We start from the raw sequence: 51,592 nt of genomic DNA on the forward strand, positions 1-51,592 counted from the left end.
CCTCTGAAGAGGCTTAAGCATTTATATACTTGTAGTCAAGCAGCTTTGTGATGCTTACCAGATTTTCTTTTTTCACTTCTCATTGCTTTACTGTGAGCTTCCGCGAGTATCCGTTTTTTCTCACTATTGGCAAAGCGATTTAAAACTTGCCTAATTAATGGCTGATAACCTAAACCATGAAGGTCAGCTATCATTTTCAAGTCTTCTATCAGAGACCTATTTAATCTGATTGAAATTGGCTGTAACTCCAGCGCTTCGTTAATCAGATCTTCTGTTATATCATCAGATACTTTAACGTGAGCCTCACTACAACCAAGCTCACCGTTCTCCCATGCTTCATCTGTGGAAGCTATCAGGTTATTTGCTCGCTTATCAGTTTGCTTGCTCATTTCTCTGTTCCTAGGCCGTATTTTTTGTAAATTCTCAATTCATCTTCGTTAGGTGCATAAGCTGTCCTTATGGCAACCCCTTTTTCAGGGTAATAGATAAAGACTATCTTTAACTTAACACCATAATCAGTTTCAGATATAAACCATTTAGTGGGCGGATCAGTTCTGTTATCTTCCCTTGTATCCTCAAGAAAACGTCCAACCCGATTAGAAAAACACTGGAGTATATCCTCTTCATTAACAGGCGGGTTTTTGCCTGCTAACTTCAATCTGATGTTTGATGATATCAAGAGCTTCATGTACTTCGGTGTCTTTAACCCATGGCTAATCCGTATATACAGAGTACACCACGAAATAGATCTAAACAACTCAAAATGACTCATAAGATGTCAATGAATTTTGTATCAATAGTAGATAAAAAGCATTACTTGAGAATGAAATTTGTATATACAAATAATGATTAAAATGTATCACTACACTTAACCATAAGCCAAGACCGCGACTTTATATATTCTAAGCTTCTTGGGCTGCCTGTACGGCAGTGAGCTCAGTACCAGCGGTAGTAACTAACCGAGTTAGCAATTATAAGCTATTCATTAATAATACTATCTAAATCTTTGAGATCTTCATGATGAAGAAGAAAAATACCATGAGCAGCAGCTAATTCTCTCGCAGATCTAGTGTAACTAGTATTTGTAACAACAACCCCAACAGAAGCCATTCCTGCCGCAACTTCTTGAACAGCCTTATTCCCAACAGGAGATGAATATTTCTTACATTGTATAGCAACGCAAAGATCATTCTTTTCTGCAATTACATCTACACCCTGATCGCCGCGACTAGATGTCGTTCTTGCCCGTTATCCATTATTATTAAGAATATCCGCACAAAATCCTTCGTACTCAGACGGACTCATTTTATCATTCCATTCTAACACTGGATTTTTTATCAAGTAGTTATCGACTGCACTGTCTATTGCGGAGCTATACTCATCCTCACTAAGACCGTAGTAATATTTGGTGATATATGGGTAATAATCAAATTTTTTCAAGAAACTACGCTTTTCACTTTTCCATCTATCTGTGGATATGTAGCCATCATACACTGAACCTTAAGCATTAAGCCTCTCGAAAATACCCGCCAGCGTATTGTTTTATTACTGGCTCAAAGATTTAGAAACCGTACTTGCTGCTGAGCTGAACTTCCTGATTGATGATCTTACCTAGAACGACAAAACAACTCCGGCAACAGTGGCAAAGATAATTTTGGAGAGCGGTTATACTAGCGAAAGGAGTGATGTTTATGTCAAATAAGCTAATTAGATTAAAGGATTAATGCCACCAGCAACCATCGAGCGGCATTCCGCCGTTCTTCTTCTGGCCTCCGTTAAAGACACCTCTAGGTAAGTACCTAAAGAGATCATTTTCTGCTTCCCATCAAAATGATAACGGAATCTCCATCCTTTAGAGCCGTTCGGTTCTACTAATAATGAAAGTTCGTTGCCATCAGACAACGTATAAGGCTTTTCTTCCGATTTGGCTTTCTTTATAGCTATGTCTGTTAGCTTCATCATCTCACCAATGTGTATAGGAAAATTTGTACAGGAAAAACTATACACAAATTCTTGTTGATTTTAAGAGATGCTAAGAGCCTTTAAGATACCTATTTTTTCTACGTTCTTTGATTTTACTGGGAAAAATAGACTTTAAGAGATGTTACTAGAAGTGATTATGGCGGAGGAGGAGAGATTCGAACTCTCGGATGGTTTCCCATCGGCGGTTTTCAAGACCGCTGCCTTAAGCCGCTCGGCCACCCCTCCGCAATGGCGTGCACTATAAACAGCACCAAGACAGATGTAAAGCCCTCTCGTGATCGATTGCCGTAAATTTACTCTTTTTCACTATTATTGGCTTATTTTCTCCGCATATATACAGACCATCCTTGGGTATAAAAGTGTTTTTTGCTAAATTATTATCATCTTTTTTTGATGGTTAAACGATTATGTTGGTATTCGAAGGTCGTGAGATCGAAACCGATGCACAAGGTTATTTGAAAAACAGCAGCGATTGGCAGGAAGCAATGGCTTCATTACTCGCTGAGCAAGAAAATATTGATTTAAGTGAGCAACATTGGGAAGTCATTCGTTTTGTCCGGGGATTTTATGAAGAATTTAATACATCCCCAGCTATTCGTATGCTGGTAAAAGCAATCGCACAAAAGTATGGAGAAGAAAAAGGTAATAGCCGCTATCTTTACCGCCTGTTTCCCAAAGGACCAGCAAGGCAGGCAACTAAAATCGCCGGGCTACCAAAACCGGTAAAATGTATCTGATAATAACCAAGCTTAGTGGCGGACGCTAAAGTCTGCCACGTTCTCCACTGCGCAGGACTGAGACGAAAAACGATCGATCCGCGCCCCCGGTGGCCCACCCTGTTCTAACCAATGAGTTAAGTTATCCAGTTGCTCACTTTCACCATAAGCGACAATTTTGACACTACCATCATGCAAATTACAGACGTAACCTGTCAGCTTATTGGATTTCGCCCAACGAAAAGTTTGATAACGAAATCCAACCCCTTGGACCCGGCCGTAAACATAAATGGTTAACCCATATTTCATCATAATGACCCTCTATCTACCCAGTCACCTTGCGGTATCGCTCACATATATAGTTAAGCACGCCATTCTCGGTTGTGTTTTATATTTACTACAGCTAACCTGAAATTAGGTGAAGTCGCTCTCGCAATTATTAAAGCTAGAAAATGACTTCAACTACCGGGTATGCTCTTGTAATTCACCTTACTGCCCTCATATTCGTATCAATGCAAGGTTTTTTTGGAGGTGGCTATGATTATTGCCAGCAAATTCGGTCTCGGCCAACAAGTACGTCACAAGCTTCTGGGTTATTTGGGCGTCATCGTAGATATTGATGTGGAATATTCTCTAGAACAACCCCAAGAAGATGACATTGCATCCAATGCAGCCTTGCGTTCTGCTCCCTGGTATCATGTTGTGATGGAAGATGACGACGGCCAGCCTGTACATACTTATTTAGCCGAAGCGCAACTATCCTATGAAGCATCCGATGACCATCCAGAACAACCTTCCTTGGATGAGTTAGCAGAATCCATCCGTAATCAGTTACTAGCCCCACGACTGCGCAATTAACCCATTTTATATTCCTCGAAAGGCAGTTCTTGTGTTTTTAAGCTGCCTGTACGACAGTGCACGTACGGATAGCGATACTGACTGGAATTTGATTTTTCTAAGCTGCCTGTACGGCAGTGCACCCGGCAGGGATGCGCTCGTTTTAAATTTGATTTTTCTAAGCTGCCTGTACGGCAGTGCACATCGCTATCTCTGATAATTTCCAGCAATTTTCTTTCTAAGCTGCCTGTACGGCAGTGCACGATTATCGTTGGCTTGCAGCAAGGCTTTATCATTTCTAAGCTGCCTGTACGGCAGTGCACCAAGGCTGATGAGGATGACAAAGATGATCCTGATTTCTAAGCTGCCTGTACGGCAGTGCACTGTTGCATATTACCTCTAACCGGCTGACTATCAAAGAGTATAGTTATAAAAAGTGAAAAAACCCTTTTTATAAGGGCTAATTTATTTTACTTTAAAATCAAAATGTTATTGATTAGCGATAAAAAAGGGTCAAAATTAGGGTCCGTAGAAACACGGTATCTTATAGCAATATTTAGAATCTAAGCGCCGCTTGCCATCTAGCTCCTTAAATTCGTTCAACTTAGACATCAACCAGGCCCCTTTCACTCATTGATGAACAACAGAACAGGGGTAAACCGAAATATATTACTTTTCCAGCCCTAATCTTGGGATTTCAATTTTCGGGCAGTGATCCATAACAACTTCCAGACCTGCCTCCTCCGCCAACTTTATCGCTTGTTCGTTAATAACACCAAGTTGCAGCCAGAGCACTTTTGCTTTGATATCTATAGCTTCTTGAGCGATTCCATATGCAGCTTCAGCGTTGCGGAATACATCTACCATATCAACAGGCTGAGGAATATCGGCTAATTGCCCATAAACGTGTTGCCCAAGCAATGTTTGCCCGGCAAGTTTCAAGTTGACAGGAATAATCTGATAGCCCTGTTCCAATAAATAAGCCATCACTTTATAACTTGGACGATCAATTTTTTCACTAGCCCCTACCAACGCAATAGTTTTCACTCGTCTCAGTATGTCCGCAATTTGCTGGTCATTCATTTATTACTCCTTAGCAAAATCCAATATTTTCACTTTGTTTATTCAGCCAAAGCAATACATTAAGGCTTACGCTGAACAGGTACATTTAACCGCTCTAGTTGATGCACAAACACAGATGGATTCTTCTTATCCTGCATCAACCAGACCCGCTTCTTCGCCCGGGTTAATGCAACATACAAAAGACGACGTTCTTCCGCATCAGGAAAATCTTCCGGTTGTGGCAACAAAACCAACTCCATCACAGATTCCCTTGCTGGTGCAGGAAAACCATCTTTCCCCTGATGCAATCCAAGAATAATCACATAATCCGCTTGTTGCCCTTTCGAAACATGAATAGTCATGAACTCTATTTTAAGCTTAGGCCAGCGAGTCGCTGCTTTTCTCAGTAATTCAGGTTGCAAGTGGTGATAACGTGCCAGCAATAAGATCGTTTCCTCCTCAGTGACATAACCACTCATTTTATTCAACAAAGGTTCAAGCTGATCTTCTGGCAGGATGACAACGGACTTTTTGTTACCTTTAGTCAAACTGTTTAGTTGCTTCCTCAATTGATTTGGGTTTTGTTGCACAAATGCGTTAGCAACCTCACCAATCCGATCATTAAACCGATAAGAGGTATCCAGTACACATTCAGTATCTCTGCCAAAATAATCAGTAAATGCAGTAGGCAGCACTAACTCAGCACCATTGAAACGATAAATAGCCTGCCAATCGTCCCCTACGGCAAACAAGCAACTTTGGCTGTTTTGCGCCCGCAATGCAGCGAGCAATTTAGCCTTTAATGGTGAAATATCCTGAAATTCATCGACCAGAATATGCTTCCACGAGCTGATAAATCGTCCTTTTTCCAGAATATTCACTGCCTGGTGAATCAACCCTGAGTAATCAACAGCACCTTCTGTTTTCAATTCAGATTTCCACGCTTTTAATAAAGGCCCCATCAAGCGAATGCATTTTTGAAACTGATCCAGATACTCTTCCTGAACCTGCTCTGTCATAGCCTTCTGACTGCCACCGTGCATGTGCATTAAACTCAGCCAGCGCTCAAGCCTGCCTGACAAACGGCTAACAAGCTGTTCATCACGCCAAAACTCACCTTCCGGCACTTGCCATTTTAGCCCCTCAGTCAGCCATTCCCGCCAACCCTTAGCTTGTGCTTTTTTCTCACTGCATTGCTGTTGCCAATGTTTAATCAGAAAATCTCTTCTTTTTTGCCCGTCAGTTTCTAATATGCTGATTTTAGGCGCTTTATGACTTCCTTGTTGAATGATATACAGCGCCAGTGCATGAAACGTTTTTGCTTTGATATCTTCCACACCAAGACGAATCTGAATCCGTTCATTCATTTCATCGGCTGCCTGATTACCAAATGCTAACAGTAATATCTGTTCAGAAATCGCCTGTTGACGAAGCAACAGCCACCCCACTTTCGCCACCAGCACGGATGTTTTTCCACTACCCGCACCAGCAAGAACTAGCACTGAATTTTCACCATTAACAACGGCCAAGCTCTGAGAAAGGTTGAAAGGAGATGTTTCTACCCGCTGAAAAAAGTCACGGTGTTGTTCCAACATACGTTCTGTCCATTGCAGATTTATCTTTTCAACAGACTTTTCGCCATTCTCAAGCCAACGCAAACAAATTCGATACTCGTCCCGGCAATTATCAAATTGTTCCAAACGCTGTAATGGCAGTGGTAAAGCCTGAAATACTGCTTGGATCCGCTGTTGTAACTGGAATAAATCCGCTTTTTTAAACCAGTGATCCTGCTGCTCAATTTTATTGATTTCATTAACCTGAGCCGTCAGTACATCAGCACTGACATCACTCATTTCTTGGCTCCATTTCTGCCATTCATCAAGCAGATAATGGTAAAAACGCTGAGTTTGCCGCCATTCAGTACCATGAAGGCGAATGGCTTGTCCACCAGGCAGTTCAAACTCCAACTCACCCCACACAATGCCCCGTTTGCACTGAATATCAATTAGCTGATTAAATGGGATAAGGTATTGATGCTTCTCACCACTGACTTCGATACCGGCATTCAGCAGACGCACCCGGTTATAAGGATGTTGAGCAAGGCGTTGACCAATTCGTGTTGCTTTAAGTTCCATTATCGTAGCGCTATACCTGAAAATAGTTGAACTATGTCTTATAAGGGTTTTTTATCACTAATAAACCTTTTATCATAATGGTTATTTATGACCGTTATCATTGCCTCAGAGGTATTTTGTGCTAACTGTTTCCCCCGGTCCGCGCCGTTTTCTTTATAACAGTCATCTTCTCTATTATATCCGCATCCTGATCGCCCTGACAGGAACAACGTTAGTGCCTTGGTTTCTGGATAAAGAACCTAAAATAACCATACCATTGACCTTGGGCGTTGTTGCCGCAGCACTGGCTGATCTTGATGATCGTCTGATTGGCCGTTTACGCAATCTGGTGATCACGCTGATTTCTTTCTTTGTCGCGTCAGCCTCTATTGAGTTACTGTTCCCTTATCCCTGGCTTTTCACCATCGGGCTGGCGTTATCCACTTGTAGCTTTATCTTACTGGGTGCCCTTGGGCAGCGCTATGCAACTATTGCATTTGGCGCGTTGCTGATTGCGATTTATACCATGCTGGGCTCGTCTATTTTCCCACTATGGTATCAGCAACCGCTATTACTGTTGACAGGGGCAATCTGGTATAACCTGCTCACCCTCACCGGCCATTTACTGTTCCCTATCCGGCCGTTACAGGACAATCTGGCGCGTTGTTATCAACAACTTTCAACTTATCTTGATGCCAAAGCTAACCTGTTTGATCCTGATATAGCAGAAGAATACCAGCAATCTGTCGTTAATGTGGCAATGGCAAACAGTGATTTAGTGAACACATTAAATCAAGCCAAAGCCTCCTTGCTAACCCGTCTGAAAGGTGATCGCGGCCAGCGTGGCACTCGTCAAACTCTGCACTATTACTTTATCGCACAAGATATTCATGAACGGGCAAGTTCATCTCATGTGCAATACCAAAGCCTGCGGAATATTTTCCGCTATAGCGATGTTCTGTTCCGGTTTCAACGTCTTCTCGCCATGCAAGCCCGTGCTTGTGAACAAGTCGCTCAGTCGATACTTTGGCACAAGCAATATCAGCACAATCCACGCGTTGAACGGGCATTTAACTATTTGGAAAGTTCCCTGCAACAACTCAACGAGCAACAAAAACATCATCTCAAAATTACTGCATTATATAACCTGCTGAAAAACTTGCGGGCGATTGATGCGCAATTATCAGGCATCAGTTCTGGGCAGTACGATCTTTCCAAAGAAAGAAAAGATGAGACCCAACTATCTGATGAACCTTTAACCGGCTGGCGCGATGTCCGTCTAAGGATCAGCCGTCATCTGACGCCACAATCAGCTTTATTCCGCCATGCGATCCGTATGTCTGTTTTGTTGTGCAGTGGCTACGCCATGATCCAATTGCTGGATCTACAACGCGGGTACTGGATTTTACTCACCAGTCTGTTCGTTTGCCAACCTAACTACAGCGCTACCCGCCGCCGTTTGGCAATGAGAGTAATCGGCACGGTTGCCGGAGTATTTATCGGCTTGCCAATCCTCTACTTTGTGCCATCTATTGAGGGACAATTGGTGCTGATTGTTATCTCTGGGGTAATGTTCTTTGCTTTCCGTAATATTCAGTATGCACACGCGACCCTGTTTATCACACTGCTGGTATTACTATGCTTCAATTTGCTAGGTGAAGGCTTTGAAGTCGCATTACCAAGGATCGTTGATACATTAATTGGCTGTGGTATCGCTTGGTTAGCAATAAATTTCATTTGGCCAGACTGGAAATTTCGCCAGTTACCACAAGTGATAAGCCGGACGATGGACACCAATTGCCGCTACCTCGATGCCATTTTAGTTCAATATTATCAGGGAAAAGATCATGGCCTGAACTACCGAATTGCCCGCCGTGATGCTCACAATAGTGACGCAGAGCTGGCATCAGTTATTTCCAACATGTCTGCTGAGCCGAAAAGTTACCGGGCTTCCCAAGAAGAAGCATTCCGGCTACTGTGCCTGAATCACACCATGCTGAGTTATATCTCTGCGCTGGGAGCGCACCGGGATAAATTGGATGACAAAGTTATTCTGGATATTCTTAATGATGCGATTTGTTATGTCAATGCAACATTAAAACCAGCATTAATAGATGATGACAGAATTGAGCAAATATCTCTCAACATAGCGAAAAGAATTGAGCAAACCCCAGCAGAAAGAGACAGTAAAGAACAGCTGGTATTGCAACAAACAGGTTTATTAATAGGATTGTTGCCTGAAATTGTCATTCTTATTAAAAAAATTAATTAATTATAGCCAGATTGATATACTGGGGCAGTTGACTGCCCCTTTTATTTAGCTATTCACGATAAAGATCTAACAAGCCAGTTCCTTATGCCAGCGTAATAAGTCATTACGAATCTGTACCGGTAAAACGGCTAAATGGCATCCTTCAATTGCACCAGCCAAAGCAAGTAATAAACTGACATTAGATTTTCTTTTATATTGATACAGTTTTAAATAACTGGCTTTCGCACCCAACAGCCGTAAATCTTCAACTTTACATATTCCTACCTTCCATAACTGGCGTTCAAGAGACATGCCAAGATTAGGCAAATCTTTCAAACGTGTTGGCATCTTCTTTTTACCCGTCATTTCAATTAATGAGTAGTGATAAGCCAAATACGCATATTGAGATAGTAACTCTTGATCTTGCCAAAGAGATTCAACAACCTGGTAATAACGCAAAATTACCGGCACTCCCTTTTTCGAGTAAATATAGTTTTTCATCCCTCTGGCTTTAAATAACACTTCAGCATGACCATTTCCCCGTAAATATAGTTCCCCATCAGCAATAATCGCAAACATAATCCCGTCAGCCAGCAGACTGTAACCGCCAAACTGTGGCTTCCTTGTCAATCTTCCAAATGAAGAAAAACCATTTTTGAGTTGAGTAAAACGCACCTCAGACAACAACATACAGATCACTCCATGAGTTTTGTGCAAATAAATCTTTTATCCATAGATTTGTCCCAACTATTAGAAAAATAAATAACAGGAACAAACAATTGAAAACATACGCAATTCAATTTTTCCTGCCAATGGTTAAATGAGTTTCAAGCCATTTATCGTAAATATTTGCGAAGCTCTTTGAAAAAATAGACTTGATCTTAGCCTGACATAAAGATACTGTATATTAATACAGTTACTTGTGGCGGGGTTCATTATGGGCATTCAATCATCCTGGGTTTACCTTCCTAAACATCAGTTAACAGAAAAACGGCTATCACTCTCTTCACCTACGCAAGATAATTCAGCCGAACATGGTGGTATAGTGAGTGAATTGATTTATAGTGATAACCAAGTTGTCATTAATCATATATTGCTACCGTTGTTACGCCAGTCAGGAAATGAAGCCCGCTGGTTGCTATGGATTAGCCCTCATAAAAAACTGAGCCGCCAATGGCTAATTCGCTCCGGATTACCTTTAGATAAGATTGTGCAATTAAATCGCATCAACTCCATTACAACGGTAGATGCAATGGAAAGAGCTTTAGCAAGTGGTAATTACAGCGTGGTACTTGGCTGGTTGCCAACGTTATTAGCAAGAGATACGGTAAGGTTACAGTCTGCGGCACAAAAAGGTAATGCATTGGCCTTTATTATGCGCCCACAAGATGTAAATAAAGGAGCCTATGGCACTGAATCGCAATCAAATTCACTAAAAATTCATTCCATTTACTATCATTGACCAAAATTAGGAATTATTTCAATATTCATGACACAAAATAACCAATTTAGGCTCAGAATCACTAATTACAACTAAAATCAATTAATTAAGATAGGATTAGTTGTAAAGAATAGTAAAGTTTTTTTTAAAATCATACATTATCTTTTAAATTTTTTGCTCTATTAATCAAGGGCCACTTGTAACTTTTTAACTTCGTTGTAGACTTTACACCATTAAAGGTTACTGCCCTTGGTTCCTGATGTATTGTTTGGTCCATTGATTTGATGAAAAGTGCAGTATTCCTAACTGAGTTTTTTAATCAATATGGCTAATAGCCTATCTCAGTAGATATAATTTAGTATAGGCCATTCTTATGGATAAATAGTGAACATCGATAGCGTACAAAACTCAAAACGCGTACATGCAGTAACAGTACATGGAGAATTTAAGCCCTGCTCAGTGATTGCTTTTATGACTAAAGAATGGCAAATGAAATAACCTGATGGGATAGGCAGTAAGTAAAAAGGCTCCCGAAGCCAATTGCTTATTGTATGATGATAATAACGAGGCGTTAAAATGAAAAAGACAGCTATCGCGGTAGCAGTGGCAGTGGCCGCTTTCACAACTGCATCGCAAGCAGCTCCAAAAGACAACACGTGGTATACCGGTGGTAAATTGGGTTGGTCCCAATACCATGACGTAAACTTCTACGGCAACGGTTATACCAGTGATATCGGTAATGGCCCTACTCACAAAAACCAATTGGGTGCTGGTGCTTTCTTAGGCTACCAAGCCAACCCGTATCTTGGTTTTGAAATAGGTTATGACTGGTTAGGCCGTATGCCTTATAAAGGTAACGTAAACACCGGTGCCTTCAAAGCTCATGGTTTCCAACTGGCGACTAAATTGAGTTATCCAATTATGGATGATCTGGACATCTATACTCGTCTGGGTGGTATGGTTTGGCGTGCAGATTCCAAAGCGAATTACGGCGCCACCAACACTCATCTGAAAAATCATGATACCGGCGTTTCCCCACTGGCCGCTATTGGCGTTGAATATGCTCTGACTAAAGATTGGGCTACCCGTCTGGATTATCAATGGGTTAACAATATCGGTGACGCAGGCACAGTAGGCGCACGTCCTGATAACGGCCTGTTGAGCGTAGGTGTTTCTTATCGCTTCGGTCAAGATGAAGCAGCCGCTCCAGTTGTTGCCCCAGCTCCGGTTGTCGCTCCAACGCCAACTCCAGCGCCAGTTGTTGAGAACAAACGTTTTACTCTGCGTTCTGACGTTATGTTCGCATTCGCCAGCGCTGAACTGAAAGCAGAAGGCAAACGGACTCTGGATCAACTGTATACTGAATTGGCAAACATCGACCCAACTCAGGGTAAAGTGCTGGTTCTGGGCTACACTGACCGTATCGGTAAAAACGTACACAACCAGCCATTGTCTCAAAAACGCGCTCAAAGCGTAGTTGATTATCTGGTAACTAAAGGTATCCCTGCCGGCAGCATCAGCGCAGAAGGCCGTGGTAAAGCAAATCCAGTAACCGGTTCTACTTGCGACAAAATCAAAAAGCCGAACCTAATCAACTGTCTGGCTCCAGATCGTCGTGTAGAGATCGAAATCCAGGGCATTAAAGAAGTTGTTACTCAAGCGCAAAAAACTGCTCATTAATCGCCTTTATTAATTACATTAGTTATTAAAAGCGCAGAAAGCCCCATTTTCAGATGGGGTTTTCTTTTAGCAGTTCCCCCTAATCCTAAAAGTTCGCTTCGCTCTCAATGAGAATTTAGGCGGGAGAATTGCGTAGTTTTGTTAAGGATCTCGTTGTAATACCAACCCTCAACAACTGAGGTTACTCATTCTTACCCAGAATAGCTTCCAAATCATGCCTCAAACTGGACATTTGGTTGGCATATTTTTCTTTACGTTCAGCATCTTCAATTAACTGTACGATAGTTTCGGACAGCGTGTTACCCCGTCTCTGAGAAAGTGCAGATAAACGATGCCATACGGGAAAATCTAAATCGATAGATTTCTTGCGCGTATGCTGATGCTCCGCATTAAAATGCCGTTTACGCCGGGCACGGATAGTTTGTTTCATTCGGTTGAACAAATCAGGATTCATATGCTGCTCAATCCACTTAAGTACCCTTACCGGTTCACTCTCAAGTTTGATGAGTTTATCAACCGCTGCATGAGCTGCACTGTTTTCTATATATTTAGTAATTGGCTCACCTTCCTGATGTTTTCTCATCAGATAAGCCCATTTCCAGCCACATTCCAGATTTTCCAGTTGTTGATATTTCATTTTACTTTCCCGGTGACAGCGTAACTTAAAAATAAGCATAGCAACTATTTAAGTAAATTGCTTATAGCCAAACTGATAAATGCCTATTTTTCACTCAAAATAATGCTTTACATAAAGCGTCTGAAATAGCAAACATTCAAGCATGTTGGTTTATATCTTAATCTTGTATAATCGGCGCTTTCCTACTTTACAATATATAGCGATCACTTTGACCAATAACAAACTAGACTGGCAGGCATTACTGCCGAATTGCGCGCCCTATGAAGCACTTTTTCATTCTGCTTCCCAACAGACGCCTGCCAGTATGGAAGCCGTTCAATCACGGCTGCATAGTGGCTTGCAGCTTTTCTGCCGGATGGATTCACGCCAGCCTTTTATGCTGTTGAAAGCCGAAGAATGTGATACTTATTTGTCAGTATTGACTGAATCCATCCATCCATTACTCCCTAAAGAAATTCCCCAAATTGGTGGTGACTATCAGATAGAACAACAAAAAATCAGCTGGCAACCCTCAACAGAAGGCCATTTCACACCTGAGTTGCGAGTAACCTATCGTGAATGGATAGAAGCGGAGCAATTATTTGGCTGCGTCCATTCTCACCACGGAGAAATTCACCTGCAACCCGGTCTGGTCCATCAAGTCAATGGCGGCGTACTTATCCTACCATTACGTACCCTGTTATCTCAGCCATTAATGTGGATCCGCCTGAAACAGATGATTATTCAGCAACGTTTTGAATGGTTATCTCAGGATAATAATAAACCTTTGCCATTACCAATCCCCTCCATGCCATTACATCTGCGTCTGATCTTGGTGGGGGATCGTCTGAGCCTTGAAGAGTTTCAGGTTACAGAGCCTGAATTAGTAAAAAACGCGCTATATGGTGAATTTGAGCTGGATATGCCACTGCATAATGAGCAAGATTTAAGTCTGTGGTGCAGTTATATCAATGGGCTTATTCAACAGTGGCAATTGCCACCATTGAGCGATAATGCCTGGCCTGAGTTTATCCAACAAGCAACCCGCTATACAGAAGATCAATACAGTTTGCCTTTGGATATTCTCTGGCTACAACGGCAACTGATCGCTGCGGCACTCTATCAGCAAGAAAATCAGATTACCGCTCTATCAATTAAACAAGCAGAAGAAAATCGTCGCTGGCGCCACAACTATCTGCCCGAACGCGGCTTAGATGAGATTCATCAAGGTCAGATTCTTATACGCACCCAAGGCATGGTTATTGGTCAGATTAACGGATTATCTGTGCTGGAGTATCCCGGTCACCCTGACTCAATCGGCGAGCCATCCCGTATCACTTGTGTGGCCCATGTGGGAGATGGGGAATTTATTGATGTCGAACGTAAAGTCGAGTTAGGCGGCAATATCCATGCCAAAGGCATGATGATTATGCAAGCCTTTCTGATTTCTGAGTTGAAACTGGATCAACCACAACCTTTTTCGGCTTCTATTGTATTTGAACAGTCCTATGGTGAAGTGGATGGTGATAGCGCTTCACTTGCTGAATTATGCGCACTAATAAGCGCACTTTCCCAACAACCCATCGATCAACAATTAGCAGTTACCGGTGCAGTGGATCAATTTGGTTATGTGCAGCCGATTGGTGGCATTAATGAAAAAATAGAAGGTTTCTTTGAAGTATGCTACCGCAGAGGGCTCACCGGTCAGCAAGGCGTTATCATGCCAACAGCGAATATCCGCCATTTATGTCTCAATCAAACGATTGTAAATGCGGTAAAAGAACAAAAATTTCATTTATGGTCAGTAAAACATGTTTCTGAAGCACTACCTTTATTGACAGGTGTCCCCTATTATGATCAACAAGAAGCACACTTGTTAGCTATGATACAGGAACGTATAACCCAAGCGAATAATCAGGAAAGACCTAAATTTCCGTGGTTTCTTCGCTGGTTAGGTTAATTCAGAATGTCTGATCGGAGTTGTTCAGCGTACAAGTGTACACTATTATTTACCCTACATTAAATATAAGGCTATTTTAGAATATGGTTGATAAACGCAAATCCTACACAAAAGAAGATCTTATGGCATCTGGGCGATGTGAATTGTTCGGAGAAAATGGGCCACCATTACCATCAGGCAATATGCTGATGATGGACCGCATCATTGAGATGACAGAAAACGGTGGCACCCACGATAAAGGCTATGTAGAAGCTGAACTGGATATTCATCCTGATTTGTGGTTTTTTGACTGCCATTTCACTAACGATCCAGTCATGCCGGGCTGTCTTGGCCTTGATGCGATGTGGCAATTAGTGGGATTCTTCCTTGGCTGGGTAGGTGGCGAAGGCAAAGGCCGTGCGCTTGGTGTTGGCGAAGTTAAATTTACTGGTCAGGTATTGCCAACAGCTAAAAAAATCACTTACCGCATTAATTTCAAACGTGTTATTAACCGTAAATTGATTATGGGTCTGGCTGATGGTGAAGTGTTGGTAGATGGTAAAATTATCTATACCGCAACAGATCTGAAAGTGGGCTTGTTTAAAGATACCAGCGCTTTCTAATGAATAATCAGTGATATATCGAAAAGAAAGGTGACTGGCCAATTGCTTTTCACCTTTTCATTAAATTAAAAACGAAACATTAGATAACACTATGTTTTAAGAGAAAAATACCGAGTGTTATTTTTTACTCCCTCAAAGACAACTATGTCTATGTATCTGAATACAGGTTCGATACATTTCATACATATAGAACAAAAAAATCAAATCAAGCTTGAACTCTATAGTGCACGTATTTCAGCCAGAAATCATGCCTGCACAATCTGCATTATAAACACCTATTACCGCTGACTAACGAATATACAACGAATATACAATTGACAAATTGTGCTATGATCAAAGTGACCTGATATATCAAATAGGCTCACAAAAGCATACTGATAGCAGGTAAAATATTAATAAAAATTATGATTATTAACAAACACAACCAAGGGTGATTTATATGAACATCAGAAAAATAGTGCTCATGATCATAGCATTGACTCTTACACCAACTGCTATAGCAAAACTAGATAAGGTTGACGGTACCGTCGAAATGCTAAAAGCACCTAATACTAATGGAGATTGCTATGGAAAAATATCGACTCCGACTCACTTACAAGGATTTAGGTGGGTATGTACTATTAATGGTGGATCAACATTATTATCATTGCTTCAAACAGCCTATACAAGCCATGAAACTGTAACCATATCAATCGCTGGAATTGAGGAATATAGCCGTCTCTTTTGGGTTGAAATACATCACAAATGTTTATCAAACCCCGCTTACTGCGATTATTGAATTACTTTATCCTTCGCATTAGTAAGTAGATTATTTAATGGCCGTAACATCAGCATGTTTAACAGGTTAAATAGGATATGTCACCTGGCGGCCATTGATTCATATTTTATCGAATTCGCAAATAAAATCTCAAAGAAGCACAACAACATAATAAGAAAATCAGGATCCTGACATTACAAATACTTACCGATTTATTACACACGATGCATCAAGACCTTATATCGTACAATGTCTTAAAATAGATATTATTAGTGCCGGGATAAATTTATTTTATGCGATATGACCATTTTTACTTTAATCACCACAAAGGAAAATCTAAGCAGAAAGAATATCAACAAGACTTAATCTGACAGATATCTGTATTAATCAGTCACTGTCAGATCAAATTTAGGTTAATATTTATTTATAAAAAGTAGAGATTTTGCTCACTTAATTATTACTTAATTCGTGGCCTTAGTTTGCCAGACTAAGCCATTGTTGCCCTATCTTCCATAGCCTGACGCCACCCTCCTAACCAGTGAGAGCGTGCATCTAATGAACAATAGGGGCAATGCTCCCTTGGACGTCCTAAAATGCCAGCCTGATACCCTCTAGACAACGCACGTGCTAAACGATCTCGTTTCTGTCTCTTCATGCCTTATTTACCTCACAAGCTATATCAGTAGAAAGAAAACAGTGGTCGTCATTTATCCAACCACAATTTAGAAATACCCCTATAAGTTTTGAAAATCAAGTCAAGAAATTCATATTAATGTAATATTTGTTATATCCGGACAAAAGAATCTATAACAGGCTAATAATAAAGAGGAATTTTTATCTTACTGATAATAATATTTATCTTCTTCTCCGGGCGCAAAAGGCTTTAACACCCGGAGAATGACAGAGGTTAAGATTGAGAGATGAGTTGATGGGCAATAGCCTGCGCTAATTGGCTCCATCCTTTTGCTAATGTGCGCACTAAATTATCGTAACCATCTTCTTCCTGTTTTAGCTCCAGATTAAAAGGCTGTTTAACAACGCTGCCCTGATGAGTTAATGTCCAGTCACCTTGCAAAATCACCTTACCATCATAACGGCCATGAAAACGGGTCACTGTCACATTCAAAGTATCCGGCTTATTAACCAATGGTTGGGCAGAAACCAAACGTTGAGGCAACGCCACGGTTAATTCAGCTACCAGCACTTGTTGTAATTGCTGTTCCAGTGGACTGGCCCATAAATGATTCACTGCACTAATATAACTGACATCACTGCTTTGATATACCACACCGGAGGATGACAGATAATCGGATAACATAACCCGTTGTACCCATAACTGACGATCATGCTGCACAGCTACACTCTTTTGTGGTGTGACTTCGACTACCGGTAATTGGTAATACGTTTTTTCCGGCTGACTGCTACAAGCAGAAATAAGGATCACTAAGATTAATGCCAATATTCTCATCATTTTTTAGCCTTCTTCGGTTCTGGATCTTCAATTGGTTTAGCCTCAAAAACTAACGCATTACTCTTATTATTCAGTGTTTTTAGCACGGGACGCAGCTCACTCAATACTTGATCCAGTCTCTGCATATTATCCAGCATCTTGTTATAAGCTGGTGAACCAGGCTGGAAACCTTGCATACTGCGATTAAACTCCTGCAATGTCTTCTGTATATCTTTCGGTAGCTCTTTCGTTTCAGGATTTGCCAGCACTTTATTCAATTCATCAAGGGTCTTTTGCGCTTTTCTGATCGCCTTCTGGCTCTCTTCCAGAGTACGGATAGCCTGATTAAACATCGGTTCAACTGGCATATTATTAATTTTGTCCAGCGCTGAAATGACTTTATGCTGAATCTGAGCAAGGCCACCACTGATTGTCGGTAATAACGGATAACCTGCGATTTCATACGGTCCGGCCCACCCTTTTTCATTCGGATAAAAATCCAAATCAATAAACAGAGCGCCAGTCAACAAGTTACCTGATTTAAGAGAAGCCCGCAGGCCACGTTTAGTTATGCTATTCAGCTCTTTCTCAACATCAAACCCTGTTCCCAACTCTTTCTCAAAGCGCCCGGGTTCAATAGAGATAAGTACCGGAATACGAAAATCGTTATCCATACGCTGTATCATCCCTTCTGAATAGAACGGTACCTTTGCCACCGTCCCCAGACGGATCCCGCGAAACTCCACTGGAGCCCCCGGTTGTAACCCACGAACGGAATCAGAGAAGAGCAACAGATAATCTTTATGTTCGGTATATAAAGAATCCTGAATGCTTCTTTTATTATCGAAGAGTTTATAAGTGGTCTTTTCTTTAACCGGCCCCCCCAGTTCCCAACCTTTAGGTACATCAAAGCTGACACCACCACCAAACAGGGTTGATAGCGAAGCCATGTCAACACGCACCCCCTGGGAAGACAGATCAACCGTAATACCACTTTCTTTCCAAAAACGGACATTAGTTGTCAGCAATCCGTCATAAGGCGCATTAATAAACAACTGGTATCGCATCAGGTGGGATTTTGGTTCAAACTCGCTGATTTCAACAGAGCCAACCCGATAGCCCCGAAACAGCACGGGATCGCCCGGATTGAGCTGACCCGCTTTATCACTGCTCAGTATTACACGGATACCTTTTGCGTCAGGTGAAGCCAATGGAGGTGAATCCAACAAATTAAATTCATCTTTTTCATCACCCAGTGTTCCCGGTTGAAGTTCGATAAAAGCCCCGGACAAAAGAGTACCAAGACCAGAGATGCCATCACGGCCAATCTGCGGTTTCACTACCCAAAAAGCACTATCACTGTGTAATAGGTTTTCCATACCATCATGCAGCCGGGCCTTGACAATAACCTGGCTAAGATTATCACTCAACATGACCCTCTCAACCACGCCAACATCCACGCTGCGGCTCTTAATTTTAGTTTTACCCGCTTCAATTCCTTCTGCATTAGAAGTCATCAACGTCACTTCCGGCCCTTGGTGGCTGAAATGGTAAAATAATATCCAAGCACCAATAAGCACCGTCACAATCGGCACAATCCAGACTGGCGACCAACTTTTAATTTTATCGATTCTTGCCTGACTCTGGTCTTCAACTTTATCCGTCACTTTGACACTCCTTCATTGCCTTATAACGAATGTTTAACGTTGGCTCTATCCCAAGTTAAACGAGGATCAAATGTCATTGCTGCAAACATGGTCAAGATCACAACTGACGCAAAAATAACCGCCCCCATAGCAGGGTAGACACTCATCAATTTCCCCATACGCACCAGTGATGACAATATTGCAATAACAAAGACATCAATCATTGACCAACGGCCAACAAATTCCACAATTTCATAAATAAAATGCATCTGCACGGGATCCCGTTTACCGTGGCCTTTGGCATCCCAACACAACCAACCAATTGCCAGCATTTTCAATGATGGCACCATAATACTCGCAATAAAAATGATTAAAGCTACCGGATATGAACCTACACTCCACAGTAATATCACCCCAGCAATAATCGTGGAATCACTCTGACTACCGAGCGATTCTGTCACCATCATTGGCATGACATTAGCAGGAATATAAAGCATTAAAGCCGTAACCAGCAGCGCCATTGTCCATTGCAAACTGTTACGGCGACGGGCATGTCCACGGGTATGACAGCGTGAACACACCAACTGCTCCACCGGTAAAATGGCCGTACAACACTGACATAGCCGCACACCCTGCACCAAACCCGCTCTCCCTGCCCGTAACGGCATTTCCACTTTAGGCGCGGGCGCAATCTGGTTCCATAACCAGTGGCGATCCAGACACTGAAACGCTCTCACCTGGAGAAGACAAAATAGGCAATATGGCAGAAAACTTAAACCTAACCCAATATCACCATAAGCCATTAATTTGACGAAGCTGACTAATACCCCTACCAGAAAGATTTCAACCATACACCAGTTTTTCATCTGAAATAGCACCCGGGCCAGCCAAACTCTTATCTTCCGAGAAATAACCGCGCTCTGGCACAACAGAATAATTGCCACCATACAAAACGCTGGCACCAGTTGAACACAGAGTAGAAAAAATGTCCCAATACTGGCGTAATCTTCATTGAACAGCACCTGTGGGATCTGAAACAAGGTCACTTCGCTGTCAATTCCTGCTACATTCATGCGAACAAACGGAAATAGACAAGCAACTAACAGCATAAATAATGCACTGATTGCATAACCTGTTGGTTGATGTTTAGGTTCCTTCCACCATGTGACCAACGTCGTTTTACAACGAGGACAAACTGCCTTCGTTCCCTGAACCCATTCTGGTAATGCCGCCAGCAAATCACATTGAGGGCACAGTACCATGTCATGATGATGGCTATTGGAACACAAGGTCTTTCTCCTGTAAGGAAATCGGGAATATCTGCAGAATCATACTCAAAGTGATCCTACGGTATGATTCTGCTAAGTATGATGATTATTAACCGTTTTTCAATGTTTCCAATTCCTGCCAGCGATCAAAAGCAGCGTCTAACGCTTGCTCTTTTTCAGACAGTTCTGTCAATATTTTTTCGGTCACTGCATGAGGTTGATTAAAAAACGCAGTATCACTCACTTGAGAGTGTAATTGCCCAATCTCTTCTTCCAATTTCTCCAACAATGACGGTAATTGCTCTAATTCACGCAACAAATGGTAACTCATTTTGTTACCCGTACGTTTTGGCGACTCTTTAATCTTCTCTGCTTTAACTTCAACTTGGCGTTTTTTCTCACTTTGCTGGCGCAGTGATACCGTCTGTTCGCGCTGTTGTTGAGCATCGTAATAACCACCAACATAGTTATTGATCACGCCATTACCTTCAAAAATCCAGCATTCAGTCACTGAGTTATCAACAAACTGACGATCATGGCTGACCAGCAATACTGTACCTTTATAACTATCGACCAGCTCTTCCAGCAATTCCAGTGTTTCCACATCCAAATCGTTGGTGGGTTCATCAAGCACCAGCAGATTACTGGGTTTCAAGAACAGACGCGCCAGTAACAACCGGTTCCTTTCACCACCGGAAAGCGCTTTAACCGGTGTCATCGCCCGTTTAGGGTGAAACAGAAAATCCTGCAAATAACCCAGAACATGACGAGATCGGCCATTAACCATCACTTCCTGTTTACCTTCCGCCAGGTTTTCCATCACCGTTTTTTCAGGATCAAGCGCTACCCGATGCTGATCAAAATAAGCAATCTCCAGCTTGGTACCACAATGAACGCGGCCGCTATCGGATTGCAGATCGCCCTGCATCAATTTCAGTAACGTTGTTTTACCGCAGCCATTTGGCCCCACCAGTGCAATTTTATCCCCACGTTGAATCTGGGCGCTGAAATTATTGACCAGTTTCTTATCACCAATCTGATAATTAACATTTTCCAGTTCAAACACAATCTTGCCGGAACGACTGGCTTCTTCCATCTGTACTTTGGCTGTTCCCATCACCTCACGACGTTGGCAACGCTCAACACGTAATGCCTTCAACGCCCTGACACGCCCTTCATTGCGGGTACGGCGCGCTTTAATCCCCTGGCGAATCCACACTTCTTCCTGCGCCAGTCTGCGATCAAACTCAGCATTCTGCATCTCTTCTACACGCAACGCTTCTTCTTTGCCTTCAAGAAACTTGTCGTAATTACCCGGCCATGAAACCAATTTACCGCGATCCAAATCGACAATGCGGGTTGCCATATTGCGAATAAACGAACGGTCATGGGAGATAAAAACAATACTGCCTTGAAAATCTTTCAGGAAATTTTCCAGCCATTCAATGGTATCAATATCCAGGTGGTTGGTTGGCTCATCAAGAAACAAGACTTTTGGTGAACTGACCAGCGCCCTTCCCAATGCCGCCTTACGCAACCAGCCACCAGAAAGAGCAGAAAGTTTCTCTTCGGCAGGTAAAGAGAGCTGTTTCAGCACGTCATTAATACGACTATCCAGTGACCATAATCCACGGATATCCAGCACTTCTTGCAATTCCGCCAAACGGTTGAGGTTCTTCTCGCTTGGATCATGCTCCACCAAACGGGAAACCTGATGGAAGGATTTAATGTATTCCGCCTGTTCCTGAACACCTTCGGCAACAAAATCAAAAACAGTCCCTGCTACATCACGGGGAGGGTCCTGTTGTAACCGGGAAACTATCAGATCCTGTTCATAAATAACCTGGCCGTCATCCAGCGGTTGTTCTTTCGCTAATACCCGCAGCAAAGTAGATTTTCCGGCACCGTTACGACCAACCAGACAAACCCTTTCATTTTCTTCTATATGCAATTCTGTATTATCAAGTAACGGCGCATCACTGAACGACAACCATGCACCGGATAAATTGATTAATGACATAGTAATTATTTTTCCTCACCAGCATGACGTAATAGCCAGCAATTATGAATCTGACGGTTACGGGCAAAATCCTGCGACTGGGTTTTGCTGGTGATCTCTTCTGCCACCAAGCCAATTTTTTCCAGCTCAGAAAAATCCATTTTAAAACCGCGTTTATTGTTGGAGAACATCAGAGTTCCACCACGACGCAACAGGCGCTTAAGCTGTTTCATCAGCATGATATGGTCGCGTTGTACATCAAATGTATCTTCCATCCGTTTAGAATTGGAAAAAGTTGGCGGATCGATAAAAATCAAATCAAATTGTTCATGGGTCTGTGCCAACCAAGTGAGGCAATCAGCCTGAATCAAACGGTGTTGGCGTCCGCTCAACCCATTAGCCTGTAAGTTCCGTTCAGCCCACTCAAGATAAGTACGGGACATATCTACTGTCGTCGTTGAACGCGCCCCTCCCAGCCCAGTATGTACCGTCGCTGATCCGGTATAGGCAAACAGATTCAGAAAATCTTTTCCTTTACTCATTTCACCCAGCATTTTTCGTGCAATACGATGATCAAGGAACAGGCCCGTGTCCAGATAATCAGCCAGGTTGACCCAAAATTTTGCGCCATACTCATTTACCAGAAAGCATTCTTGTTTCTCGGCTATTTTCTCATACTGGCTTTTGCCCTTCTGGCGTTGACGGGTTTTAAGCACTAACTGATTTGATGAAAGCCCAAGAACCTGCATTGTTGCACTGATAACATCGAATAAACGCTGACGTGCTTTATTGGCATCAACACTTTTCGGTGGCGCATACTCTTGAATCACCACCTTATCTGCGTAACGGTCAACAGCAACGTTATATTCCGGTAAATCGGCATCATACAGACGATAGCAATCAATGCCCTGCTGTTTTGCCCATTTAGTGAATTTCTTTTCATTTTTGCGAAGGCGGTTGGCATAATCTTCCGCCATATCCATCTCTGATGAGTGAGGTTTATCTGACAGCTGATAGTTTTTCTGGACGCAATCCAGTGGGCCATTTTTGGCTTTAAATTCACGCTCAGCCCGCAATTGCAGACAACTCAGCAATTCAGGTGACGCACTGAATAGAGAGAAGCGCCAACCAGGGAAACGGCTTTTCATCACCCGGCCAAATAAACTGTACAGTGCAACCAATGCTGGCTCACTTTCCAGGCGCTCACCATAGGGTGGATTACTTAACACGGTTCCCACCGGCCCTTCCGGTAACGGGTTTTCCAAACGGCTTGCATCACCTTGCTGGAAAGTTATCAACTGTGCAACACCTGCTCTGCGGGCATTTGACCGCGCCATATCCAGCACTCTGCGATCAATATCAGAACCAACAAAACGGGCATTTGTCTCTTGAAGGCCTTTACGGAAACGGATCTGTGCTTCCGCAGTGACTTCACGCCAAATTTCTTCATCATGTTTCAACCAGGCAGTAAAACCCCAGTGATCACGATGCAACCCCGGAGCCCGATCAGTCGCCATCATTGCCGCTTCAATCAATAATGTACCTGAACCACACATGGGATCGACCATCGGAGTATCAACCTGCCAACCTGAACGCAGAATAATCGCCGCCGCCAGATTTTCTTTCAGTGGAGCCTGACCGGCAAGATCGCGGTAACCACGGATATGCAGACCTTCACCACTCAAATCCAGCGCAACACTGGCTTTTTCTTTACTCAGGAAAACATTAATGCGGATATCCGGCTGCTGTTTTGCCACATTTGGGCGTTGATCCAGTTTACGAATAAAGCTATCAACAATCGCGTCTTTAACTCTGAGCGCACCATATTGAGTGTTCCGTATCTCTTCATTTGTGCCACTGAAATGCACAGAGAAAGTGCTATCTACAGAGAAAATCTGGCTCCAATCAATAGACTGAACCCCAAGATAAAGATCTAAATCGCTATAAACATTAAATTCGTTGAGCGGTAATAAAATACGTGATGCCAGCCTGCTCCATATCAGACTTTTATACATCACTCTGTCATCACCTTGAAAATGAACTCCGCCCTGCACAATTTTGCATGATTGCGCACCCTGCATTTCCAATTCGTTCTTTAAAAGTTCTTCTAATCCGCGCGCCGTGCTGGCAAACAGAGAGTTCATATTGCATATCACCAAAAAGAAAATTGTTACGCATTATAGCTAATCCGGGTGACATGTCATAAAGTTGCGCATGTAAAAAACGTTTCATGGAGATTAATGGATGATAACTCTGTCTCGCCTGTACACCCACCCGGTAAAGTCTATGCGTGGTTTGCAACTTTCCCATGCATTAGTTAGTGAAAGCGGCCTTATATTTGACCGCAATTTTATGATCACTACGACAGACGGGACTTTTATTACCGCGCGTAAGTATCCTCAGATGTTGTTGTTCACCCCTGCTATGTTAAATAATGGCATTTATCTGCGTGCGCCTAACGGAGAAAACGCTTCTGTACTTTACCGTGATTTCCTGCCTGAACAGCAACCCACGGAAGTATGGGGTAATCATTTCACCGCTCTCATTGCGCCGGAAACAGTGAATCAGTGGTTAAGCGGTTTTTTTGACATTCCGGTGCAATTGCGCTGGTTAAGCCATGAATTGACCCGAAGAGTAAAAAAACATCCTGACATTCCATTATCATTTGCGGATGGTTATCCATTTTTACTTATTAATGAAGCTTCATTTCATTTATTACAACAACGTTGCCCAGCCAGTATTAAATTAGAACAATTTCGCCCAAATATCGTCATTACCGGTGCAGAAGCATTTGCCGAAGACCGCTGGCAATCAATCCAAATTGGGGACGTTATCTTTGATTTACCCAAACCATGCAGCCGCTGTATTCTAACAACCGTCAGCATTGATAAAGGAATTAAAAATCCAAACGGAGAACCATTAGCGACATTACAATCATTCCGTACAGCAGAAAATGGGGATGTCGATTTCGGTCAGAATTTAATTGCCCGCTCTAGTGGTATTATTCAGATTGGCGACAATGTCACAATATTAGCGAAAAAAGATCCCCGTAAATATGGCAGCGGAGAAAAAGCGGAAGACATTGATGCACCAAAAACAAATGAGCAATCTGTCACTATTGAATATAACGGACAAACTTTTACAGGTAACAATCAACAAATCATTTTAGAACAACTGGAACAACAAGGAATAAGAGTCCCCTATTCATGTCGCGCTGGTTTATGTGGATGCTGTAGAATTTCTTTAGTAAAGGGAGAGGTTTCCCCACTCAAAGCCACAGCAATTAAAAATGATGGCTATATCCTGGCTTGCTGTTGTATTCCAAAGAATGATCTCATTCTTGAAAGTAGTGGTGGAAAATAGATCTTAAGTCCAAATCAAGCCCGTCGTGTTATCAGCTGCCACGCGGGTTGAATAACAAATAAAAATCATATTTCTCAGATTAAAGCCAATGCCGCCATTGATTTTGAGTTTATCCGTGAAGTTATCACCTTGAGGAAAAATCAGTATGGTTTTAAAATCGGGAAAAAAGGCAAACATATCACGAAAAAACAGGTAAAAACATTAATCATTAAAGGTAAAAAAAGAAGTGATTAAAGATTTTTTTAAGCCGGTAAAAATTCGGTTCTCCATTTAAAAGCGTAAGTGCAGAGATATTAACGATTTTATATAAAGGACAGATTTAACTAAATACACGAAAATTTTCAGGAAGATATTTAATGGCATTTAATCAAAGACCATCAACTGTTAATACAGAGTTGAAAAGAAATCAGCACACAAAATAACATTATCCGAACAGGCGGATATTCAAACGTTTTCTCACCGTTACTTTATGAAGAAAACCATAAAAATAACGTAATAAAAAAAATGGATAAAACAGTTAATTCGGCAGGATTTAAATCTTAAAAAAAGGGAGAATTATCTTAAAAAAAATATAAAATAATCTTTTTATATCATCAGGTCATTTATTTTCTGATTTATAAGGAAAAAATAAACGAGACTGTAATTTAAAATATTTAATATTACTTTATCATTCTTTACTCATTCAATCGGCGTCTTTTAAATCCAAATAATAAACTCAATGCGATTTGAGCATTTAATAAACTGACTACTTGAAATTCTCAATGATACGAAAACACGCTTTATTCGCTTCATGTTTTAAATAGATTTTTTATCATCCTGAAAAATAATGCCTCCATAATTGTTTCACAATAAAATAAAATAATCAATACTTAATATTATAACTATAATGAATTAATTATTACTATTATGAATTTATAATAACCGTCATAAAATGATTACACTCTAAGCAGGAACCAAAGCAACTTAAACCACAACACATGAAGGAGCAAGTTATGGCACGCATTGTCATTGCAGCGGTTGCAACACCCGGACACGTCTATCCAATGTTAAAAGTCGCTCAATCACTGATAGCCCAAGGACATCAAGTAACCGTATTCACCGGTGCATTATTTCGCCAACAAACAGAAGCTTTAAGCGCACTATTTGTCCCTTTTGATGAGCAGGTAGATTTTGATTACCGTCATTTAGAACAACATTTCCCTGACCGTGCGCAGCTTCCGCCGGGAAATGTACAAATGGCACTGGCATTTAAGAATTTCTTCTCCGCTCCAATCCCACTTCTCGACCGTCAACTACGTCAGATTATCCGTGAACAACAAGCGGATCTGCTTATAGCCGAGAACTGCTTTTATGGCATATTGCCACTCCTGCAAGAAGAAAAAGCCCATCGTATTCCAATGATCACCATTGGCATAACACCTCTGGCTTACTCTTCGAAAGATTCAATTTTCTGGGGACCACGTATCCCACCCGCAGTATTACCACCAGAATTGACACATGAACAGCTAGTAGATGAAGAAAACCGACAGCTGATAGCCGAAGTGCAGGATAGCTTCAATGCCGCATTAGTTCAGTCCGGCTGCCCTGAGTTAACCCGATCTTTCAACGATGAAGTCATTTTCAGCTCTGATCGCTTTTTGCAACTGTCAACCCTGGCTTTTGAATACGCACGCGAGGGATTACCTGATACAGTCCATTTTATTGGTCCACTCCCCAACCCTGTACCGACAGCAGAATCACCTCAATTATGGGAAGAAGACGATCCGCGTCCATTGGTTATAGTCACTCAAGGTACCATTTCCAATACCGATCTCAATCAGTTGATTTTCCCCACCTTGCATGCGCTGGCTAAATTACCTGTACGTGTATTGGCAACTACTGGTGGCAGATCGGTAGAAACACTGTGTGAGAACATACCTGAAAACGCCCACATCGAAGAATTTATCTCATTTGAGCACTGGCTGCCGAAAGCTTCACTGCTAATATCCAACGGGGGTTACGGCACAATTAACTACGCCCTCAGCCACGGTACGCCGTTGCTCATTGCCGATGCAGGAGAAGGCAAACAGGAAGCGGCTTTCCGCGTCGTATGGGCCGGATGCGGTATTAATTTAGATACAGCACAACCAACCGAATCCCAGCTTAAGAAAACCGTGGAAAACATTCTTGGTACAAACTTGTTTAAACAACGCGCCCAAATCGTCCAAAAAGATTACGCAAGCCACGATGCGCTGACAGAGATTTCTAAGCACGTAGAACAATTAATTCTTGAGCAATAAAGCCATTAATGCTTTGTCTCTCCTTTCCAATCCTCCAACTGACCGCATCACACGCCTGCTGGAGTGGTAAAATTTATAGCAAATTATTCCCTTTGCGCATATACAAAGGTATTATCAACGCTACCCAAATAATAATTTCAGTAAGCAGGTGATATATGCCAACTACAATTTCTCAAAAAGCCGCACGGGATCTACTCGGTACGCCGGAGTATTTCGAAGGTGGTGTATTCGTCAGCCGCAACGGTAAAGCGGAACTGTTCATTCAGACCGCTTCAGACCGCGAAGCTGAACTGGCTCGTCAGAAAGAGGATGAACAAATCAACGCCATGTTGAAGCTGGTGGCTTTATCTCAGAAGGATGTAGAGAACGGTGACGTTATGACACCGGAAGAGTTACTGGCAGAACGTAAAGCAGCCCGTAGCGTGTAGGGGTGTTATGACAAAGGTTATCATAACCAAAGTGGCCCGCTTGTCACTGCTGAACCTTGAGGGATTCAAGGCTCGCACCGTAGGGATAAAACGAGCGCAAGAAATTATTGATGAACTGATCGCGGAGTCCACAAAATCAATCAGTGAGAATCCGGGTATGCACCACCGGAACATTGAAGCGCTGGCGCGAGGGTTAACGCTGTATGAATGGATAGACCCGGTTAATCAGTACAAAGTCCTGTATACCTACAACGGCTCTCAGGCAGTGATCAACATGTTTTGCAACACAAGGGAAGATTTCAGTCGGTTGCTCTACGTGATCATGATAGCTCACTAATGCGCACCGCAGAAACACACAACCCCGAATCACCGGGGTTTTTTATTGGCTGTACCGCTACTGACTTAACTGGCAGATAGCGAGTTTTTCTTTTGCGCGAAGTAATCCTCAGACGTTTGGATGAAAAACAAGTAAAGTGGAATCCCGCCCTGACTGTAATAGTGAACCGATCATTTTGAAACAGCGAGAACAACAAGGAATAAAAGTGGTTTTACTTCCAAGAATCACAGAGCAAATAGATCTTAAACTCAAATCAAACCGCAGTGCCATAAATTGGCATACGAACAGGTTCCACAAATGGCATCAATCGATCATTCATAATTTTGATTGGATCGCAAAAGCTCATTACGCGATCAGATAACGTTAATTTTGGTTGAGCCAGCAAACAAAGACTCGCACTATCTCCAGCCTCCGCCACCAGAAATATAGCCTCTGTTTCACAATCTTGAAGCCGTACCTGAATTAACTCTCCCTGCACAGGTCTTTCTATCATGGCAAACCGGGAAAAATACCAGCTTCTTGGCATTTGCGGCTTTATAAAGCGAAAAGCAACTAATGCATTAAGAATTAATTCAGCCCTGAATTCATCTGAAATATTAATCCGGCGTGTCTGTTCTTCAAAACAATAATAAAGCGCCGCATCTTCTACAGAAAATGAAGTCTCTCCCATTGCATAAGGTGTCAGCATCTTCGCAGGAAAACAGGAACGAAAAACCATACCCTTAGACAGATCGAGCATTACGCGGTCATGGTCAGTATCAAAATACCAGCGCCATTGGTCATCAGGTTTAAGTTTCATGAGTTATCCTTATTATGCAAAAAAACTGACATCGCTAAATAGATGCACTAAACAGATTGTAAATAACTTGTCCGCTATTCAGTGAAATAAACCTTGCCATATAGTGAGATATATGAAGGACTGATAAAAATTTAGACGATTAGAGCGAATATAGACGAGTTGGGGGCAAAAATAAACCCCCAATGATAAATTAACAACAAAATTTAGATATGATTGACGATATCTTTAACTAATTTTGGACCATGATAGATAAATCCGGAGAAAATCTGTATTAAAGAGGCCCCTGCGGCTATTTTTTCTCTAGCTGCGGTCAGTGAATCTATTCCTCCAACACCAATAATAGGAATTTCACCTCTTAATTCTTGAGAGAGCTGGCGAATAACTTCTGTACTACGTAACTGAACTGGCCGGCCACTTAATCCACCTGCTTGTTGGCAATAGTTAAGGCCTTCAACTAATTTCCTGTCTAATGTTGTATTAGTCGCAATAGCACCATCGATATTATGACGAATTAAACTATCTGCAATTTGGATCAACTCTTCTTTAGAAAGATCGGGTGCGATTTTTACCGCAACAGGAACATATTTTTGATATTTTTGCTGGAGCTCACCCTGCTTGTCTTTAATCGCAGACAATAAATCATCCAACGCTTCGCCATATTGCAGTGCTCTTAAACCTGGAGTGTTTGGCGAAGAAATATTAATCGCAATATAGCCGGCGTAAGGATAAATTTTATCCATACAGATTAAATAATCATCTTTCCCATGCTCTACAGGCGTATCTTTATTTTTACCAATATTGATCCCAATAACTCCACCATATTTTGCCTTTTTGACATTTTCCACCAGGTTATCGACCCCCAGATTATTGAAGCCCATACGGTTAATTAGCCCCTCCGCTTCAACAATACGGAATAATCTGGGTTTATCGTTTCCTGCCTGAGCTCGTGGGGTTACAGTACCAATTTCAATAAAACCAAATCCCATTGCACCAAATGCATCAATACAATCGCCATCTTTATCAAGACCTGCGGCCAGACCAAGGGGATTTTTAAATGACAGGCCCATACAAGTAACGGGTTTTGTAGCAACTGATTGCTGGATAAGAAATTCGAAAGGACTACCGCTAATTCGCTTGAGCTGGCGGAAAGTTAACTCGTGCGCCCGTTCCGGATCAAGCTGGAACAACGCCTTCCTGATGAGAGAGTAATACATGCGATCTCCTGAGATCAAGATAACAGGGAGTGACTGCCGTAAATTAAGCGCCGGGCATCTTAATAAGATCTGATCCGAAAGTAAACGATGGCAAGCAGAAATTTATTATCCAAGAGAATAGGCCAAAAAGAATATCGGGCTAAATAACCATTAGCCCGATAAATAACTATCAGCTTTCTAACGCCTTAGTGATTTTCTCAAACAGATCACCAGACAGGTTTTCCAATCCTTTCAATTGTTCCAGCGCATTACACATCATACTTTGGCGTTTTTCGTCATAACGTTTCAGGCGAATCAACGGTTCAATCAAACGGGAAGCAACCTGTGGATTACGGCGGTTAAGATCAGTCAACATTTCCAACAGGAACTGATAACCACTGCCATCTTCAGCATGGAATGCCATCGGATTGTTAACAAATGCACCAATCAGAGCACGCACTCTGTTTGGGTTACTCATACTAAATGAACGATGATTCAATAGATTACGCACACTAGCGAGAACACCTGCCGCCGGGCTACTTGCCTGTAAGCTAAACCATTTATCCATAACCAAGCCATCCTGATGCCATCTCTCATCAAATTCCGCCATCAGTTGATCACAGCAAGGCAGTTCCGCTATCACCGCAGCGGATAACGCCGCCAATGCATCAGTCATATTGTCAGATTGATGATATTGATTGGATATCAGTTTATCGGCCCGCTCTTGAGAGCCAAAGGCCAGATAGTATAGACAAATATTACGCAGAGAACGTTTGGCAATATCCTGATGATCGACGCGATATGCGCCTATATTGATAGCGTTATAAACCGCAACAAACTCATCCGCCATTTCCTGCGCCAAAGTATGGGTGATGACATGCAGGACTTCATGAATCGCTTTTGGATCGATAATCGTAAATAATTCCGCCATCTCACCTTCTGACGGCAAAGCCAGGATATGAGCAGCCAGAGCCGGATCAATATCACTATCCAGTAACACCGCGCGGAAAGCATCTACCACATGCGTTGGCAGTTCGATCGGCTGCTTTTGCTGGTAACGGATAACATTCAGCTTAATGTAGTTTGCCATCAGTGACTGAGCCGCATCCCAGCGGGAAAACGCATTACGGGCATGTTTCATCAAAAATGCCAATTGCTGATCGCTGAATGGGTAATCCAATTTCACTGGTGCCGAAAATTCCCGTAATAAAGAAGGAACCGGCAATGACGACACATCATCAAATACAAATGTCTGCTCTGCATTGATTACGTTCAGCACATGGTGAACCGGCTGACCATCATAACGCAACGGAATCACATGGCCTGCGCTGTCATAGAGCTCAATATTCAGTGGAATATGCAGAGGTTGTTTCTCTTTTTGATCGGCGGTAGGGGGTGTCATCTGGCTGACATGCAACTTATACTGCCGCTTTTCCGCGTTATATTCATCACGAACTGTCAGCACCGGTGTACCGGACTGACTATACCAGCGACGGAAAAGAGACAGATCCACATTTGATGCATCTTCCATTGCCTGAACAAAATCATCACATGTTGCAGCACTGCCATCATGACGATGGACATAAAGCTGCATCCCTGCCTGGAATTGTTCTTCACCCAGCAGGGTATGGATCATACGGATAACTTCCGCGCCCTTCTCATATACAGTCACTGTATAGAAGTTATTCATCTCAATCACTTTATCAGGGCGAATGGGATGCGCCATTGGGCTGGCATCTTCAGCAAACTGGGCCGCACGCATAACACGCACGTTATTGATACGATTAACAGAACGGGAGCCAAGATCAGAGCTAAACTCATGGTCACGGAATACCGTCAATCCCTCTTTCAGACTCAGCTGAAACCAATCGCGGCAAGTGATACGGTTACCGGTCCAGTTATGGAAATATTCATGGCCGATCACGGCTTCTATACCAAGATAATCTTTATCCGTCGCCGTTTCAGATTTTGCCAGCACATATTTGGAGTTAAAAACGTTCAGGCCCTTATTCTCCATTGCGCCCATATTGAAGAAATCCACCGCGACAATCATATAAATATCAAGGTCATACTCAAGACCAAAACGGGTTTCATCCCATTTCATGGCATTTTTCAGGGAAGTCATTGCCCAATCAGCCCGGTCGAGATTACCACGGTCAACAAACAGCTCCAGTGCAACTTCACGGCCACTACGGGTGGTAAAAGTATCGCGCAAAACATCGAAATCACCCGCAACCAGCGCGAACAGATAACTGGGTTTTGGGAATGGATCCTGCCATTTCACCCAATGACGTCCATCATCCGTTTCCCCTTGTTCAACCCGGTTACCATTTGAAAGCAGATACGGATATTTGGCTTTATCAGCTGTAATACGGGTTGTAAAACGCGCCAGTACATCAGGGCGATCAAGATAGTAGGTAATATGACGGAAACCCTCTGCTTCACACTGGGTACAAAGTGCGTCGCCAGAGACATACAAACCCTCCAGAGCGGTATTTTTCGCCGGGTGGATCTCATTAACAATTTTCAAAGTGAACTGAGCCGGCAACTGCTCAATGACCAGCGTTTCCCCCTGTTCACGGTAATGTTCCCACGGTTGACCATCCACATGAAGGCTTTTCAGCGTCAAGTCTTCACCATTTAGCACCAATGGCGTTATTTCATGACTCAGACGTCTTATCTGGCTAATGGCGGTGACTTCTGTGCTATCAGCATCAAGATTAAAATCAAGTTCAATATCAGAAATCGTATAGTCCGGAGCGCGATAATCCCGGCGGTATTTAGCTTGTCGCTGCTGTGTCATAAGAAACCTTTTTGTCGTTTCATACTGATGGAATTAATTCAATACCAAATCTTACGCTGCCACAGAAAGAGGTTAAAGTTCAAAAGTGAAATAACGCACCTTCTGGCGCTAAACATGCATTAAGAACGAGTATGATGTTATGTAAAGAATATGTTTGCTATTTGGTGCTTGTTATCACTTAATGATCAAATAACATGATAACATTTAACCAAAGACCTTTTTAATTTCGATCTTCTGGTGAATGATATGATGTTATGTGACTTCAATAACAAAATAATCCCGGTATACTCTTCTAACTTTATCGATTTAGCTGACACGAATAGGCTCCGTGAGGATGCATAACACGCTATGACCCTAGACGCTACCCCGATTATTAAATCACTGCTTGATACTGACGCTTATAAACTTCATATGCAACAAGCAGTGTACCACCACTACAGCCACATGCCTGTCGTTGCGGAGTTTCGCTGCCGCGGTGATGAATTGCTGGGTGAATATGCCAAAGAATTACGCCATCAGGTTAATATGATGTCTGATTTGGCATTAACCGATGCTGAGTTTAATTATCTTTCCAGCCTGCCTTTTTTCAAAGCTGATTATCTAAATTGGTTCAAAACCTTTCGTTTTAATCCACAGCAAGTCAATATTTCTGTAACCGATAGTGGTCAGTTAGCTATCCGTATTTCAGGATTATGGCATGAAGTGATTATGTGGGAAGTACCATTATTGGCGCTGCTCAGTGAGCTGGTTCACCGCCATCACTTGCCGGATAACGCAGCTGAAAATGCAGTCAATCAGCTTCGCAAATTAATTAAATTGTTCTATCAAGATGCAGAAAATGAAGGGATCGATCTCTCCAGTTTCAAACTGATGGATTTCGGCACACGCCGCCGTTTCTCACACGGTGTTCAACATGCCATTGTCAGTGAATTGCAACAGAATTTCCCTTACCTGATTGGCACCAGCAACTATCAACTGGCACAACAGCTTGGGATCTCACCTGTTGGTACACAGGCGCATGAGTGGTTTCAGGCTCACCAGCAAATCAGCCCGGAACTGGCAAGCAGTCAACGGGAGGCGCTACAAAGTTGGTTAAATGAATATCCCAACCAATTAGGTATCGCCCTGACTGACTGCATCACAATGGATGCTTTCCTGCGAGACTTTGATGCCCAGTTTGCCAACAGATACCAGGGTTTACGCCATGATTCAGGTGATCCAGTTGAATGGGGTGAAAAAGCAATCGCCCACTATCAAAAACTGGGCATCGATCCGATGACGAAAACCCTGGTGTTTTCTGACAGCCTGGATTTCCAGAAAGCACTGGCGCTTTATCGCCATTTCCACAACAGAATAAACCTGATTTTCGGGATCGGCACACGGCTGACCTGCAACATTCCAGGCGTTAAGCCACTGAACATCGTTATCAAACTTGTCGAATGTAATGGCAAACCGGTGGCAAAACTGTCAGACAGCCCTGGCAAAACTATCTGTGAGGATAATGAGTTTGTTAACAAGCTACGCGCCGCTTTTGATATACCCGTCAAGCAAGCTTGTTAACACCATTTTTATAAAACCCAACTGTGCCGCTGGCAAATAAAGCAGCGGCGCATTTGAAAAAACCGGTTTCCCTCTCATTCACCATGCAAATTAGTGATTTCCACTTGTTTCCTGAAATATGGCAAGTAACATAGAACAAGTTGCCTCTTGTATAGGGGTATTCATTTTCACCAACTTGAATTGATAAAAGAAGAGAGAAATTTATGAGCGTAGCGCCTGTAGTCGACGTACTGCAAGGCCGGGTTGCGGTTGATAGTGAAATCACCGTTCGCGGCTGGATCCGTACAAGGAGAGATTCTAAAGCTGGTATCTCTTTCCTCGCCGTCTATGACGGTTCCTGCTTTAATCCATTACAGGCCGTCGTTAATAATAATTTGCCCAATTATCAGAATGAAATTCTGTCTTTAACCACCGGCTGTTCTGTCGAAGTCACAGGGACAGTTGTCGCTTCCCTAGGTCAGGGACAGAGTTTTGAACTGCAAGCGACGAAAGTGGTGGTGATCGGCATGGTTGAAGATCCTGATACCTATCCGATGGCCGCCAAACGCCACAGCATTGAATATCTGCGCGAAGTAGCTCATCTGCGGCCACGCACCAACCTGATTGGCGCGGTTACCCGTATGCGCCATACCCTTGCGCAAGCTCTGCACCGTTTCTTCCATGAAAATGGCTACTTCTGGGTTTCAACCCCGCTGATCACTGCGGCGGATACAGAAGGTGCCGGTGAGATGTTCCGTGTCTCTACGCTGGATCTGCAAAATCTGCCTTTAACTGATAAAGGTGCAGTGGATTTCAATCAGGATTTCTTCGGCCGTGAAGCTTTCCTGACCGTATCCGGCCAGTTGAACGGCGAAGCCTATGCCTGTGCATTAAGCAAAGTTTACACATTCGGCCCGACTTTCCGCGCTGAAAACTCTAATACCAGCCGCCATCTGGCAGAATTCTGGATGCTTGAGCCGGAAATTGCCTTCGCTAACCTCGACGATGCAGCCTCACTGGCTGAGAATATGCTGAAATATGTTTTCAAAGCGGCATTAGAAGAACGCGCTGATGATCTGCAATTCTTTGCTGAACGTGTCGATAAAGACGTTATCACCCGTCTGGAGAAATTTATCCATTCTGACTTTGCTCAAATTGATTACACCGATGCCGTTGAAATCCTGCAAAATTGCGGCCAGAAATTTGAAAACTCAGTATTCTGGGGCGTTGACCTCTCATCAGAACATGAGCGTTATCTGGCAGAAAAACACTTTCAGGCACCAGTGGTAGTAAAAAACTATCCAAAAGATATTAAGGCCTTCTATATGCGAATGAACGACGACGGTAAAACCGTTGCGGCAATGGATGTTCTCGCACCGGGCATTGGTGAAATTATCGGCGGTTCACAACGTGAAGAGCGTCTGGATAGGCTAGATAAGCGTATGGCAGAAATGGGGCTTAATAAAGAAGACTACTGGTGGTACCGTGACCTGCGTCGCTATGGCACTGTTCCCCACTCCGGATTCGGATTAGGCTTTGAGCGTTTGGTCGCTTACGTGACCGGTGTCACAAATGTGCGCGATGTCATTCCATTCCCACGTACTCCGAGAAGTGCCAATTTCTGATAATTCCACAAAGTTAATATTAAAAAATAATTATGTATACAAGGCCAGCGAAAGCTGGCTTTTTTATTCCTTCAATCCAATCTTCGATCAAAAATCTTCTTGTATTTACATTTTTACATATATTATTTTCATTTTGTTACAAAATTCGTCACTTTGTATCAATTTAATGGTGGATCAAGCTCACTCCCTAATGAAAGACTGTGCGCCGACACGGACAATTACGGTGCTCTCATAAATAGTTTCAAAGATTTTCTTAAATGAATTATTTCTGGCAGTAACCAAAGTCAAGATCACTCCAATGATGGTAATTAATGAAGCAATGTAAGGTAACAATTAATGAAAGGTCGTATTTTTGCAGTGGTCATCCCAGCCTTATTAGCTGCTGGGGCAGCAAACGCCGCTGAAATTTATAACAAAGACAGTAACAAACTGGATATGTATGGCAAAGTTGATGTACGTCATCAATTCTCTAAAGCCACCGAAAAATCAGAGGATGATCCTTTCCGTAGTGAAGATGGGGATGCAAGCTATGTTCGTCTGGGCTTCAGAGGTGAAACCCAAATCAATAGCCAACTAACGGGTTATGGGCGCTGGGAGTACAATATTCAGGCTAACAACGCTGAATCAGAAGGTGCCAAAGGCAACAAAACCCGCCTGGGTTTCGCGGGCCTGAAATTTGCTCAGTACGGTTCTTTGGATTACGGTCGTAACTACGGTGTTCTCTATGACATCAACGTCTGGACCGACGTACTGCCAGTATTCGGTGCTGACTCCATGTCTCAGGCTGACACCTACATGACGAATCGTGCCACGGGAGTCCTGACTTACCGTAACACTGATTTCTTCGGCCTGGTTGATGGCCTGAACTTTGCCCTGCAATACCAGGGTAAGAACGACGACAACAACAAAAATGGTCGTAATTCACTTAGTAAGCGAGGCGACATCATCAAACCTAATGGTGGCAGTAATGGCGATGGTTTTGGCATCTCTGCTACTTATGATATCGGGTACGGCATCAGCGTGGGAGGTGCCTACTCCAACGCTGACCGTCCTATTATTCATGAAAGACTCGTTACCTCTGTCGCTCGCGGTGAAAGAGCAGAAGCATGGAACATTGGTGCTAAATACGATGCAAACAACGTATATCTGGCAGCGATGTACGGTGAAACCCACAATATGACATCCTTCGGTTACCGGGATGTTGTCTCGGCAAAAACCCAGAATCTCGAATTAACGGCTCAATATCAGTTCGATTCTGGCCTGCGTCCATCTCTGGCATATGTTCAATCCAAAGGGACAAATTCTTTCTCCAAACAGGACTGGGTAAAATATATCTCCATTGGTTCTTATTATAGCTTCAACAAAAATTTGTCTGCCTATGTTGATTACAAAATCAATTTAGTAAAAGAAAACGTATATACCCAATATTTCGAAGTTAACACCAATAACGCGGTTGGTGTAGGTCTGGTATATCAGTTCTAAATTCAACTGAAATAAATACAGAAAATCCAATTAATATGTGATAGCGCTCACTTAAAGTGGGCGCTATTCTTTTTTTCAAGAAGAATAATCATCAGTCATCTGTTGAAAAATAGTACATGGCATACAGACAAGAACATCAACAAGTTACCTATAAAAAATCTGATGATAAAACGAACACCGTATTTTACTCTTTTTACTAAGCTCAACAGATAATTTTTCTTCCTCACTGACAGCGATTGATTTCCACTTTTTTGACCAACTGGACAGACCAGAGTTCAGAAAACAACCCTTCATTTACACTTTGAAACACTTTGTTGCAAATTCTTACTAAATTTTCTTTTTTGTAGCACTTTGTGAGTGGATAAAAATAACAACCAATGAAACACTTGACAGAGAAACAGACGACACTAAACTCTCACAAATAGTTCCGTAGATTTTTAAAGAATTATTTTTGGCAGTGGCAGGTGTCCGATATAACACCAATGAGGGTAATAATAATGACGAAGTGCAATGTTCTTGCAGTGGTAATTCCAGCTCTGTTGGCTGCTGGCGCAGCAAATGCAGCTGAAATTTATAACAAAGACGGTCATAAACTAGACCTGTACGGTAAAGTTGAAGCACGTCACCAATTCGCTAACAACAGCAGCGGAGAAGATGGTGATAACACTTTCGCCCGTCTGGGTTTCAAAGGTGAAACTCAAGTCAATGACCAACTGACCGGTTTTGGTCGTTGGGAATACAACATCAAAGGCAACCGTGCAGAAGCTGTTGACGAAGAAACCAAAACTCGTCTGGCTTTCGCTGGTCTGAAACTTTCCGACTACGGTTCACTGAACTATGGTCGTAACTACGGTGTTGTTTATGATGTCAACTCTTGGACCGATGTGTTGCCAGTATTTGGTGGTGACTCTATGGCTCAGACTGACAACTTCATGACTGGCCGTTCTACCGGTCTGTTAACTTACCGTAATAGCGATTTCTTCGGCCTGGTTGATGGTCTGAGCTTTGCCCTGCAATATCAGGGTGAGAACAGTAACAATACCTCAAATAGTCGTGCCAACCGTAAAGACAACGGTGATGGTTACGGTTTCACTGCGATTTATGACGCAGGTTATGGTATCAGCGTCGGTGGCGCATACTCTAACTCTGCCCGTACTTCTGCACAAAAAACAACCTTTGGCGTTATTGAGGAAAAGGGCAAAAAAGACCAACCTGTTGGCTCTACTGCCTTGGGTGACCGCGCTGAAGCATGGAATATCGGTGCCAAATACGATGCCAACAACATCTACCTGGCTGCCATGTACGGTGAAACCCGTAACATGACCCGTTTCGGTGGAAAAGTTGATGGTGTAAACTGGGAAAATATCGCCAACAAAACCCAGAACATCGAATTAACGGCTCAGTATCAGTTCGAGTTCGGCTTGCGTCCATCTCTGGCATACGTACAATCTAAAGGTAAGAACCTGTACGGTGACATTAAGGGTGACGAGAAAGAATCAGGCAATCACGATCTAGTTAAATATGTTTCTGTTGGTACTTTCTACAGCTTCAACAAAAACATGACTACCTATATTGATTACAAAATCAACCTGCTGGATGACAACGAATTCACCCAAAAAGCGGGTATCAGCACTGACAACGTTGTTGGTATAGGTATGGTTTACCAGTTCTAATGACCATTGATAAATAGGTTTAGCTGAATAAGTTAAGCGTCTTTAAACGAAAGCAGCGCTCAGACGCTGCTTTTTTATTCTATCTTTTCTTGCTGTTAGCTAAACTTTTTCTCACTCCGCAAACTGCTTCACAAGATTTTATTCTTTTTGCCACAAATAGTTGGCAAACTGTTTTTACGGCGTTAACCTGACTACCTTTTTAGGCTTAACCCTGAGCTTTGGAATCACAAACATGTTTGAGAAAATCACAGCAGCGCCTGCCGACCCTATTCTTGGCCTAGCCGATACTTTCCGTTCTGATCCTCGTACAAATAAAATCAACCTTGGCATCGGTGTCTATAAAGATGAAACAGGAAAAACCCCTATTCTCACTAGTGTCAAAAAAGCGGAACAATATCTGCTGGAAAACGAAGCAACAAAGAATTACCTGCCGATTAGTGGCCTAGTTGAATTTGGCAATGTGACGCAAGAATTGCTGTTTGGTAAAGATCACCCTGTGGTAACAGACAAACGCGCCCGTACAGCACAAAGCCCAGGTGGTACAGGTGCTTTACGTATTGCTGCGGATTTTATTGCCAAACAGACTAACGCTAAGCAAGTCTGGATTAGCAATCCAACCTGGCCAAATCATAAAAACGTTTTTTCTGCCGCTGGCCTGGACGTCCGCGAATACAAATACTATGACGCTGAAAAACACGCCCTGAATTTCGAAGACATGCTGGCAAGCCTGTCTGATGTTCAGGCGGGTGATGTTGTTCTGTTCCACGGTTGCTGCCACAACCCGACGGGTATCGATCCAACCCCAGCCCAGTGGGCCAAACTGGCAGAAATGTCTGCGGAAAAAGGCTGGCTGCCCATTTTTGATTTCGCTTACCAAGGATTTGCCAAAGGGCTGAACGAAGACGCGGAAGGCCTGCGTATTTTTGCGAAAAATCATAATGAACTGATTGTCGCCAGTTCTTATTCCAAAAACTTTGGCTTGTACAATGAACGCGTGGGCGCCTGTACTATTGTTGCCGGTGACAGCGATACAGCCGAGAAAGCATTCAGCCAGGCTAAAGCCATTATCCGTGCTAACTATTCCAACCCACCCTCTCATGGTGCATCTATTGTCGCCACTATTTTGTCGAATGAAGAACTAAAAGCCGCCTGGGAACAAGAGCTGACCACCATGCGCGAACGTATCCAGCGTATGCGTCAACTGTTTGTGAACACCTTACAGGAAAAAGGGGCAAAACAGGATTTCAGCTTCATTATCAACCAAAATGGTATGTTTTCATTCAGCGGCCTAACAAAAGAACAAGTTGAGCGCCTGCGTGAAGAATTTGGTATATATGCTGTCAGTTCCGGTCGCATTAACGTTGCGGGCCTGACACTGGAAAATATGGCCCCATTGTGTGAAGCCATTGTTGCGGTACTCTGAATCAACATTCACCTTATTACGAAAAGCCGCTCAATTTCAGCGGCTTTTATCGTCTGATATAGTTGCCAATCGGACAACTATCCCCAGAACCCAAACCGGCTCTTATTCAATTCCACATCACCAACTTGGAACTTCATCCTGTAAAAATGGATTAGTCTGCCGTTCATAACCCAGCGTAGACATTGGCCCGTGCCCTGGAATAAATGTATAATCATCACCAAGCGGCAGAAGTTTATCTTTAATTGAATTAATTAACTGCTGGTGATTACCACGCGGAAAGTCGCTGCGCCCAACTCCCCCTTTAAACAGGACATCCCCCATATAGATCAGTTTATCTGCATGATTCACAAATACGACATGCCCTGGCGTATGGCCCGGACAATGCAATACAGACAAATCGACCCCGCCAACATGTAACTCATCACCTTCATTCAACCAGCGGTCAGGTTCAAATGATGCACACTCCTCAACGCCAAACATCCGGCTCTGAGCCGGCAAGCCTTCGATCCAAAAAGCATCTTCCTGCTGTGGTCCGTAAACTGGCACATTAAAATGTTCAGCGACTTCTGCTGTTGCACCAACATGGTCAAAATGACCATGCGTCAATAAAATCTGGGTCAATTTCAGGCCACGGCCTTCGATCTCAGCGATCAGCCTTGCCGCTTCACCGCCTGGATCAACAATTGCCGCTTCCTTACTCTCTTCATTCCAAATGAGGGTACAATTTTGCATAAAAGCAGTCACAGGAATAATTTGGTATTTCATTATTTCATTTACTCCATAGTCAAAACAAAATAGTTACTTACCAGATTACCACGTCCTGACGGGACCTGTATCAATATGAACGAAATTACTGTGTGGATAGTATCCCACACCGCCCGCCTTCATTTTCAAAGCGGCTTTACAGATATGTTTCAGATCAATACCTTCAATATGGAAATCCATCGCCCGCCCGCGAGTATGGTAACTCTGTTTAGCCACGCCTTTACTTTTCTTGCGCAACTGATTGTTGGTCACCAGTGAACGGTAACCAGAAATAAGTTGTACAGGCTTATTAATGCCCATCATCATTTGCAGCAAATAGATCTGATCAAATAATTGAGGATCGATAGTTTTAACTTTATTTTGCCGGTAATCCCGAAACAGATGATCCAGACGAGCCAGCTCATCTTTGTTGTAACGACGGCCATCGAAGAATTCGGCTTTAATCGTTTCGCCCGTATGTAAGTTGTTAAAACGTAAGATCCGTGGGCGGGGAGTGGTCAGCGTCGCAAAAACGTGCCCCGGTAACAAACTCAAGCCTAACGCAGCAGCCCCCACACCCAGCCACTTGCGGCGATTATGATCGATTATATCCATGAAGAAACATCTACCCAGATTATGAAAAAATAGGCCACCCACCCGGCAACTGGTCACTGTGACAACTAATAGTGAAAATTAGTTGCATTTAATTTTGAAATGCAACAACTTTGACAAAAACTGGGAGCCTTGTCTTGCACTGTTATCATAGTCATAAATATCAGTGCGATACTGAGGCACACCCTGCTCATCTACCCAGGCAGTCAAATAATACAAATAAACCGGAACACGCTGTGGGATATTGACATAAGCTGTATTGCCCTGTTTCAAAGCATGATCTACCTTGCTCTGAGCCCAACCAGCATCTCCCAGTAACATACTTGCCAATTCTGACGCCTTATTAACCCTGACACAACCAGAACTGATCGCCCTGATATCTTTGTTAAACAGACTATGATTCGGCGTATCGTGCAAATAGATGGCATCAGAATTTGGCATATTGAATTTATAGCGGCCTAATGAGTTAGTCGGCCCGGGTGCCTGCCATACCCGATAAGGAAAATTAGCCGGTGTAATCACATTCCAATCAATAGTGTAAGGATCGATCACACTGGCATCAGCACGCCAGTTTGAAAAGATAACGTACCCCCGGCGCTGGAAATATCCGGGATCATTAACCGCCCGTGGCGCAATATCTTTTCTTGCCAGACTGGTTGGCACACTCCAGGGGGGATTAATCACCACATTATTCAGCACATTACTCATAATGGGCGTTTTACGGCTTGGACGACCAACGATCACCTTCGAGTTCAGCACCTCCTGATCATTAAGATAATAATGCAACGAATAATCAGGAATATTGACCATAATTCCGGTGGAAACATGCCCTGGGACAATCCGCAAACGCTGAATATTAAGCGCCATTAACCCAGCTCTGGTCTGAGGTGACGTATTCAGCCAATCTCTGGTGCGTTTACCAACCACGCCATCGGGTGCTAATCCCTGCCATTGCTGGAAATTTTTCACCGCAGCAACCAATTCAGGGTCATAGATATTACCTGATTTAGTTGTCGCATTGTTCAGCATACCGGTCCGGATAAGTATTTCTCTTAAAGCCGTGATATCAGGGCTACTCTGCCCCGGTTTTAATGCGCTTTTATCAGAAACCTGCGACCACGGTTTACTATCAGCTAATAGCTTCATCATCTCCTTATGCATATTTTCATATTGAGGGTGCTGTGGCACCCATGCTGCAACATAAGCGGCCACATTGCGATCTGTGATAGCTTGCTGCCACCGATCGATGATCGCAGATGAAGGTAAAACAATTTTGTATGGCGTTGTGCGATAGAGCCAGTTTTCGCCCTGATGACGGACATCGGAGACAAATTGCAAATAACCCAGCATAGCATCAGATAAAATGAGATCACGCCCCATATCACTCAATTGAGGATCATTGAGTTCAATCAGCCATTGGCCGAACTGCGGTTGAAATCCAGCCAATGCCAGTTCTAAAAGTTGTTGTTCAAAACGCTGAACAGCGGTTTTATCCTGCCATAAAGGTTGCATCTGGTTAGATGAATACAGACTGACCAATCGGTCAAAGAAAACCGGCTTAACTTGCCCAGGTAACCAACCTTGAAGCATGTTACGGATCGCTGCTTGTGAAACCGCAGGAGTTTGAATTTGTACCTGTTTAGGTATCACTGACTCGGATATCTTTTCAGTCTGCATTTTTGAAAAATTCTGAATATCGCTCTCAATCAGCCCACGTTGCTGATTGGCTAAAACATAGCCACCCACCATTAATGTACTGCAAATAACCGAAATACACAGTAGCTTTACCGCTTTTTTTACCATATCAACATACCCGCCTTCAGAACATTTTCATAAATCAATTCCAACTATGGCAAATTCAGAATCTAATCTAAAGAAAACAATAAATGACTTTATAAGTTATTTTTCTACAAAAGAAATATAATCAGCAACCGCAAGAAAACCAAATAAAAAAGTGCCAAAAGACGCCGAAACGTCCCTTGCAAGAGATGCAAACCTTGTTCCTGACTCAACAAACACGATGAACACCAGCATTAAAACTGCGAGTTAACAACGATTTCCTCACCAAACCGACCTGCTTTAGGCAATGGTTGACAAGTAGAATTTGCAGCCCGCAGGATACAGATACCTCGAATATTCAACTCATGGGCGTCAGCAATATAATCCCGACTTTCTTGGGAATACTAAACTAATCCCAACCATTATTCATTTTTTTCCCAGAATTAGGGATCTTATTCTTCAATTTTTAAACCATATGTCTTAAATTTCTCAAGCACAATTGCTATTTCTTCTGGACTCAGGATAGGAACTGGATTTTGGATCGCTAGGGTCTGTAAATATAGATGAGCGAGCACTTCAACTTCATGCGCGAGCCATAGTGCTTTTTGTAGATTAACCTCACAAACAATCATCCCATGATGCTGTAATAGAATGGCTTTTCTGTTTTTAAAACCATTAAATACATAGTCAGAGAGTTGTTTGGTACCAAATGTTGCGTAAGGTACACAGGGAATTGAATCTCCTCCCGCTGCTGCGATCATGTAATGAATGGCTGGGATTGATTTATTTAAAATAGAAACTGCTGTGCAATGAATTGCATGATTATGGACGACTGCATTTGCATCAGGTCTGGCATGATAGACCGCCTGATGAAAGCGCCATTCACTAGAGGGGATCTTATTATCCTCAGGTTGACCAATTTCATCTACATAAACAATATGTATTTCAGTCAATTGTTCATAAGGGATTCCTGTCGGCGTAATTAACATTCCATTGTTATAACGGACACTGACATTACCCGCAGTGCCTTGATTTAATCCCAGTTGGGTCATTTCTAAGCATGTATGAATAATTTCACGAGATAATGTATTTCTTTTCACGATTATTTACCTTGTTTAAATTCGAATTATGCTAGTCAATGAAAAATAAATAAATGGAGTCTGCTCTGTATTTTTGTTGTAGTACCTTATTGTTTTTAAATAAATATTTAAGTTGGTTTTTGTGATTAAGCTCAAATGTTTTTACCACTTTTTGGATTTTATCGACACCTGTATTTATTTTTTTATTCCGTATTTTTCATTTCTAACTCAAACGGTCATTTATTGGTTTTATTGACCGTTTTTTCATAAAAAAGATTATACGGTCATTTTCATGACCGAATTAAATAAAAAAAATACAAACGGGCATGTGTGATAGATTTATTTCAGTGATTAAGTTCACAATTTAGTGGCATGAATAAATAAATGTGATTGAGATCCTTTTCTTATCTTATAGATGACTAAAAATAAGGCTGACTCTGGAAAACTCACAGTATTAGCTGCGATAGAGAGGGTGCTATGGATAACGTATCAATGCAATCAAATATAGAGCGTGATAGTAAAAAAAACAGAGATTATTTAATACCTTTTACGCTTTTGTGTTCTCTCTTTTTTTTGTGGGCTGTGGCAAATAATTTAAATGACATATTGCTGCCTCAATTTCAAAAAGCTTTTTCCTTAACAAATCTCCAAGCAGGATTAATTCAGTCGGCATTTTATTTTGGTTATTTTATTATTCCTATTCCTGCTGGAATATTGATGAACAAATTAAATTATAAAGCAGGGATAATGACTGGATTACTATTTTATGTTGTTGGCGCTGCTCTTTTTTGGCCTGCCGCAGAAACGATGAATTATACACTATTCCTTATAGGGCTTTTTATTATCGCTGCCGGATTAGGTTGCTTAGAAACAGCGGCCAACCCCTTCGTCACAGTATTAGGGCCTGAAAAAACGGGGCACTTTCGCATTAACCTGGCACAAACATTTAACTCATTTGGGGCAATTATCGCCGTTATTTTTGGACAAAGTTTAATTTTATCTAATGTTCCTCATTTACCCCAAGAAACACTCGATAAAATGACTGTTGAGCAGCTTAGTACCTATAACCACAGCCTGGTTTTAACGGTACAATCCCCTTATATGATTATCGTTGCTGCGGTTTTAGTGATTGCATGCTTGATTTTATTTACCCAATTTCCAGTAATGCAAAGTGATGCACACGACAACAACCTCTCATTCTTTAAGTCTTTAAGACGCCTGATTAAAATCAAGCACTGGCGCTGGGCGGTGTTAGCACAATTTTGCTATGTCGGTGCGCAAACAGCTTGCTGGAGTTACCTGATTCGTTATGCCATTGATGAAATTCCGAGTATGACTCCGGGGTATGCCGCTAATTATCTGACAGCAACAATGGTATTTTTCTTTATTGGTCGATCAAGTGGGACTTGGTTAGTTAAGCGATTTGCGCCGGAAAAAGTATTAGCTTGTTATGCCTTGATATCCATGAGCCTTTGCATTATTTCCGCGTTCGTGGGGGGATATGTCGGCTTAATTGCATTGACCCTTTGTAGCATGTTTATGTCTATTCAATACCCAACCATTTTTTCATTAGGAATTAAAGGATTAGGCCAGGATACCAAATATGGTTCTTCACTTATTGTCATGACGATTGTTGGGGGTGGTATCGTAACGCCCATTATGGGATTTGTTAGTGATGCGGTGGATCACGTTCCAACTGCTGAGCTAGTACCTGCTTTCTGTTTTGCTGTGATCTTTATTTTCGCAAAATTCCGTGCGAATGCGTTACCCAATAATCTGTTTAATTAAAAAAGCAAATAACAACTTTATTTGTATGAGGAAATTGCATGAAAAAGAATATGAACTTACCCAAGATTGGTATTCGCCCAGTTATTGATGGCCGTCGTATGGGAGTGCGTGAATCACTCGAAGAGCAAACCATGAATATGGCAAAAACGACAGCTAATTTATTGACTGGACATATTTACCATGCTTGTGGTACCCCTGTTGAATGCATTATTGCAGACACATGTATTGCTGGTCTTGCTGAGTCTGCGGCTTGTGATGAAAAATTCAGTGCATTAAATATTGGGCTGACAATTACCGTCACACCGTGTTGGTGTTATGGCGGTGAAACATTAGATATGGATCCAACGAGACCTAAAGCTATCTGGGGATTTAATGGGACTGAACGTCCAGGAGCAGTCTACCTTGCGGCAGCTTTAGCCGCTCATTCGCAAAAAGGCATCCCCGCTTTTTCTATATATGGACATGAAGTTCAACATGCTGATGACACTCGCATTCCTGATGATGTTAAAGAAAAATTGCTACGATTTGCCCGGGCTGGATTGGCTGTTGCCAATATGAAAGGAAAAACTTACCTCTCTGTTGGCGGTGTATCAATGGGCATAGCAGGTTCAATTGTTGATCATCATTTTTTTGAATCCTGGCTTGGTATGAAAATTCAGTCTGTTGATATGACGGAATTACGCCGTCGTATTGATAAGCAAATATACGATGAAGAGGAACTTGAGCTCGCCTTATCTTGGGCAGATAAATATTTCCAATATGGTGAAGATCCGAATATTAAACCATATCACCGCTCACCAGAAAGTCGTCGCCAAGTTCTTCGCGAAAGTTTACTCATGGCTATTTGCATTCGTGACATGATGCAGGGAAATCCAAAACTGAAAGAGAAAGGGTATGGCGAAGAAGCTCTCGGCTACAACGCTATTGTCGCGGGTTTCCAGGGGCAACGTCATTGGACAGACCAATATCCCAATGGCGATACTGCGGAAACAATTTTGAATAGCTCATTCGATTGGAACGGCATCCGTCAGCCATTTACGGTTGCAACGGAAAATGACAGTCTAAATGGTGTTGCAATGTTATTTGGCCATATGCTAACAGGGACAGCACAGATTTTTGCTGATGTTCGAACTTTCTGGTCTCCAGAATCTGTCGAGCGTGTCACGGGCCAAAAACTCACGGGGCAGGCTGAAAATGGGGTGCTCCATCTCATTAATTCAGGCTCCGCAACGCTGGATGGGACCTGTTGCCAAAAAGATGCTCAAGGCCATCCTACGATGAAACCTCACTGGGAAATTACCGAAGAGGAAGTGGATGCTTGCCTGGCTGCAACACAATGGTGCCCGGCGCTCCATGAATATTTCAGAGGTGGTGGCTTCTCCTGCAAATTCTTAACCAAAGGCGGCGTTCCTTTCACCCTGAGTCGAGTCAATATTATTAAAGGCCTTGGTCCCGTCCTGCAAATTGCGGAGGGCTGGAGTGCGGAATTGCCTAAAGATATCCATGACGTTTTGGATAAACGGACCAATGAAACCTGGCCAACAACTTGGTTTGTTCCACGTTTAACCGGTAAAGGTGTCTTTAAGGATGTGTACTCGGTTATGGCGAATTGGGGAGCTAATCATGGTGTGCTTTCTATTGGTCATGTTGGTGCCGATTTCATTACGTTAGCTTCTATGCTCAGGATCCCAGTTTGTATGCATAATCTGGATGAAAAAGCCATTTATCGTCCTTCTGCATGGAGTGCACACGGCATGGATCTAGAAGGTTCAGATTACCGAGCCTGCCAAAACTATGGTCCTCTCTATAAGAAATAGTGGCTGCCGGCGGTACAAATTGTACCGCCTCTATTCCTGACAGGAGAACATATCATGCAAGATGTCGTTTTAGTTTTGGATTGTGGGGCCACGAATGTGCGGGCTATTGCAGTTGACGCTCAGGGCAATGTGATTGTAAAAGAGTCAACACCGAATACGAGTGATCCCGATAAAGCCAATCCTCACTGGCATATATGGTCACTGGACGCCATTTTAGAACGGTTGACGGGCTGTTGTCGTAGGATTAGCCCCAAATTATCAGGTTATAAGATATGCGCAATAACGGTGACGACTTTTGGTGCTGACGGAACATTGGTCGATGCAAAGGGTGACCTACTTTATCCAATTATTAGTTGGAAATGTTCACGAACAACCTCTATTGTTGAAAGTATTGAGCGTTACTTCTCGGCTGAGAAATTACAAACGATATCCGGTGTTGGGAAATTTAATTTTAATACGCTTTATAAATTAATCTGGTTAAAAGAAAATCACCCTGCTCTTTTCGATAAAGCCCATGTATGGTTGTTTATTTCTTCTTTAATCAATTATCGATTAACAGGAGTAATGTCAACTGACAGAACGATGGCCGGAACCAGTCAGTTACTCAATATTCATAATGAACAGTTTAGTGAAGCAATATTAGATGCTATTTCTATTTCAGAGAATTTATTTCCTGAACTCGTTTCTGCTGGCGAACAAATTGGTACATTAGTCCCGGAGGTAGCTAAAAAATTGAACTTGCCTTCAGGAATTCCAGTTATTTCTTCTGGACATGATACGCAATTTGCTTTATTTGGCTCCGGCGCAGGTTTGAATCAACCGGTTTTATCTTCCGGTACCTGGGAAATTCTGATGGTACGCACCCCTCATGTGAATACCCATATTTTACCTCATTATGCGGGTTCTACATGTGAATTGGACGCAAGAAAAGGGATCTTTAACCCGGGATTACAATGGCTGGCTTCTGGCGTACTTGAATGGATCCGACAGCTTTTCTGGCAAGATATTCCCCCTTCGGAGGCCTATCGCCAAATGATTCATGAAGCTTTATCTGTTCCTCCTGGTGCTAATAATTTAAGAATGAATTGTCGTTTGTTAACCTCCGAGGCAGGATGGTGTGGAATAACGTTAAATACTGAACGACGCCATTTCTATCGTGCTGCATTAGAAGCGTTGGGGTATCAATTAAAACAAAACTTATCTCTGTTAGGAAAAATAAGTGGATTTCATGCTAAAGAATTGGTGTTAGTGGGAGGAGGTAGCCGAAATCATCTCTGGAATCAAATAAAAGCAGACATTTTAAACCTGCCAATAAAAGTCCTTAATGAAGCAGAGACGACGGTATTAGGCGCTTCTTTCTTTACCTGGTTTGGTGTAGGTCGCTATGAGTCGTCTGAAAAAGCGCGTGAGCAGTTTTCTTATCACTATGAACTTTATACACCAGGTGAACACCAAGAAGCTTATAATTCATTAGCTCAGAATTTTATACAGGAATAGATAATCTTCTACTGAAAATGATTTTCCTATTTATTTCTTCTCTCCATCCCTTTTAAACATGCTAACTAACTAAAGTAGGAAATGGTAACGCTTTTGCTATCATCGTCACAGAGAAAACGACGAAATGTGGAAAGATATTGCTAAAGAAGGCATGATTTTTTAATTCTGACATTGGGCGAAATAATCCCATTCTGTCACAATATAAAAGGGATCCCTTTATGAGAAATGAACGTCATCAAAAAATCATGGATCTTCTTCATCACCATGAATCATTAACAACCACTGAACTTTCCTTAGTTTTACAAGTCAGTAAAGAAACAATACGCCGAGATCTACGATTTCTTCAGGAGCGTGGTCGTCTTCTCCGTTTACATGGAAGAACAAAAAGCTTAAACAAGGAAACACAGGATAATGGTGACTCTTTTAACATTCGGGTTAAAAGCCATTTTTCAGGTAAATCGCTTATCGCTCAACGAGCTGTAACTTGGATAAGCGAAGGAATGGTAATCGCACTTGATGCAAGTTCAACATGTTGGTATCTGGCAAAGCAACTTCCTGATATTAATATCACTATTTTTACCAATAGCATTCGTATTTGCCATCAATTATCAAAGAAAAAAAATATTCAGTTAATCAGTTCAGGGGGAACTCTTCATCGTAAATATGCTTGTTATATTAGTTCATCACTTATTACACAATTAAAAAATTTAGAGATTGATCTATTTATTTTTTCCTGTGACGGTATTGATGCAGATGGTGATTTATGGGATTCGAATATTGATAATGCACAATACAAAGATACTCTTATAAAGCGGGCATTACAATCAATTTTGCTAATTGATAAGAGTAAAGTTAACCGGAAAAGTGAAATTAAAATAGGAAATCGTAGTAATATCACGGATATAATATCGAATTATTAAGTGTAGTTTTTAATATCGATGAGTATATTT

42 protein-coding genes, 1 tRNA gene, 2 pseudogenes and 1 CRISPR repeat array are annotated in these 51,592 nt (G+C 42.3%); of the genes and pseudogenes, 21 read left to right on the forward strand and 24 right to left on the reverse strand.

Annotation, left to right across the window (positions count from 1 at the left end):
• Positions 1-35: 35 nt before the first annotated feature.
• The 5 genes and pseudogenes from ACGF7G_RS14050 to ACGF7G_RS14070 all read right to left on the reverse strand — a co-directional run bounded on the left by ACGF7G_RS14050 (position 36) and on the right by ACGF7G_RS14070 (position 2,208).
• Entirely contained in the window at positions 36-389 is a 354-nt protein-coding gene (locus tag ACGF7G_RS14050) for a hypothetical protein (RefSeq protein WP_387466271.1), read from the reverse strand.
• Positions 386-688 (reverse strand): hypothetical protein, encoded by a 303-nt coding sequence (locus ACGF7G_RS14055; RefSeq protein WP_387466272.1) that lies wholly within the window; start codon positions 686-688, stop codon positions 386-388. Before ACGF7G_RS14055 ends, ACGF7G_RS14050 begins: the two co-directional genes overlap by 4 nt.
• 290 nt (positions 689-978) lie before the next feature.
• A pseudogene (locus ACGF7G_RS14060) lies at positions 979-1,233 on the reverse strand (restriction endonuclease); the annotation flags it as partial.
• A gap of 474 nt (positions 1,234-1,707) precedes the next feature.
• Positions 1,708-1,959, reverse strand: coding sequence for an Arm DNA-binding domain-containing protein (locus ACGF7G_RS14065; protein ID WP_387466274.1), 252 nt, complete (start codon positions 1,957-1,959; stop codon positions 1,708-1,710).
• Between the two features lie 161 nt (positions 1,960-2,120).
• Positions 2,121-2,208, reverse strand: a tRNA-Ser gene (locus ACGF7G_RS14070).
• A gap of 182 nt (positions 2,209-2,390) precedes the next feature.
• Between ACGF7G_RS14070 and tusE the strand changes: the two genes are divergently transcribed.
• Entirely contained in the window at positions 2,391-2,720 is a 330-nt protein-coding gene (gene tusE / locus ACGF7G_RS14075) for a sulfurtransferase TusE (protein ID WP_166296055.1), read from the forward strand.
• A 12-nt stretch (positions 2,721-2,732) separates the two neighbouring features.
• Here tusE and yccX read toward each other — a convergent pair whose 3' ends face one another.
• Positions 2,733-3,011 carry an acylphosphatase gene (gene yccX / locus ACGF7G_RS14080; RefSeq protein ID WP_133814638.1) on the reverse strand — a complete coding sequence of 93 codons (279 nt, stop codon included), beginning with the start codon at positions 3,009-3,011 and terminating at the stop codon, positions 2,733-2,735.
• A 225-nt stretch (positions 3,012-3,236) separates the two neighbouring features.
• On the opposite strand from yccX, the gene hspQ reads away from it, so the two are divergent.
• Positions 3,237-3,557, forward strand: coding sequence for a heat shock protein HspQ (gene hspQ, locus ACGF7G_RS14085; RefSeq protein ID WP_021326539.1), 321 nt, complete (start codon positions 3,237-3,239; stop codon positions 3,555-3,557).
• A 34-nt stretch (positions 3,558-3,591) separates the two neighbouring features.
• Positions 3,592-3,920: a CRISPR direct-repeat array (repeat unit 28 nt; unit sequence TTTCTAAGCTGCCTGTACGGCAGTGCAC).
• Positions 3,921-4,205: 285 nt separating this feature from the next.
• Here the strand turns inward: hspQ and ACGF7G_RS14090 are convergent.
• Positions 4,206-4,619: a CoA-binding protein gene (locus tag ACGF7G_RS14090; RefSeq protein WP_133814637.1), complete on the reverse strand. Its 414-nt coding sequence runs from the start codon at positions 4,617-4,619 to the stop codon at positions 4,206-4,208.
• Positions 4,620-4,678: 59 nt separating this feature from the next.
• Positions 4,679-6,733: a DNA helicase IV gene (gene helD, locus ACGF7G_RS14095; protein ID WP_387466278.1), complete on the reverse strand. Its 2,055-nt coding sequence runs from the start codon at positions 6,731-6,733 to the stop codon at positions 4,679-4,681.
• Between the two features lie 118 nt (positions 6,734-6,851).
• On the opposite strand from helD, the gene yccS reads away from it, so the two are divergent.
• A complete protein-coding gene (gene yccS, locus ACGF7G_RS14100) occupies positions 6,852-8,984 on the forward strand; it encodes a YccS family putative transporter (protein ID WP_387466279.1) in 2,133 nt (710 codons plus the stop codon).
• Between the two features lie 66 nt (positions 8,985-9,050).
• Here yccS and ACGF7G_RS14105 read toward each other — a convergent pair whose 3' ends face one another.
• Positions 9,051-9,653 carry a TfoX/Sxy family DNA transformation protein gene (locus ACGF7G_RS14105; protein ID WP_133814634.1) on the reverse strand — a complete coding sequence of 201 codons (603 nt, stop codon included), beginning with the start codon at positions 9,651-9,653 and terminating at the stop codon, positions 9,051-9,053.
• A 247-nt stretch (positions 9,654-9,900) separates the two neighbouring features.
• Here ACGF7G_RS14105 and sulA point away from each other — a divergent pair, with 247 nt between their 5' ends.
• Both sulA and ompA read left to right on the forward strand, forming a co-directional pair.
• Positions 9,901-10,425, forward strand: coding sequence for an SOS-induced cell division inhibitor SulA (sulA, locus tag ACGF7G_RS14110; RefSeq protein ID WP_387466280.1), 525 nt, complete (start codon positions 9,901-9,903; stop codon positions 10,423-10,425).
• Between the two features lie 555 nt (positions 10,426-10,980).
• A complete protein-coding gene (gene ompA / locus ACGF7G_RS14115) occupies positions 10,981-12,084 on the forward strand; it encodes a porin OmpA (protein WP_387466282.1) in 1,104 nt (367 codons plus the stop codon).
• Positions 12,085-12,265: 181 nt separating this feature from the next.
• Here the strand turns inward: ompA and matP are convergent, their stop codons facing one another.
• On the reverse strand, positions 12,266-12,721 hold the full coding sequence (gene matP / locus ACGF7G_RS14120; RefSeq protein WP_387466284.1) for a macrodomain Ter protein MatP: 456 nt from the start codon (positions 12,719-12,721) through the stop codon (positions 12,266-12,268).
• A gap of 208 nt (positions 12,722-12,929) precedes the next feature.
• On the opposite strand from matP, the gene ACGF7G_RS14125 reads away from it, so the two are divergent.
• The 3 genes from ACGF7G_RS14125 to ACGF7G_RS14135 all read left to right on the forward strand — a co-directional run bounded on the left by ACGF7G_RS14125 (position 12,930) and on the right by ACGF7G_RS14135 (position 16,040).
• Positions 12,930-14,660: an AAA family ATPase gene (locus ACGF7G_RS14125; RefSeq protein ID WP_387466285.1), complete on the forward strand. Its 1,731-nt coding sequence runs from the start codon at positions 12,930-12,932 to the stop codon at positions 14,658-14,660.
• A gap of 83 nt (positions 14,661-14,743) precedes the next feature.
• Complete coding sequence (gene fabA, locus ACGF7G_RS14130; RefSeq protein WP_387466286.1) at positions 14,744-15,262, forward strand: bifunctional 3-hydroxydecanoyl-ACP dehydratase/trans-2-decenoyl-ACP isomerase; 519 nt, start codon at positions 14,744-14,746, stop codon at positions 15,260-15,262.
• Positions 15,263-15,701: 439 nt separating this feature from the next.
• On the forward strand, positions 15,702-16,040 hold the full coding sequence (locus ACGF7G_RS14135) for a hypothetical protein (protein WP_133814629.1): 339 nt from the start codon (positions 15,702-15,704) through the stop codon (positions 16,038-16,040).
• A 466-nt stretch (positions 16,041-16,506) separates the two neighbouring features.
• Here the strand turns inward: ACGF7G_RS14135 and rmf are convergent, their stop codons facing one another.
• The 6 genes from rmf to rlmKL all read right to left on the reverse strand — a co-directional run bounded on the left by rmf (position 16,507) and on the right by rlmKL (position 24,526).
• Positions 16,507-16,674 carry a ribosome modulation factor gene (gene rmf, locus ACGF7G_RS14140; protein WP_133814628.1) on the reverse strand — a complete coding sequence of 56 codons (168 nt, stop codon included), beginning with the start codon at positions 16,672-16,674 and terminating at the stop codon, positions 16,507-16,509.
• A 252-nt stretch (positions 16,675-16,926) separates the two neighbouring features.
• A complete protein-coding gene (pqiC, locus tag ACGF7G_RS14145; protein WP_387466289.1) occupies positions 16,927-17,490 on the reverse strand; it encodes a membrane integrity-associated transporter subunit PqiC in 564 nt (187 codons plus the stop codon).
• Positions 17,487-19,136, reverse strand: a complete 1,650-nt coding sequence (gene pqiB / locus ACGF7G_RS14150) for an intermembrane transport protein PqiB (protein ID WP_133814626.1) — start codon at positions 19,134-19,136, stop codon at positions 17,487-17,489. The genes pqiC and pqiB overlap by 4 nt, the downstream gene beginning before the upstream one ends.
• 20 nt (positions 19,137-19,156) lie before the next feature.
• The gene (gene pqiA / locus ACGF7G_RS14155) at positions 19,157-20,404 is read right to left on the reverse strand and encodes a membrane integrity-associated transporter subunit PqiA (RefSeq protein ID WP_387466291.1); all 1,248 of its coding nucleotides are present in this window, start codon (positions 20,402-20,404) and stop codon (positions 19,157-19,159) included.
• Between the two features lie 88 nt (positions 20,405-20,492).
• Complete coding sequence (locus ACGF7G_RS14160; RefSeq protein WP_133814624.1) at positions 20,493-22,403, reverse strand: ABC transporter ATP-binding protein; 1,911 nt, start codon at positions 22,401-22,403, stop codon at positions 20,493-20,495.
• Between the two features lie 5 nt (positions 22,404-22,408).
• Positions 22,409-24,526, reverse strand: coding sequence for a bifunctional 23S rRNA (guanine(2069)-N(7))-methyltransferase RlmK/23S rRNA (guanine(2445)-N(2))-methyltransferase RlmL (gene rlmKL / locus ACGF7G_RS14165; RefSeq protein WP_387466293.1), 2,118 nt, complete (start codon positions 24,524-24,526; stop codon positions 22,409-22,411).
• A 100-nt stretch (positions 24,527-24,626) separates the two neighbouring features.
• Here rlmKL and ACGF7G_RS14170 point away from each other — a divergent pair, with 100 nt between their 5' ends.
• The 4 genes from ACGF7G_RS14170 to ACGF7G_RS14185 all read left to right on the forward strand — a co-directional run bounded on the left by ACGF7G_RS14170 (position 24,627) and on the right by ACGF7G_RS14185 (position 28,789).
• Positions 24,627-25,745 (forward strand): YcbX family protein, encoded by a 1,119-nt coding sequence (locus tag ACGF7G_RS14170; protein WP_387466295.1) that lies wholly within the window; start codon positions 24,627-24,629, stop codon positions 25,743-25,745.
• Positions 25,746-26,737: 992 nt separating this feature from the next.
• Entirely contained in the window at positions 26,738-28,024 is a 1,287-nt protein-coding gene (locus ACGF7G_RS14175) for a glycosyltransferase (protein ID WP_387466297.1), read from the forward strand.
• 155 nt (positions 28,025-28,179) lie between these two features.
• Positions 28,180-28,452: a hypothetical protein gene (locus tag ACGF7G_RS14180; protein ID WP_387466299.1), complete on the forward strand. Its 273-nt coding sequence runs from the start codon at positions 28,180-28,182 to the stop codon at positions 28,450-28,452.
• Positions 28,453-28,459: 7 nt separating this feature from the next.
• Positions 28,460-28,789 (forward strand): type II toxin-antitoxin system RelE/ParE family toxin, encoded by a 330-nt coding sequence (locus tag ACGF7G_RS14185; RefSeq protein ID WP_387466301.1) that lies wholly within the window; start codon positions 28,460-28,462, stop codon positions 28,787-28,789.
• Between the two features lie 253 nt (positions 28,790-29,042).
• On the opposite strand, the gene ACGF7G_RS14190 is transcribed toward ACGF7G_RS14185, so the two are convergent.
• From ACGF7G_RS14190 to pepN, 3 genes are all read right to left on the reverse strand, one after another.
• Positions 29,043-29,588, reverse strand: a complete 546-nt coding sequence (locus ACGF7G_RS14190) for a cell division protein ZapC (protein WP_133814618.1) — start codon at positions 29,586-29,588, stop codon at positions 29,043-29,045.
• 203 nt (positions 29,589-29,791) lie between these two features.
• A complete protein-coding gene (gene pyrD, locus ACGF7G_RS14195) occupies positions 29,792-30,802 on the reverse strand; it encodes a quinone-dependent dihydroorotate dehydrogenase (protein WP_387466303.1) in 1,011 nt (336 codons plus the stop codon).
• Positions 30,803-30,971: 169 nt separating this feature from the next.
• The gene (pepN, locus tag ACGF7G_RS14200; protein WP_387466304.1) at positions 30,972-33,584 is read right to left on the reverse strand and encodes an aminopeptidase N; all 2,613 of its coding nucleotides are present in this window, start codon (positions 33,582-33,584) and stop codon (positions 30,972-30,974) included.
• Positions 33,585-33,932: 348 nt separating this feature from the next.
• On the opposite strand from pepN, the gene pncB reads away from it, so the two are divergent.
• The 5 genes from pncB to ACGF7G_RS14225 all read left to right on the forward strand — a co-directional run bounded on the left by pncB (position 33,933) and on the right by ACGF7G_RS14225 (position 41,326).
• Positions 33,933-35,144, forward strand: a complete 1,212-nt coding sequence (gene pncB, locus ACGF7G_RS14205; protein ID WP_133814615.1) for a nicotinate phosphoribosyltransferase — start codon at positions 33,933-33,935, stop codon at positions 35,142-35,144.
• Positions 35,145-35,347: 203 nt separating this feature from the next.
• Positions 35,348-36,748, forward strand: coding sequence for an asparagine--tRNA ligase (gene asnS / locus ACGF7G_RS14210; protein ID WP_133814614.1), 1,401 nt, complete (start codon positions 35,348-35,350; stop codon positions 36,746-36,748).
• A gap of 336 nt (positions 36,749-37,084) precedes the next feature.
• Positions 37,085-38,230 carry a porin gene (locus ACGF7G_RS14215; RefSeq protein ID WP_387466305.1) on the forward strand — a complete coding sequence of 382 codons (1,146 nt, stop codon included), beginning with the start codon at positions 37,085-37,087 and terminating at the stop codon, positions 38,228-38,230.
• Positions 38,231-38,727: 497 nt separating this feature from the next.
• Entirely contained in the window at positions 38,728-39,903 is a 1,176-nt protein-coding gene (gene ompC / locus ACGF7G_RS14220; RefSeq protein ID WP_387466307.1) for a porin OmpC, read from the forward strand.
• A gap of 232 nt (positions 39,904-40,135) precedes the next feature.
• Complete coding sequence (locus tag ACGF7G_RS14225; protein ID WP_387466309.1) at positions 40,136-41,326, forward strand: amino acid aminotransferase; 1,191 nt, start codon at positions 40,136-40,138, stop codon at positions 41,324-41,326.
• A gap of 117 nt (positions 41,327-41,443) precedes the next feature.
• Here the strand turns inward: ACGF7G_RS14225 and ACGF7G_RS14230 are convergent, their stop codons facing one another.
• The 5 genes and pseudogenes from ACGF7G_RS14230 to fucA all read right to left on the reverse strand — a co-directional run bounded on the left by ACGF7G_RS14230 (position 41,444) and on the right by fucA (position 45,561).
• Positions 41,444-42,091, reverse strand: coding sequence for an MBL fold metallo-hydrolase (locus ACGF7G_RS14230; protein WP_387466311.1), 648 nt, complete (start codon positions 42,089-42,091; stop codon positions 41,444-41,446).
• 45 nt (positions 42,092-42,136) lie between these two features.
• Positions 42,137-42,685: a DUF882 domain-containing protein gene (locus tag ACGF7G_RS14235; RefSeq protein ID WP_387466313.1), complete on the reverse strand. Its 549-nt coding sequence runs from the start codon at positions 42,683-42,685 to the stop codon at positions 42,137-42,139.
• 78 nt (positions 42,686-42,763) lie between these two features.
• Positions 42,764-44,485: a L,D-transpeptidase gene (gene ldtD / locus ACGF7G_RS14240; protein ID WP_387466315.1), complete on the reverse strand. Its 1,722-nt coding sequence runs from the start codon at positions 44,483-44,485 to the stop codon at positions 42,764-42,766.
• Between the two features lie 230 nt (positions 44,486-44,715).
• Positions 44,716-44,841 (reverse strand): annotated as a pseudogene (gene aphA, locus ACGF7G_RS14245) (acid phosphatase AphA); the annotation flags it as partial.
• Between the two features lie 72 nt (positions 44,842-44,913).
• On the reverse strand, positions 44,914-45,561 hold the full coding sequence (gene fucA / locus ACGF7G_RS14250; RefSeq protein ID WP_387466317.1) for an L-fuculose-phosphate aldolase: 648 nt from the start codon (positions 45,559-45,561) through the stop codon (positions 44,914-44,916).
• Positions 45,562-46,017: 456 nt separating this feature from the next.
• On the opposite strand from fucA, the gene fucP reads away from it, so the two are divergent.
• The 4 genes from fucP (at position 46,018) to fucR (ending at position 51,562) form a co-directional block, all read left to right on the forward strand.
• Positions 46,018-47,328, forward strand: coding sequence for an L-fucose:H+ symporter permease (fucP, locus tag ACGF7G_RS14255; RefSeq protein ID WP_387466319.1), 1,311 nt, complete (start codon positions 46,018-46,020; stop codon positions 47,326-47,328).
• A gap of 38 nt (positions 47,329-47,366) precedes the next feature.
• Complete coding sequence (fucI, locus tag ACGF7G_RS14260) at positions 47,367-49,145, forward strand: L-fucose isomerase (RefSeq protein WP_387466321.1); 1,779 nt, start codon at positions 47,367-47,369, stop codon at positions 49,143-49,145.
• Positions 49,146-49,196: 51 nt separating this feature from the next.
• A complete protein-coding gene (gene fucK, locus ACGF7G_RS14265) occupies positions 49,197-50,642 on the forward strand; it encodes an L-fuculokinase (RefSeq protein WP_387466324.1) in 1,446 nt (481 codons plus the stop codon).
• Between the two features lie 218 nt (positions 50,643-50,860).
• Complete coding sequence (fucR, locus tag ACGF7G_RS14270) at positions 50,861-51,562, forward strand: L-fucose operon activator (protein ID WP_387466322.1); 702 nt, start codon at positions 50,861-50,863, stop codon at positions 51,560-51,562.
• Positions 51,563-51,592 lie beyond the last annotated feature (30 nt).

The sequence above is a fragment of the Photorhabdus sp. RM323S genome (assembly GCF_042879375.1).
GTDB lineage: Bacteria > Pseudomonadota > Gammaproteobacteria > Enterobacterales > Enterobacteriaceae > Photorhabdus > Photorhabdus tasmaniensis.

Coding starts and splice junctions, on each gene's coding strand:
- ACGF7G_RS14050 (WP_387466271.1), bottom strand. CDS start 389: ATGAGCAAGCAAACTGATAAGCGAGCAAATAACCTGATAGCTTCCACA.
- ACGF7G_RS14055 (WP_387466272.1), bottom strand. CDS start 688: ATGAAGCTCTTGATATCATCAAACATCAGATTGAAGTTAGCAGGCAAA.
- ACGF7G_RS14065 (WP_387466274.1), bottom strand. CDS start 1,959: ATGAAGCTAACAGACATAGCTATAAAGAAAGCCAAATCGGAAGAAAAG.
- tusE (WP_166296055.1), top strand. CDS start 2,391: ATGTTGGTATTCGAAGGTCGTGAGATCGAAACCGATGCACAAGGTTAT.
- yccX (WP_133814638.1), bottom strand. CDS start 3,011: ATGATGAAATATGGGTTAACCATTTATGTTTACGGCCGGGTCCAAGGG.
- hspQ (WP_021326539.1), top strand. CDS start 3,237: ATGATTATTGCCAGCAAATTCGGTCTCGGCCAACAAGTACGTCACAAG.
- ACGF7G_RS14090 (WP_133814637.1), bottom strand. CDS start 4,619: ATGAATGACCAGCAAATTGCGGACATACTGAGACGAGTGAAAACTATT.
- helD (WP_387466278.1), bottom strand. CDS start 6,733: ATGGAACTTAAAGCAACACGAATTGGTCAACGCCTTGCTCAACATCCT.
- ACGF7G_RS14105 (WP_133814634.1), bottom strand. CDS start 9,653: ATGTTGTTGTCTGAGGTGCGTTTTACTCAACTCAAAAATGGTTTTTCT.
- sulA (WP_387466280.1), top strand. CDS start 9,901: ATGGGCATTCAATCATCCTGGGTTTACCTTCCTAAACATCAGTTAACA.
- ompA (WP_387466282.1), top strand. CDS start 10,981: ATGAAAAAGACAGCTATCGCGGTAGCAGTGGCAGTGGCCGCTTTCACA.
- matP (WP_387466284.1), bottom strand. CDS start 12,721: ATGAAATATCAACAACTGGAAAATCTGGAATGTGGCTGGAAATGGGCT.
- fabA (WP_387466286.1), top strand. CDS start 14,744: ATGGTTGATAAACGCAAATCCTACACAAAAGAAGATCTTATGGCATCT.
- ACGF7G_RS14135 (WP_133814629.1), top strand. CDS start 15,702: ATGAACATCAGAAAAATAGTGCTCATGATCATAGCATTGACTCTTACA.
- rmf (WP_133814628.1), bottom strand. CDS start 16,674: ATGAAGAGACAGAAACGAGATCGTTTAGCACGTGCGTTGTCTAGAGGG.
- pqiC (WP_387466289.1), bottom strand. CDS start 17,490: ATGATGAGAATATTGGCATTAATCTTAGTGATCCTTATTTCTGCTTGT.
- ACGF7G_RS14160 (WP_133814624.1), bottom strand. CDS start 22,403: ATGTCATTAATCAATTTATCCGGTGCATGGTTGTCGTTCAGTGATGCG.
- rlmKL (WP_387466293.1), bottom strand. CDS start 24,526: ATGAACTCTCTGTTTGCCAGCACGGCGCGCGGATTAGAAGAACTTTTA.
- ACGF7G_RS14170 (WP_387466295.1), top strand. CDS start 24,627: ATGATAACTCTGTCTCGCCTGTACACCCACCCGGTAAAGTCTATGCGT.
- ACGF7G_RS14175 (WP_387466297.1), top strand. CDS start 26,738: ATGGCACGCATTGTCATTGCAGCGGTTGCAACACCCGGACACGTCTAT.
- ACGF7G_RS14180 (WP_387466299.1), top strand. CDS start 28,180: ATGCCAACTACAATTTCTCAAAAAGCCGCACGGGATCTACTCGGTACG.
- ACGF7G_RS14185 (WP_387466301.1), top strand. CDS start 28,460: ATGACAAAGGTTATCATAACCAAAGTGGCCCGCTTGTCACTGCTGAAC.
- ACGF7G_RS14190 (WP_133814618.1), bottom strand. CDS start 29,588: ATGAAACTTAAACCTGATGACCAATGGCGCTGGTATTTTGATACTGAC.
- pyrD (WP_387466303.1), bottom strand. CDS start 30,802: ATGTATTACTCTCTCATCAGGAAGGCGTTGTTCCAGCTTGATCCGGAA.
- pepN (WP_387466304.1), bottom strand. CDS start 33,584: ATGACACAGCAGCGACAAGCTAAATACCGCCGGGATTATCGCGCTCCG.
- pncB (WP_133814615.1), top strand. CDS start 33,933: ATGACCCTAGACGCTACCCCGATTATTAAATCACTGCTTGATACTGAC.
- asnS (WP_133814614.1), top strand. CDS start 35,348: ATGAGCGTAGCGCCTGTAGTCGACGTACTGCAAGGCCGGGTTGCGGTT.
- ACGF7G_RS14215 (WP_387466305.1), top strand. CDS start 37,085: ATGAAAGGTCGTATTTTTGCAGTGGTCATCCCAGCCTTATTAGCTGCT.
- ompC (WP_387466307.1), top strand. CDS start 38,728: ATGACGAAGTGCAATGTTCTTGCAGTGGTAATTCCAGCTCTGTTGGCT.
- ACGF7G_RS14225 (WP_387466309.1), top strand. CDS start 40,136: ATGTTTGAGAAAATCACAGCAGCGCCTGCCGACCCTATTCTTGGCCTA.
- ACGF7G_RS14230 (WP_387466311.1), bottom strand. CDS start 42,091: ATGAAATACCAAATTATTCCTGTGACTGCTTTTATGCAAAATTGTACC.
- ACGF7G_RS14235 (WP_387466313.1), bottom strand. CDS start 42,685: ATGGATATAATCGATCATAATCGCCGCAAGTGGCTGGGTGTGGGGGCT.
- ldtD (WP_387466315.1), bottom strand. CDS start 44,485: ATGGTAAAAAAAGCGGTAAAGCTACTGTGTATTTCGGTTATTTGCAGT.
- fucP (WP_387466319.1), top strand. CDS start 46,018: ATGGATAACGTATCAATGCAATCAAATATAGAGCGTGATAGTAAAAAA.
- fucI (WP_387466321.1), top strand. CDS start 47,367: ATGAAAAAGAATATGAACTTACCCAAGATTGGTATTCGCCCAGTTATT.
- fucR (WP_387466322.1), top strand. CDS start 50,861: ATGAGAAATGAACGTCATCAAAAAATCATGGATCTTCTTCATCACCAT.